Source organism: Paenibacillus sp. GCM10012306, from assembly GCF_042649265.1.
Lineage (GTDB): Bacteria > Bacillota > Bacilli > Paenibacillales > Paenibacillaceae > Paenibacillus_AQ.
Genome location: NZ_JBHRYW010000002.1, coordinates 575,877 through 633,547 on the forward strand (window position 1 = coordinate 575,877; position 57,671 = coordinate 633,547).

At 49.0% G+C, this 57,671-nt stretch carries 52 protein-coding genes (2 of these 52 cut by a window edge); 48 read left to right on the forward strand and 4 right to left on the reverse strand.

Features of this window, described 5'->3' with window-relative positions; all coding sequences use genetic code 11:
• From nusA to ACFORK_RS06590, 41 genes are all read left to right on the forward strand, one after another.
• Positions 1-7: the end of a transcription termination factor NusA gene (nusA, locus tag ACFORK_RS06390; RefSeq protein ID WP_379196789.1), read on the forward strand. Its footprint begins 1,091 nt before the window's first position; only the last 7 of its 1,098 coding nucleotides appear in the window; its start codon lies beyond the left edge, outside the window; it ends in the stop codon at positions 5-7.
• Between the two features lie 28 nt (positions 8-35).
• Positions 36-344, forward strand: coding sequence for an RNase P modulator RnpM (gene rnpM / locus ACFORK_RS06395; protein ID WP_066362066.1), 309 nt, complete (start codon positions 36-38; stop codon positions 342-344).
• Positions 337-660, forward strand: a complete 324-nt coding sequence (locus tag ACFORK_RS06400) for a L7Ae/L30e/S12e/Gadd45 family ribosomal protein (protein WP_379196791.1) — start codon at positions 337-339, stop codon at positions 658-660. Before rnpM ends, ACFORK_RS06400 begins: the two co-directional genes overlap by 8 nt.
• Complete coding sequence (infB, locus tag ACFORK_RS06405; RefSeq protein ID WP_379196793.1) at positions 653-3,301, forward strand: translation initiation factor IF-2; 2,649 nt, start codon at positions 653-655, stop codon at positions 3,299-3,301. The genes ACFORK_RS06400 and infB overlap by 8 nt, the downstream gene beginning before the upstream one ends.
• An 18-nt stretch (positions 3,302-3,319) precedes the next feature.
• Positions 3,320-3,673 carry a 30S ribosome-binding factor RbfA gene (gene rbfA, locus ACFORK_RS06410; RefSeq protein ID WP_175371910.1) on the forward strand — a complete coding sequence of 118 codons (354 nt, stop codon included), beginning with the start codon at positions 3,320-3,322 and terminating at the stop codon, positions 3,671-3,673.
• 22 nt (positions 3,674-3,695) lie between these two features.
• Positions 3,696-4,673 (forward strand): DHH family phosphoesterase, encoded by a 978-nt coding sequence (locus ACFORK_RS06415; RefSeq protein ID WP_379196796.1) that lies wholly within the window; start codon positions 3,696-3,698, stop codon positions 4,671-4,673.
• The gene (gene truB / locus ACFORK_RS06420) at positions 4,670-5,584 is read left to right on the forward strand and encodes a tRNA pseudouridine(55) synthase TruB (protein ID WP_379196798.1); all 915 of its coding nucleotides are present in this window, start codon (positions 4,670-4,672) and stop codon (positions 5,582-5,584) included. Before ACFORK_RS06415 ends, truB begins: the two co-directional genes overlap by 4 nt.
• A gap of 38 nt (positions 5,585-5,622) precedes the next feature.
• On the forward strand, positions 5,623-6,570 hold the full coding sequence (locus ACFORK_RS06425; protein ID WP_379196800.1) for a bifunctional riboflavin kinase/FAD synthetase: 948 nt from the start codon (positions 5,623-5,625) through the stop codon (positions 6,568-6,570).
• Positions 6,571-6,719: 149 nt separating this feature from the next.
• Entirely contained in the window at positions 6,720-6,989 is a 270-nt protein-coding gene (gene rpsO, locus ACFORK_RS06430; protein WP_066362055.1) for a 30S ribosomal protein S15, read from the forward strand.
• Positions 6,990-7,240: 251 nt separating this feature from the next.
• Positions 7,241-9,343 (forward strand): polyribonucleotide nucleotidyltransferase, encoded by a 2,103-nt coding sequence (gene pnp / locus ACFORK_RS06435; RefSeq protein ID WP_379196803.1) that lies wholly within the window; start codon positions 7,241-7,243, stop codon positions 9,341-9,343.
• Positions 9,344-9,620: 277 nt separating this feature from the next.
• Complete coding sequence (locus ACFORK_RS06440; RefSeq protein ID WP_379196805.1) at positions 9,621-10,604, forward strand: polysaccharide deacetylase family protein; 984 nt, start codon at positions 9,621-9,623, stop codon at positions 10,602-10,604.
• A 78-nt stretch (positions 10,605-10,682) separates the two neighbouring features.
• Complete coding sequence (locus ACFORK_RS06445; protein WP_379196807.1) at positions 10,683-11,951, forward strand: M16 family metallopeptidase; 1,269 nt, start codon at positions 10,683-10,685, stop codon at positions 11,949-11,951.
• Complete coding sequence (gene dut / locus ACFORK_RS06450; protein ID WP_217622374.1) at positions 11,920-12,372, forward strand: dUTP diphosphatase; 453 nt, start codon at positions 11,920-11,922, stop codon at positions 12,370-12,372. The genes ACFORK_RS06445 and dut overlap by 32 nt, the downstream gene beginning before the upstream one ends.
• Before the next feature lie 266 nt (positions 12,373-12,638).
• The gene (locus ACFORK_RS06455) at positions 12,639-12,791 is read left to right on the forward strand and encodes a hypothetical protein (protein WP_379196809.1); all 153 of its coding nucleotides are present in this window, start codon (positions 12,639-12,641) and stop codon (positions 12,789-12,791) included.
• Between the two features lie 342 nt (positions 12,792-13,133).
• Complete coding sequence (gene dpsA, locus ACFORK_RS06460) at positions 13,134-14,030, forward strand: dipicolinate synthase subunit DpsA (protein ID WP_379196811.1); 897 nt, start codon at positions 13,134-13,136, stop codon at positions 14,028-14,030.
• Positions 14,030-14,626, forward strand: coding sequence for a dipicolinate synthase subunit B (locus ACFORK_RS06465; protein ID WP_066362032.1), 597 nt, complete (start codon positions 14,030-14,032; stop codon positions 14,624-14,626). Before dpsA ends, ACFORK_RS06465 begins: the two co-directional genes overlap by 1 nt.
• Positions 14,627-14,906: 280 nt before the next feature.
• Positions 14,907-16,127, forward strand: a complete 1,221-nt coding sequence (dapG, locus tag ACFORK_RS06470) for an aspartate kinase (protein ID WP_379196814.1) — start codon at positions 14,907-14,909, stop codon at positions 16,125-16,127.
• Positions 16,128-16,141: 14 nt separating this feature from the next.
• Positions 16,142-17,017 carry a 4-hydroxy-tetrahydrodipicolinate synthase gene (dapA, locus tag ACFORK_RS06475; RefSeq protein ID WP_379196816.1) on the forward strand — a complete coding sequence of 292 codons (876 nt, stop codon included), beginning with the start codon at positions 16,142-16,144 and terminating at the stop codon, positions 17,015-17,017.
• Between the two features lie 558 nt (positions 17,018-17,575).
• A complete protein-coding gene (locus ACFORK_RS06480) occupies positions 17,576-19,255 on the forward strand; it encodes a ribonuclease J (protein WP_175371900.1) in 1,680 nt (559 codons plus the stop codon).
• Positions 19,256-19,520: 265 nt separating this feature from the next.
• A complete protein-coding gene (locus ACFORK_RS06485) occupies positions 19,521-20,309 on the forward strand; it encodes a ClpP family protease (RefSeq protein WP_379197148.1) in 789 nt (262 codons plus the stop codon).
• Between the two features lie 14 nt (positions 20,310-20,323).
• On the forward strand, positions 20,324-20,518 hold the full coding sequence (locus ACFORK_RS06490) for a YlzJ-like family protein (protein ID WP_379196818.1): 195 nt from the start codon (positions 20,324-20,326) through the stop codon (positions 20,516-20,518).
• Positions 20,519-20,596: 78 nt separating this feature from the next.
• Positions 20,597-23,269 carry an FtsK/SpoIIIE family DNA translocase gene (locus ACFORK_RS06495; RefSeq protein ID WP_379196820.1) on the forward strand — a complete coding sequence of 891 codons (2,673 nt, stop codon included), beginning with the start codon at positions 20,597-20,599 and terminating at the stop codon, positions 23,267-23,269.
• A 323-nt stretch (positions 23,270-23,592) separates the two neighbouring features.
• Positions 23,593-24,462, forward strand: coding sequence for a spore cortex-lytic enzyme (gene sleB / locus ACFORK_RS06500; RefSeq protein WP_379196822.1), 870 nt, complete (start codon positions 23,593-23,595; stop codon positions 24,460-24,462).
• Between the two features lie 203 nt (positions 24,463-24,665).
• Entirely contained in the window at positions 24,666-25,907 is a 1,242-nt protein-coding gene (yfmF, locus tag ACFORK_RS06505; RefSeq protein ID WP_379197150.1) for an EF-P 5-aminopentanol modification-associated protein YfmF, read from the forward strand.
• 2 nt (positions 25,908-25,909) lie between these two features.
• Positions 25,910-27,190 carry an EF-P 5-aminopentanol modification-associated protein YfmH gene (yfmH, locus tag ACFORK_RS06510; RefSeq protein WP_379196824.1) on the forward strand — a complete coding sequence of 427 codons (1,281 nt, stop codon included), beginning with the start codon at positions 25,910-25,912 and terminating at the stop codon, positions 27,188-27,190.
• The gene (ymfI, locus tag ACFORK_RS06515; RefSeq protein ID WP_379196826.1) at positions 27,190-27,957 is read left to right on the forward strand and encodes an elongation factor P 5-aminopentanone reductase; all 768 of its coding nucleotides are present in this window, start codon (positions 27,190-27,192) and stop codon (positions 27,955-27,957) included. Before yfmH ends, ymfI begins: the two co-directional genes overlap by 1 nt.
• A 144-nt stretch (positions 27,958-28,101) precedes the next feature.
• Positions 28,102-28,365, forward strand: a complete 264-nt coding sequence (locus ACFORK_RS06520) for a DUF3243 domain-containing protein (protein WP_379196828.1) — start codon at positions 28,102-28,104, stop codon at positions 28,363-28,365.
• A gap of 177 nt (positions 28,366-28,542) precedes the next feature.
• Positions 28,543-29,310, forward strand: a complete 768-nt coding sequence (locus tag ACFORK_RS06525) for a DUF3388 domain-containing protein (RefSeq protein WP_379196830.1) — start codon at positions 28,543-28,545, stop codon at positions 29,308-29,310.
• A 26-nt stretch (positions 29,311-29,336) separates the two neighbouring features.
• Entirely contained in the window at positions 29,337-30,299 is a 963-nt protein-coding gene (locus ACFORK_RS06530) for a RodZ domain-containing protein (RefSeq protein WP_379196832.1), read from the forward strand.
• A gap of 83 nt (positions 30,300-30,382) precedes the next feature.
• Positions 30,383-30,544 carry a hypothetical protein gene (locus ACFORK_RS06535; RefSeq protein ID WP_175406334.1) on the forward strand — a complete coding sequence of 54 codons (162 nt, stop codon included), beginning with the start codon at positions 30,383-30,385 and terminating at the stop codon, positions 30,542-30,544.
• A 193-nt stretch (positions 30,545-30,737) separates the two neighbouring features.
• Positions 30,738-31,229: a YajQ family cyclic di-GMP-binding protein gene (locus tag ACFORK_RS06540; protein WP_379196835.1), complete on the forward strand. Its 492-nt coding sequence runs from the start codon at positions 30,738-30,740 to the stop codon at positions 31,227-31,229.
• A 338-nt stretch (positions 31,230-31,567) separates the two neighbouring features.
• Positions 31,568-32,155 carry a CDP-diacylglycerol--glycerol-3-phosphate 3-phosphatidyltransferase gene (gene pgsA, locus ACFORK_RS06545; RefSeq protein ID WP_379196837.1) on the forward strand — a complete coding sequence of 196 codons (588 nt, stop codon included), beginning with the start codon at positions 31,568-31,570 and terminating at the stop codon, positions 32,153-32,155.
• A 43-nt stretch (positions 32,156-32,198) separates the two neighbouring features.
• Positions 32,199-33,488, forward strand: coding sequence for a competence/damage-inducible protein A (locus tag ACFORK_RS06550; RefSeq protein WP_379196839.1), 1,290 nt, complete (start codon positions 32,199-32,201; stop codon positions 33,486-33,488).
• A 268-nt stretch (positions 33,489-33,756) separates the two neighbouring features.
• Positions 33,757-34,821, forward strand: coding sequence for a recombinase RecA (gene recA / locus ACFORK_RS06555; RefSeq protein ID WP_379196841.1), 1,065 nt, complete (start codon positions 33,757-33,759; stop codon positions 34,819-34,821).
• Between the two features lie 114 nt (positions 34,822-34,935).
• Entirely contained in the window at positions 34,936-35,673 is a 738-nt protein-coding gene (locus ACFORK_RS06560; RefSeq protein ID WP_379196843.1) for a regulatory protein RecX, read from the forward strand.
• 303 nt (positions 35,674-35,976) lie between these two features.
• Positions 35,977-37,518, forward strand: coding sequence for a ribonuclease Y (rny, locus tag ACFORK_RS06565; RefSeq protein ID WP_379196845.1), 1,542 nt, complete (start codon positions 35,977-35,979; stop codon positions 37,516-37,518).
• An 88-nt stretch (positions 37,519-37,606) separates the two neighbouring features.
• A complete protein-coding gene (locus ACFORK_RS06570; protein WP_379197152.1) occupies positions 37,607-38,401 on the forward strand; it encodes a TIGR00282 family metallophosphoesterase in 795 nt (264 codons plus the stop codon).
• A 201-nt stretch (positions 38,402-38,602) separates the two neighbouring features.
• Positions 38,603-38,863: a stage V sporulation protein S gene (locus ACFORK_RS06575; protein WP_036656334.1), complete on the forward strand. Its 261-nt coding sequence runs from the start codon at positions 38,603-38,605 to the stop codon at positions 38,861-38,863.
• 167 nt (positions 38,864-39,030) lie between these two features.
• On the forward strand, positions 39,031-39,990 hold the full coding sequence (locus ACFORK_RS06580; RefSeq protein ID WP_379197154.1) for a dipeptidase: 960 nt from the start codon (positions 39,031-39,033) through the stop codon (positions 39,988-39,990).
• Positions 39,991-40,323: 333 nt separating this feature from the next.
• Complete coding sequence (gene pduL / locus ACFORK_RS06585; protein WP_066361969.1) at positions 40,324-40,896, forward strand: phosphate propanoyltransferase; 573 nt, start codon at positions 40,324-40,326, stop codon at positions 40,894-40,896.
• A 174-nt stretch (positions 40,897-41,070) separates the two neighbouring features.
• The gene (locus tag ACFORK_RS06590; RefSeq protein ID WP_379196848.1) at positions 41,071-41,538 is read left to right on the forward strand and encodes a DUF1801 domain-containing protein; all 468 of its coding nucleotides are present in this window, start codon (positions 41,071-41,073) and stop codon (positions 41,536-41,538) included.
• 63 nt (positions 41,539-41,601) lie between these two features.
• On the opposite strand, the gene dapA (ACFORK_RS06595) is transcribed toward ACFORK_RS06590, so the two are convergent.
• The gene (dapA, locus tag ACFORK_RS06595) at positions 41,602-42,495 is read right to left on the reverse strand and encodes a 4-hydroxy-tetrahydrodipicolinate synthase (protein WP_379196850.1); all 894 of its coding nucleotides are present in this window, start codon (positions 42,493-42,495) and stop codon (positions 41,602-41,604) included.
• 118 nt (positions 42,496-42,613) lie between these two features.
• On the opposite strand from dapA (ACFORK_RS06595), the gene ACFORK_RS06600 reads away from it, so the two are divergent.
• Both ACFORK_RS06600 and htpG read left to right on the forward strand, forming a co-directional pair.
• Positions 42,614-43,510 carry a LysR family transcriptional regulator gene (locus ACFORK_RS06600; RefSeq protein ID WP_379196852.1) on the forward strand — a complete coding sequence of 299 codons (897 nt, stop codon included), beginning with the start codon at positions 42,614-42,616 and terminating at the stop codon, positions 43,508-43,510.
• Positions 43,511-43,949: 439 nt separating this feature from the next.
• Positions 43,950-45,830 carry a molecular chaperone HtpG gene (gene htpG, locus ACFORK_RS06605; RefSeq protein ID WP_379196854.1) on the forward strand — a complete coding sequence of 627 codons (1,881 nt, stop codon included), beginning with the start codon at positions 43,950-43,952 and terminating at the stop codon, positions 45,828-45,830.
• Positions 45,831-45,927: 97 nt separating this feature from the next.
• On the opposite strand, the gene ACFORK_RS06610 is transcribed toward htpG, so the two are convergent.
• Positions 45,928-46,791 (reverse strand): LysR family transcriptional regulator, encoded by an 864-nt coding sequence (locus ACFORK_RS06610; RefSeq protein WP_379196856.1) that lies wholly within the window; start codon positions 46,789-46,791, stop codon positions 45,928-45,930.
• A 147-nt stretch (positions 46,792-46,938) separates the two neighbouring features.
• Between ACFORK_RS06610 and ACFORK_RS06615 the strand changes: the two genes are divergently transcribed.
• Together ACFORK_RS06615 and ACFORK_RS06620 are read left to right on the forward strand one after the other, a co-directional pair.
• A complete protein-coding gene (locus ACFORK_RS06615) occupies positions 46,939-48,672 on the forward strand; it encodes an ABC transporter ATP-binding protein (protein WP_379196859.1) in 1,734 nt (577 codons plus the stop codon).
• Complete coding sequence (locus ACFORK_RS06620; RefSeq protein WP_379196861.1) at positions 48,669-50,408, forward strand: ABC transporter ATP-binding protein; 1,740 nt, start codon at positions 48,669-48,671, stop codon at positions 50,406-50,408. Before ACFORK_RS06615 ends, ACFORK_RS06620 begins: the two co-directional genes overlap by 4 nt.
• An 85-nt stretch (positions 50,409-50,493) precedes the next feature.
• Here the strand turns inward: ACFORK_RS06620 and ACFORK_RS06625 are convergent, their stop codons facing one another.
• Complete coding sequence (locus ACFORK_RS06625; RefSeq protein WP_379196863.1) at positions 50,494-52,119, reverse strand: response regulator transcription factor; 1,626 nt, start codon at positions 52,117-52,119, stop codon at positions 50,494-50,496.
• A 24-nt stretch (positions 52,120-52,143) separates the two neighbouring features.
• Positions 52,144-53,871, reverse strand: a complete 1,728-nt coding sequence (locus ACFORK_RS06630; protein ID WP_379196865.1) for a sensor histidine kinase — start codon at positions 53,869-53,871, stop codon at positions 52,144-52,146.
• Between the two features lie 345 nt (positions 53,872-54,216).
• Between ACFORK_RS06630 and ACFORK_RS06635 the strand changes: the two genes are divergently transcribed.
• The 3 genes in view from ACFORK_RS06635 to ACFORK_RS06645 are tightly spaced (at most 38 nt apart) and all read left to right on the forward strand, a layout consistent with a single transcriptional unit that may run on beyond the window.
• Entirely contained in the window at positions 54,217-55,140 is a 924-nt protein-coding gene (locus ACFORK_RS06635) for an ABC transporter permease (RefSeq protein WP_379196867.1), read from the forward strand.
• 15 nt (positions 55,141-55,155) lie between these two features.
• The gene (locus ACFORK_RS06640) at positions 55,156-56,073 is read left to right on the forward strand and encodes a carbohydrate ABC transporter permease (protein WP_379196869.1); all 918 of its coding nucleotides are present in this window, start codon (positions 55,156-55,158) and stop codon (positions 56,071-56,073) included.
• 38 nt (positions 56,074-56,111) lie between these two features.
• A protein-coding gene (locus ACFORK_RS06645) for an extracellular solute-binding protein (RefSeq protein ID WP_379196871.1) crosses the window boundary here: on the forward strand, positions 56,112-57,671 show its 5' portion. It continues 42 nt past the right edge of the window; only the first 1,560 of its 1,602 coding nucleotides appear in the window; the start codon lies at positions 56,112-56,114; the stop codon falls past the right edge of the window.

A 57,671-nucleotide genomic window follows, 5' to 3' on the forward strand; every position in this document is an offset into this window, starting at 1 on the left:
TGATTAATTAACGTGTCAAGGCGGGGGGCGATACAATGAAACAAAAAAAAGTTCCACTGCGGAAATGCGTAGCCAGCCAGGAAATGATGCCCAAGAAAGAATTGATCAGGGTAGTCAGAACCCCGGAGGGCGAGGTGCTTATTGACCTGACTGGTAAAAAGTCGGGCCGAGGCGCGTATATATGCGGCAAGCTGGAATGCTTCAAACTGGCCCAAAAGAATAAAGCACTTGACCGGGCCTTGAAATGTCAGGTGAGCTCCGAAATCTATGCCCAGCTTGCCCGGGACTTTGCGTCCGTAGAGGAGCAGTTCTTGGCAGCAAAGGATAGTGAGGATAATGAGTAAGGCACTTTCTTATTTAGGACTTGCGATGAGAGCAGGCAAATTAGTCACCGGCGACGAGATCGTACTTAAAGCGGTACGGTCATCGGAAGCGAAGCTGGTCGTAGTTGCGGGTGACGCGTCTGAAAACACCAAGAAAAAGTTCCGTGATAAATGCGGAACCTACGATATTCCACTAGTAATCGCTTTTCACCGAGATATTCTCGGTGCAAGTATTGGTAAAGACCAGCGCGTAGTGCTGGCCATTACGGATAAAGGATTCGCGGAAATGATCTCCAAGCAACTCGGAGATACAGTCGGAGGTGTATTTATTGACTAAAGAAGACAATAAAGACAAATTGCGCGTGTATGAATATGCAAAATCACTGAATATGAGTAGTAAAGAAATTATTACAATTCTGAAGCGTTTGGATGTTCCTGTGAATAATCATATGAGTGTAATGGAGAACGGCGCCGTCAATAAAGTGGAGCAATTCTTCAAGGACATCAAGTCAAACGCTGCGGCCAAGCGGGATAACGGTACCAGCAGCCGTCCGGTGACAACCGGATCGGTAAAAGCCGAGTCCCCAAGTGCCCAGAATGCCAACAAAAATCAACCGGAAAAGCAGGTAGGTATGAACAGTAACCAAAACAACAACCAAACTACAACGTCCCCAAGGCCCCAAAGCGGACAAGATTCCCGCAGAACACAATCAGGATCTACACAAAATTCGCGTCCTCAGCAAGGTGGAGCGCCGCGTACTGGCAATAACAACGGAAGCCGTCCACAAGGACAAGGCAATTCTACCGGTGGTAATCGTCCACAAGGTAATTCCGGCAGCAATCGTCCGCAAGGCAGCAACACTAGCGGCGGCAACCGTCCGCAAAGCAGTACTGGCGGCAGTCGTCCACAAGGTGGCAACGGCACTGGTAATCGCCCACAAGGCGCTTCTAGCGGTGGCAACCGTCCGCAAAACAGTACAGCCGGCGGCAGCCGTTCACAAGGCGGAGCACCGCGTACAGATAATCGTTCGCAGCAAGGTCAAGGTGGAGATTTCTCCCGTGGCGGCGCTGGCGGACCTAAGAAGAATACGACTGGCGGTAGACCAGGTGGAAACCAACGTCGTTTTGATGATGGTAAAGGCGGTAACTTCCGTGGACGTGGTGGCAAGAACAACCGTAACGGACGGAATCAACAACCGACAGAACGTCGCGAGAAGATTGACAATACACCGAAGAAAATTATCGTGCGCGGTAATATGACTGTAGGTGAAACTGCCAAGCTGCTCCATAAGGATGCTTCGGAAGTTATCAAGAAGCTGATCTCCATGGGTGTTATGGCTACCATTAACCAAGAGCTTGACATCGACACCATTCTGCTGCTCTCCGGTGAATTCGGAGTAGAAGTAGAAGTGAAGATTCCAGTGGATGAGGACAGCTTCGAAACAGTCGAAGAGAACGATTCCGAAGAGGATTTGCAGTCCCGTCCTCCAGTAGTAACCATCATGGGTCACGTTGACCATGGTAAAACAACCTTGCTGGATGCTATCCGTTCCACGAATGTAACAGGCGGAGAAGCCGGCGGGATTACTCAACACATCGGTGCTTATCAAGTTGAGATCAACCACAAGAAAATCACGTTCCTGGATACACCAGGTCACGAAGCGTTTACGGCAATGCGTGCTCGTGGTGCCCAGGTTACAGATATGACGATTATCGTTGTAGCAGCCGATGACGGTGTTATGCCGCAGACGGTTGAAGCGATTAACCATGCCAAGGCTGCAGGTCTTCCGATTATTGTTGCTGTCAACAAAATCGATAAGCCAGGCGCTGATCCTGACAGAGTGAAACAAGAGCTTACCAACTATGAGTTGGTTCCTGAAGAGTGGGGCGGAGATACGATTTTCGTTAACCTGTCCGCTAAACAACGCATTAATCTGGAAGAATTGCTGGAAATGATCTTGCTCGTTGCCGAAGTTAATGAGTACAAAGCGAACCCTGACAAACGGGCACGCGGTACCGTTATAGAAGCAGAGCTTGACAAGAGCCGTGGACCAGTTGCACGTATTCTCGTACAGAATGGTACGCTGAAAGTCGGAGATGCCTTCGTAGCAGGTAACTGCTTTGGTCGCGTACGTGCCATGGTCAATGACAAAGGACGCAAGATCAAAGAAGCGGGCCCATCGACACCAGTTGAAATTACCGGTCTGGCAGAAGTACCACAAGCAGGGGATCCGTTTATGGCCTTCGAAGACGAGCGTAAAGCCCGTGCTATCGCAGACAGACGCTCCATTACCCAACGTCAGTCTGAGCTGAATACGAACACCCGTGTTACACTCGATGATCTGTTCCAGCATATTAAGGATGGCGAGATTAAAGATCTCAACGTAATTATCAAAGCTGACGTACAAGGTTCGGTAGAAGCGCTTAAGAGCTCTTTGGCCAAAATCGAAGTGGAAGGCGTACGCGTGAAGATTATTCACAGCGGTGCCGGTGCGATTACAGAATCCGATATTACCTTGGCAGCAGCGTCTAATGCTATCGTAATTGGCTTCAACGTTCGTCCAGATGCTCAGACTAAAGTTGCTGCTGAGCAAGAGAAAGTGGATGTTCGTCTGCACAACATTATCTACAACGTAATCGAAGAAATCGAAAGTGCTATGAAAGGGATGCTTGATCCTGTCTTCAAAGAGAACATTATCGGGCATGCTGAAGTACGTAACGTCTTCAAAATCAGCAAGGTGGGTAACATTGCAGGATGTATGGTTACTGACGGCAAAATCACCCGCAGTGCTGAAATGCGCTTGATCCGCAGTGGAATCGTTGTGTTCCAAGGCAAGATCGATACCCTGAAGCGCTTCAAGGATGATGCCAAAGAAGTGGCGCAAGGTTATGAATGCGGCATAACTTTGGAACGCTATAATGACATCCAAGAGGGTGACATTATCGAAGCGTTCATCATGGAACGTGTAGAGCGCTAAGCGAAGAGGTGAATAAAGATGTCTAAAATCAGAGCCGGGCGCGTTGGTGAGCAGATTAAGAAAGAACTGAGCCAACTGATCCAGAGCGAATTGAAAGACCCCCGAATTGGTTTTGTAACGGTGACTGGCGTAGATGTGACGAATGACTTGTCACAAGCCAAAGTATACCTTAGCGTGTTCGGGGATGAGGAACAAAAAGCCAAGTCGCTTAAAGCGATCGACAAAGCCAATGGCTTTCTCCGCACAGAGCTTGGCAAGGCAATCCGCCTTCGTCATACCCCAGAGCTGATCTTCAAGTTTGACGAGTCCGTTGCTTACGGTAGTCATATCGAGAAGTTGCTAGGTGATATTGGCAAGAACGAAGAGAGATAGTCAACTTAAAAGGAGACGGCGAATGCAGAGCTATGAACAAAGTCTCCAGCAGACCCGTGAGTTTCTGCTGGACCATGACGATTACCTTGTAGTGTCGCATGTTCAGCCGGACGGAGATGCAGTCAGCTCCACCCTAGCGGTGGGCTGGCTTCTCTCATGTCTGGGCAAAAAATACACTATGATCAATGAAGGTCCAATCCCGAAACGGATGGAGTACCTGTGGCATGCGAGTGAGATCGTCAACATGTCTGAGCAGGAGCTTCCAGGTCCTTACAGCCATATCATCTGTGTGGATTGTGCCGATTTTGAGCGTGTAGGAAGAACACAGCGTTATTTTGCTGAAGGGGCGAAGATCGTCAACATCGACCACCATCCCACCAACAATGGGTACGGAACGGTCAACCTGATCAAGCCGGATGCGGCGGCTACCGCAGAGATTCTGTTCGATCTGCTCAAGGTTGTCGGAGTAGAGTGGAATCTAGAGATTGCCACTGCTATCTATACCGGATTACTGACAGATACCGGTGGTTTCCGTTATTCCAATACTTCACCAAAGGTAATGGCAACAGTCTCTGAGCTGCTATCACTTGGTGTGAATGGTCCGGAATTGGCGGAGAACCTGCTGGAAGAAATGACATTGCCACAGGTTAAAGTATTAAACCGGGCGCTGAATACATTGCAGCTGTCACCGGAAGGGCACATTGCCTGGGTTCACGTGACTCCGCAGGACATGATTGATTGTGCTGCAGAGAATGAGGATCTCGAAGGGATTGTGAACTATCCGCGCAATATCCGCGGGGTAGAGGTTGGCATTCTGTTCAAGGTCATTCATGAGAATGCAGTCAAGGTTAGCTTACGATCCGCTGGTAAGGTGGATGTTGCGGCACTGGCGCAAACTTTTGGCGGTGGTGGACACACCCGTGCAGCCGGTGCCAAGGTTGAGGCACCACTCGGGCAGGTCATTCCACTAATCCTTGAGGAGGTCAGACGTCATCTATGAGTGAACTTTCAGGAGTTTTGGCCGTGTATAAGCCAGCTGGGTTCACTTCACATGATGTTGTGGCCAAAGCCCGGCGCATTCTGGGCATGAAGCGGATCGGTCATACGGGAACACTTGATCCCCAAGTGACAGGTGTACTGCCATTATGTCTGGGACGAGCTACTCGGGTGGTAGAATATATCCAGGAACTGCCCAAGGAGTATGTTGCTACGCTACGACTTGGCATGGCTAGTGATACAGAGGACTTGACCGGAACGATTACGGAAACAGTTGACGAGGTTAACGTTACGGATGAAGAGATCGCGGCGGTGCTGAACTCTTTTCAAGGCGTAATCTCCCAGGTTCCACCAATGTACTCCGCAGTCAAGGTAGACGGCAAACGTCTGTATGAACTGGCTAGAGAAGGCAAAACCGTAGAACGGAAAAGCCGGGAAGTGGAGATTTATGAAATCGAGCTACTGGATGTGACTCGAAACGGTAATTATCCCGATATTACCTTCCGTGCACGCTGCTCCAAAGGTACTTATATCCGTACGCTTTGCGTCGATATTGGCCGGGCGCTGGGTGTGCCGGGAGTAATGGTCAAGCTGGAACGAACGATGTCTGCTGGCATTACTGCCGAGCATTGTCTAACCCTTGAAGAAATTGCAGAGCACAAAGAAGCAGGAACGCTGGACAGTCATCTCATTGCTGCCGATGAAGCGATTGCTCATTTACCACAGCATAAAGTGATGGACGAGAAGAAGAAGGCAGCCCTGCAGGGCCAGCGCCTCTCCTTGCGTTTTGTGGCCCCGGAAGTTGAGACAGTTGGTGATTTCCGGCTTTACGATTTACAAGGGGAGTTTCTTGGTATTTACAAGCTAGATGAGGCAGGGGCGATTGCTCCGGTCAAAGTTTTTGCACAAGTCTAATATCAATTTTACAAAGTGAATTGTAGGTGAGAGACAGCGTGAGAACCGTAACGTTAACCTATCCAATGCCTCCGGAGACTGCCGCACAGTGGGCACAGCCGCAAGTTGTTGCTCTCGGACAGTTCGATGGTCTGCATCTTGGTCATGTCAGTGTCATTGCCTCGGCTGTGGCTCAGGCCCGCAAAGAAGGTGTGCCAGCGGCTGTAATGACCTTCCACCCTCATCCGAAGGATGTTATGGGTAAAGGAGATTACGAAGGGTATCTGACTCCACAGACTGATAAGCAGAAACTGCTTGCGGACATGGGTGTTGATATTTTGTATATAGTTGAATTCAATGAGCAGCTCTCCAGAGTCAGCCCACAGAACTTCGTCTCCATAATGTTGCTGCCTTTGCAAATCACTACGGCCGTAGTCGGCTTTGACTTCCGCTTCGGTTATCAAGGTGAAGGCGATGTTGACATGCTTCGGGAGTTGGGGGCAGGTCGCATGAATGTGGAGGTTGCACCTCCGTTCCTCTTGAATGGTGAGAAGGTTAGTAGCTCCGGTATCCGTAAGAGCCTCCAGAATGGGGAGTTGGAGCTGGCGAACGCCTGGTTCGGCCGCTTCTATCATCTGCGCGGAATGGTTGGTCATGGCGAGAAGCGTGGACGTACCATTGGGTTCCCAACGGCCAATCTGCAGCTTGATGACCGGTTCGTCACACCAGCCAAAGGCGTATACGCCGTTCGTGTGTTCTACAATGACCAGGTACTGCATGGCGTTATGAATGTGGGCGTGAAGCCGACCTTCCATGAAGGCGTGACGGTGCCGAGCTTTGAAGTGCATTTATTCGATTTTGCAGGCGATTTATATGATCAGCATCTTAAAGTCGAATTGGTCTCATACATCCGGCCGGAGCGTAAGTTTGACTCCATCCAGGCTCTGATCGCTCAGATCGGGCAGGATTCCGAAACGGCCAAACAGCTTTTACAGCAATATTTATAATAGGTAGTGGACATGCCGTTTACATTTGTCGGCGAAGATGCTATACTGATAAACGTTGCCGCACTTTGGCATCATAACCTTAGCTTGGTTGCTTGTTCTCACCGACGGCTACGAGGCTATTGGCGATTATTATGAAGGAGGTGAACAGGATGGCATTGACTCAAGAACGTAAACACCAATTGATCGACGAGCACAAAACTCATGAATCCGATACTGGATCCCCTGAGGTGCAAGTTGCTATCCTTACGGAGAACATCGTTAATTTGACTGACCACTTGCGTACGCACAAGAAAGATCACCACTCCCGTCGTGGATTGTTGAAAATGGTTGGCCAACGTCGTAAACTGCTGGCGTATTTGAAAAACAAAGACGTCCGTCGTTACAGCGCCCTGATCGAAAAACTGGGATTGCGTCGTTAATATTCCATAAGCTTACTCTTAAAGCAGCCTGGTTGTATACCGTATGTCCTTTTCGGAGCGACAGCGGGACAACTAGGTTGCTTTTTGAAAATTATGGGGAAACTGTTGAAGTGTGAAAGAAGATATGATTCGCAAAAACGGCTGCATCATCTCGCTGGGAGGACAAGCCGTTTTTGCTTGTAGTTGTATACAGAATTTGTTGCAATTTTGACGGATGAGAAATCCGTTTACTTCAATTAAGGAGGGACTTTATGGAACAACGTGTGGAAATGCAGTTGGGCGGAAGACGCCTTGTGCTGGAAACAGGCCGTTTGGCCAAACAAGCGAACGCAGCTGTAATGGTGCGTTATGGTGATACTTCTGTATTGTGTACGGTTACAGCCTCGAAAGAGCCGAAAGATCTGGATTTTTTCCCGCTTACGGTTAACTATGAGGAAAGATTATATTCGGTGGGTAAAATTCCTGGTGGATTTATTAAACGGGAGGGCAGACCGAGTGAAAAAGCGATTCTGTCTAGCCGTTTGACTGACCGTCCAATACGCCCGCTGTTCCCGGAAGGTTTCCGGAACGATGTACAAGTCTTGAACCTTGTCATGAGTGTGGAGCAGGATTGTGCGCCAGAAATTGCCGCTATGATTGGTACTTCCGCTGCACTGAGTATTTCTGATGTGCCGTTTGATGGACCTATCGGTGGCGTTGCTGTAGGCCGAATCAATGGTGAGTTTGTAATCAATCCGGATATTGCTCAGCAAGCTGACAGCGACATTTATGTCGTGGTTGCCGGAACCAAAGATGCTATCATGATGGTTGAGGCGGAAGCAAGTGAAGTATCGGAAGATGTGATGCTTGAAGCCATCATGTTCGGACATGAAGAAATCCGCAAGATTGTTGCTACCATTGAAGAACTGGTCAAAGTGGCTGGTAAAGAAAAAATGGCTGTGAAGCTACATGCGGTTAATGCTGATGTGAACACTGAGGTTCGTGCTTTTGCAGAGAGCCGTTTGGTGGAAGCTGTCAAAATTGCTGAGAAGCATGCACGTCAGCAGGCGATCGATGTTGTGAATGAAGAAGCTGTTGCGTATTTCGCGGAGAAATACATAGAAACTCCTGAGCTTCTAAATGATGTCAAGGAAGTGCTTCATGATATCGTGAAGGAAGAAGTCAGACGTTTAATTACACACGATAAGGTACGTCCGGATGGTCGTAAGCTTGATGAGATCCGTCCAATCGAATGCGACACAGGTCTGTTGCCGCGTACACACGGTTCCGGTCTGTTCACACGTGGACAAACACAAATTCTTAGCGTATGTACACTGGGCGCATTGGGTGATGTGCAGATTCTCGACGGTATTGATTTGACTGAAACGAAACGTTTCATGCATCATTATAACTTCCCTCCGTTCAGCGTAGGTGAAGCTCGCCCGCTTAGAGCACCAGGCCGTCGCGAAATTGGTCACGGCGCTCTTGGAGAACGTGCACTGTCTAAAGTAATTCCTAGTGAGACTGAATTCCCTTACACCATTCGTTTGGTATCGGAAGCTATTGAATCTAACGGTTCTACTTCCCAAGCCAGCATTTGCGCCAGCAGCATGGCGATGATGGATGCAGGTGTGCCGATTAAAGCGCCAGTAGCCGGTGTAGCCATGGGTCTGATCAAAGATGGAGAGCATGTCTCCATTCTGACTGATATTCAGGGTATGGAAGATCATCTTGGCGATATGGACTTTAAAGTAGCGGGTACGGCAGAAGGCGTAACGGCGATTCAGATGGATATTAAAATTGCCGGTATCGACCGGAAAATCCTTAAGGATGCTTTGCAGCAAGCCAAAGAAGGCCGTATGTTCATTTTGGACAAAATGAATGAAGTGATTTCCGAGGCAAGACCGAATCTGTCCAAATACGCGCCAAAAATCATTATCATCAACATCAACCCGGATAAAATCCGTGATGTTATCGGAGCTGGCGGCAAAATCATCAACAAAATTATCGAAGAAACCGGCGTGAAAATCGACATCGAACAAGATGGCCGTGTATTCATTGGTTCTTCTGATGAAGAGATGATTCAGAAAGCTCGCACTATTATCGAAGGCATTGTACGTGAAGTACAAGTCGGCGAAATCTACGTGGGTACCGTTAGACGCATCGAGAAATTCGGCGCATTTGTTGAACTGTTGCCAGGTAAAGACGGTCTGGTGCATATTTCCCAGCTGTCCACCGAGCGTGTAGCCAAGGTAGAGGATGTTGTGGCTATCGGCGATACAATTACCGTAAAAGTTACTGAGATCGACCAGCAAGGTCGTGTCAACCTTTCCCGCAAAGCGGTGTTGACTTCCGAAGGCGCAGCCAAGGCGTAATTTTTTACACAGGAGCTGTGAGGGTTAAAAGAGACAGAAGCGCAAGTATTCTGGCTCTTTTTCTCATTACACTTAAGGACACTGTTAAGAATTAACGATATAGAAAGAATTAGAGGCAGGGCACCGTAAGGTGCTTTTCTTGTTTTCATGAGTATTTAATCGATGGCGATGTTCCTCTGCATGCATAATTTCTGCGAAACTTTCATAGGCTGGGACAAAGCCTCCCTGCACAGCGTGTGCAGGAGAGACATTGGTTTGTCCGGAGGAGGAAAGGATCATGAAGACGGAAAAGGTCGCACTCGTGCTGGCCTGCATTGCTATAATTATTGGTATAGGGAGTACGAACGGTCCTGTGAGGGACATGCTGGTCCAGTTGAAGCCACAGGAAGGGTTAGCCGTGTGGAAGGACGTGTCAGCCATAGCGCAGGATGATTTGCGAAGTCAGATCGAGGCCAAGGCGGCTAAACTTTCCGCTCCACCGGTGGACGCGGTGCTAGACAGGGTATGGAAAGCTATTCCCGGTTACAACGGTCTGGAAGTGGATGTGGAATCCACCTACAGAAACGCGCTTTTGCAGCCCAAAGAGCCGCTAAAATACGTCTACCGTCAGATCCCGCCCAAAGTATCCTTGGATGATCTTGGGGCACAGCCAATCTTCAGGGGAAATCCAGGCAAGCCGATGGTCTCGCTGATGATCAATGTGGCTTGGGGCAATGAATACATTATTCCGATGCTGGATATTTTGGATCAAGAAAAAGTGAAGGTGACGTTCTTTCTGGACGGGAGCTGGCTGAGTAAAAATCCGGATTTGGCTTTGGAAATGCAGAAACGTGGTCATGAGATGGAGAACCATGCCTATACACATCCCAATATGAGCAGCCTGAGCCAAGCCCGGGCCACAGCCGAAATTGAGAAGACGCAGAAGCTGCTGAAGCAGACGCTGGGAGTTACGAACAAATGGTTTGCTCCGCCGTCGGGCGATTTCAATCAGCAGACCGTAGAGATTGCTGCAAGTCTGGGACTCAAAACTGTGCTGTGGACCCTGGACACGGTGGATTGGCGCAATCCTTCTCCGGAGTCTGTCATTGTCAAAATCACGTCCAAAGCAGAGCCGGGTACGTTGGTGCTCATGCACCCTACAGCGTCCTCCTCAAAGGCTCTGAGAGGCATGATACAAGGCATTCGGAAGAAGGGCTTAAGTCTGGGTACGGTCAGTCAAACGTTGTCGGCAGAACGTGTTCTGCCCCCAGAAGTTGAGTGAGTGTTCTATTTCTGGTACGATAAAAAGCACGTTGGAAATGTCATAGATAGAAACAGGGTTATGCCAGGAGGGCTTGAATTGGAAAAATTAGTGTTATCTAACGGTTTGCGGGTAGTCACGGAGAAAATTCCGACCGGACGCTCCGTTTCTTTCGGAATCTGGGTCAAGACGGGTTCACGGAATGAGAAGCCTGAGAACAACGGGATCTCCCATTTTGTTGAGCATATGCTTTTTAAAGGAACAGACCGCTACAGCGCCAAAGAAATTGCTGAGCAGTTCGATGCAATCGGTGGGAATGTCAACGCGTTCACCTCGAAGGAATACACATGCTATTATGCTAAAGTGCTGGATGAGCATTTGCCAATTGCTGTGGATATACTCTCCGATATGTTCTTCCGCTCCAAACTCGATGCCGAGGAATTGGAGAAGGAAAGAAACGTTATTCTAGAGGAAATCGCTATGTGCGAGGATACGCCGGACGATCTGGTACATGATCTGATGTGTGCAGCGGCTTATCAGGACCACCCACTGGCGTATTCTATTCTAGGACTGAAGGAACGCCTGCTGGAGATGACACCGGATCACCTTCGCGCCTATATGAAGGAACAATATACGATTGAGAATACCGTGATCAGCGTAGCTGGTAATATCAACGATGAACTTATTGGGCTGCTGGAGCAGCATTTCGGCACATTTGACAACCACGGAACGTCAGCATCGCTGTCTGTGCCGGAATTCCATGGAGAGCTGCTGTTTCATCGCAAAAAAACAGAGCAGAATCACATCTGTATCTCGCTTCCGGGCGTTCGTTCCGGCGACCCGCTGCAATATGCAATGGTGCTTATTAACAATGCTGTCGGTGGCGGCATGAGCTCGCGGATGTTCCAGGAGATCCGTGAGAAGCGCGGTCTGGCCTATTCTGTCTATTCCTATCACAGCTCCCAAGCGGATAGTGGCTTGTTCACGGTATACGCCGGGACTGCTCCCAAACAGACCAAGGAGGTCTTGGAGCTTACCAAAGAGATGCTGTATGAGCTTGCTGACAAGGGATTCAGTGAAGACGAACTGGTCAAAGGCAAGGAGCAAATGAAGGGGAGCCTGATTCTTAGCCTTGAGAGCACCAGCAGCAGAATGAACCGTATCGGCAAAAATGAGCTGATGCTCGGCAGACATAATACGCTCGATGATATGATTGCCAAAATCCAGCAGGTGACGATGAATGACATCAACGCTGTACTGGACAACATGTTCTCCCAGCCGTTGGCAATGGCCATGGTGGGCTCAACAGATAAAGCTATAGTTAATGTTAGGAGAGATGATCTTGTCTTACTTCGTTCAAATTCATAAACAACCAGGAAATGAGGATGTATCCCTGCCACGCAAAATGTCAGAGCAGGCCTCCGGTTACGACCTGTACGCTGCCGTGGACAGCGATGTCGTGCTTGAACCGGGTGCGCGTGCATTAATTCCAACGGGCATCTCGCTCGCCATGCCGGATGGCTTGGAAGCGCAGATTCGCCCACGCAGTGGTTTGGCCTTGAAGCATGGTATTACCTGCTTGAACACACCAGGTACCATTGATGCCGATTACCGGGGAGAAATCAAGGTGCTGCTGATCAATCTGGGCCAAGAGCCGTTTGCTATTGCCCGTAATGAGCGCATTGCCCAAATGGTCTTTCAGGCAGTGCCAGCAGTGACACTGGTTGAAGTGGAGGAGCTGTCTGCAACCGTTCGTGGTGAAGGCGGATTCGGACATACAGGGAAATAAACAAGGATACAACAATAGCTACATATATGAAAAAGCTTACGGGAGTTGTGCTGTTTAAAGCTCATTCCGTGAGCTTTTTTGCGTTGTTATCTAATGTAAACTTAAAAATCTAACTTTTTGGATGAGTGTAACCTTTGTGTACGAGAATGTAACTTGGTGGATTATGTGCATTTGTTTATTTTTATCCTGAGCCCACGTTCGAGCGTAAGACGGACCTTGATGGCAGGGGAATATCCTGTTAAATGTTCTTTTTCACCTTATTTGGCATGAATAAATGGAATTTCTCAGACTGTCGAGAAATTCCATTCTCTACGATTGTTGATGATGAAGCTGAGCCTTATAAATCAGGCTCAGCTTCATCATCAATCCTTGTCAAAACCACTGCTTCAGAAGATTGGAGACTTATGCATGGGGGCTAACGGACTCCAGCGCCGTTATTTACACATCAAGCAGCTTCTGGAACATGTAACGGACTCAGGTGCCGCCATTTTCTTCTAAACCGTGGATTTTACACCCGATTTCTGCTCATAGCGTCTCTGGAGTCCGTTATTTTTTGGAACGGTCAGTTGTTAGGAAATAACGTATCTGAGGTCCGTTAGCAGAGGGAACAAGAAGCAAGTTCGGATTTCGAGATTGGTTCAATGATCAAGGGTTTAATTATCGATTTTCTCAAAACAACTACTCCGCTTTTCACCCATCCCGAATGCCCAGCATAAGATGCCTTATAGCCTTGGAGTGTAATGGAAAGGAGCGTCATCCCTATGCTTACTGGCGTCAGGATCGTGTTCCTGGGCGGGGACGCAAGACAATTGGAAGTGATTCGGAAGTGCGTGGAAATGGATGCAACGGTAAGCGTTGCCGGGTTCGATAAATGGGAAGCCCCTTGCCCAGGGGCGAGCCTGGAACAACTGTCAGTGGCGCTGCTGGGAAATGCCGATGTGCTCGTATTGCCAACCGTAGGTTGTGATGATGAGGGGAATATCAGCGCGCTGTTCTCTTCTGAACCGCTTAAGCTGCTGGAGGAGCACGCCGCTGCATTGCCACCGCATTGTACTGTCTATACCGGAATGGCCAAAAACTATCTGCGCAGGCTGTGCACCAAACATGAATTGAAGCTGATCGAATTGCTAGGCCGTGATGATGTGGCGATTTATAACTCCATTCCGACGGCGGAAGGAGCACTGGTCATGGCGATTCAGAATACGGATTTTACCATTCATGGGTCAAGATCCATGGTGCTGGGAATTGGCAGAACAGGCTTTACGATGGCCCGCAGTCTCCAGGGTTTGGGGGCGAAGGTGAAAGTGGGTGTTCGGAGACAGGAGCATTATGCCAGAGCGGAGGAGATGGGCTGGGAACCATTTATGACAGACAATTTGCTGGCTCATGTTACGGATTCGGATCTGATCTTTAATACGATTCCAGACATGATCATTACAGCCCAGGTGCTGTCCCGGATTCCTAGACATTGCCTAATCGTTGATTTGGCTTCTGCTCCGGGCGGCTGTGATTTTCGCTATGCGGAGAAACGTGGAATCAAGGCATTACTGGCTCCCGGATTGCCGGGAATCGTTGCCCCGAGGAGTGCCGGAATCATCATGGCAAATGCATTGGTACAGTCGATATCGGACGGGACTTTGAACAGGGGGGATGTATAATGAACTGGCACGGAAAAACAGTAGGGTATGCCATTACCGGCTCGCACTGCACTTTTGCCGAGGTAATGCCGCAGATCCAGCGCTTTATCGACGATGGTGCGAACGTGGTGCCAATCGTTTCGGGATCGGTACTGGCAACGGACACGCGGTTTGGAACATCGGAAAGTTGGCTAAAACAGTTGAAAGATATAACAGGGAATGATATCATTTCTACAATTGTTGAAGCGGAACCGCTGGGTCCTTCCAAGCTGCTGGATGTGCTGACGATTGCGCCCTGCACAGGCAACACAACAAGCAAGCTGGCTAATGCCATGACAGATAGTCCTGTATTAATGGCGGCAAAATCGCAGATGCGCAACGGGCGTCCGCTTGTGCTGGCGATCTCCACCAATGATGGATTGGGACTGAATGCCGCTAATATAGCGAAGCTGCTCGTGACCAAGAATATTTATTTTGTACCGTTCGGCCAGGATAGTCCACACGGCAAGCCCAATTCATTAGTGGCCCGGATGGAGCTAATTCCGGAGGCCTGCTATGCCGCTCTGCAGGGAAATCAGTTGCAGCCGATGATCATCGAACGGTTTCATTCAGCATAATCAAGGGAACTATTAGAGATTGCCTCTAACTTTCGAAGGGGAGATGTGCAAGGGATGTGGCGGAGGTTCAATGCCGCAGATCATCGACGATTGTTGATTTTATGGCTTGACAACTATACAGCTCGGCTGCTGCCGTCCTCATTTCCGAGGGCGGTACAACCATTTTTTTAACAATATACCGTTGAATCACGACTTCGCAGTGAACATTGCGCTTCTAAAAGAGCTTGCTTTCTGCGTATTTATTAGTGTGCTTGCTTCGATAGTAATGGAGGAATAATACATGGGTATTTTGGTGCAAAAATTTGGCGGAACATCGCTCTCCACACCACAGGCGAGAGAACATGTCATCCGTCATGTCAAACGTGAACTGGCAAGCGGTTATAATCTGGTGATTGTGGTTTCAGCCATGGGCCGCCGGGGGGAGCCTTACGCCACAGATACACTGTTGGATTGGGCAGTACAGAACGGCAACGCCATTGGTGACCGGGAGAAGGATCTGCTGATGTGCTGTGGGGAGATTATCTCTGCAACGACGCTCTGCGGGTTACTGGAGAATGAGGGCATTCCTTCTACGGTGCTGACTGGAGCCCAGGCCGGATTCCTGACGGACAACAACTTCGGCAATGCCAGAATTTTGGATGTGCGCCCAGAGCGTATTCTTCGTGAACTAAGGGAGCAGAAGGTAGTCATCGTAACCGGGTTTCAAGGACAGACGGAAGCCGGAGATTTCACAACGCTTGGGCGGGGCGGAAGCGATACATCGGCAACCGCGCTCGGGGCGGCGCTACGTGCGGATATGGTCGATATCTACACCGATGTGAACGGAATTTTGACAGCGGACCCCCGTATAGTCGAGGATGCCAAGCCATTGACCATTGTCAGCTACACAGAGATTTGCAATATGGCCCATCAGGGAGCCAAGGTTATTCATCCACGCGCTGTGGAAATCGCCATGCAGGCGCAAATTCCAGTGCGTGTTCGTTCTACTTTTTCCGACACGGAGGGTACACTGGTTACGCATCCTGAAGGCTTTAATGATGTGCAGGCGGGCATCGTAGACCGTTTCGTTACCGGGATTGCTTATGTCAGCAATGTGACGCAGATTTCGGTGGAATGTCCGGAGGGAAACGGAACGGGAATGCAGCTGCAGATTTTCAAAAGTATGGCGGACAACGGAATCAGCGTTGATTTTATTAATGTTACACCTACGGAAGCTCTTTACACCGTCTTCGATGATCATTCTGAGAAAGCCATCGCAGCGCTGCAGGAGCTGGGTCTTCGTCCGAAGAGCTTGTCCGGTTGTGCCAAGGTTTCTGTTATTGGCGGCGGCATTAACGGTGTTCCCGGCATTATGGCGCAGATCGTGGAGGCGCTCAGCTCGCAGAACATTCAGATTTTGCAGTCCGCAGATTCCAATACAACCATTTGGGTGCTCGTGAAGAAGGAAGACATGGTACAGTCGCTGCGAGCGCTGCATGCCAAGTTTGAATTACACCGTTAAAGGAGGAATTCAAAATGGATTTCGGGAGATTGATTACAGCAATGGTCACCCCCTTCGACGAAGCGGGAGAAATCAATTGGGAGGAAACTTCGCGTCTCGTTGATTATTTGATTGAAGAACAGAAATCCGAGGGTCTGATCGTTTGCGGAACAACTGGCGAATCTCCGACCTTAAGTGATGAGGAGAAGCTGAAGCTGTTTGAATTCGTATTGGAAAAGGCTCGTGGACGCTGCAAAATTATTGCTGGTACAGGCAGTAATAATACGAAGCACTCTGTTCATCTCACGAAGGAAGCGGAACGGATCGGCGTTGATGGTGTACTGGTGGTAGTGCCGTATTACAACAAGCCCAACCAGGAAGGGTTGTATCAGCATTTTGCCACTATTGCCAGAGAGACCGAGCTTCCGGTGATTCTATACAATGTGCCTAGCCGAACGGGAGTCAGTATGAGCGCGGCTACAACGCTGCGACTTGCAGAAATTCCTAATATCGTGGCTACCAAGGAATGTGCTTCCGTAGATCAGATTACTTTGATTGCCGCAGCTTGTCCGGAGGATTTCCATGTGTACACCGGCGACGATTCGGCAGGACTGGCGGCGCTGGCTGTGGGCGGCCATGGCATTATCAGTGTGGCTAGTCATATTGTCGGCTCTGAAATGCTGGAGATGATTGAGACGTATAATTCCGGAAACGTACGGCGTGCCGGTGAGCTTCACCGGAAGCTATTCCCGGTATTCAAGGGCTTGTTCGAGTGCCCGCAGCCGTTACCGAATCCCGCAGCTGTGAAATACGCACTTGGTCTTAAAGGAGTGAATGTCGGTTCAGTAAGACTTCCGCTCATTGGCCCGACAGAAGAAGAGGCTGCATTTATTGAATCGCTCCTGATCTAATGCTCGCTTAATTGTAATTATCTATATGTAACAAAAGGTGACTGTCTACGACCGGTTCTCCATGTGGAGAGCCGGTTTTTTACGATATGAAGGACGTTTTATAATAAAATAATGGCGATGTTTTGAGGAAAGAATAGAGTTACGGAGTGGACGACTTGTCTTTTGCCAAAAAAATCATGTATAATGATGTTAAGTGACTGGGTGCGGTTAAAATTAAATATGCGGTAATCTTCCGTCAATGTTATGCATTGTGAGACAGGATAGGTCCTTGGATAAGTCTGTTCAGAGCATGGCAGGGGCTTCGCGCAAGGGGCGCGGCGGTGAATTTTGACGGTTTGACCGCTTCAATGGAGCACTTCATTGCCCGGGTTCGGGAGCTTTCGCATTGCACGTTTATATAAGGTCTTACGGAATTTCCCTGTCAATTTTGGAAGCTATCGGCTGTTTGAAGAATGTATTCATTTACAGAATGTATTCAACGCCGCTGAAATAATGAAGTTTCAGTATTTAAAAAAATAAAATGTATGACGTCCAACATCATAGGAGGGTTAGATTCATTTGTCCAAGAAAAATAACAATGATAAATTAACGATTTTCGCTTTGGGCGGAGTCGGAGAAATCGGTAAGAATATGTATGTCGTTCAATATGGTTCCGACATCGTCGTAGTTGACGCGGGTCTGAAATTCCCGGAAGAGGATATGCTCGGCATTGATATCGTTATTCCAGATATCTCGTATTTGACAGAGAACCGTGACAAAGTAAGAGGTATCGTGCTGACACACGGACATGAAGATCACATCGGCGGTCTTCCTTATGTCCTGAAGAATTTGAACGTACCAGTATACGGAACCAGACTGACTTTGGGTCTTGTAGAGAACAAATTGAAGGAAGCTAATCTGCTAGGTGAAACCAAACGGATTCTGATCAACGAAGATTCAGAGATCCAACTGGGGAACTCGCTGAAGGCAACCTTCTTCAGAACCAACCATAGTATTCCCGACTCGGTCGGCGTATGCATCGAAACACCAGAAGGCAATGTCGTGCACACAGGTGACTTCAAATTCGACCACACCCCAGTCAATGGTCAATTTGCGAACCTGCATCGTATGGCTGAAATTGGTCGCAAGGGCGTACTTGCTCTTATGTCCGATAGTACCAATGCTGAGAAACCGGGCTTTACACCTTCGGAGAAAAATGTCGGCATCGTGCTTGAAGATATTTTCCGTAAGGCGGAGCAGCGTGTCGTGGTTGCAACTTTTGCCTCCAACGTACACCGTATCCAGCAAGTTGTGAACGCTGCTGAATCTACTGGACGCAAAATTACAGTTATCGGACGCAGCATGGTTAACGTTGTCTCCATCGCTTCTGAGCTTGGCTATCTGCATGTACCAGATGGTATGCTGATTGAGCCGGAAGAAATGAACCGGATGGCTGCTAACCGCGTAGTGGTATTGTGCACAGGTAGCCAGGGTGAGCCGATGTCCGCATTGACTCGTATGGCACGCTCCAGCCACCGCAAGGTGGATATCTTGCCAGGAGATACCGTTATTATTGCGGCAACTCCGGTACCAGGTAATGAGAAGTATGTAGGCCGTACCATTGATGAACTGTTCCGTCTGGGTGCCAACGTTATTTACAGCGGCTCCAACTCCGGCGTTCACGTATCCGGTCACGGTAGCCAGGAAGAGCTGAAGCTGATGCTTAACCTGATGCAGCCGAAGTATTTCTTGCCGATCCATGGTGAATTCCGTATGCAACGCAGACATGCGCTTCTGGCTGAGTCTGTGGGTGTAGATCCAGCCAACATTTTCATCACAGAAATTGGTGAAGTTGTTGAGATCCAAGGCGGAGCAGCACGCAAAGCAGGCAAAGTAACTGCCGGTAACGTACTGATCGATGGTCTGGGTGTAGGTGATGTGGGTAACATCGTATTGCGTGACCGCAAACTGCTGTCTCAAGATGGTATTCTTGTAGTTGTAGTTACCCTAAGCAAGCAGAATGGGGCTATTGTCTCCGGGCCTGACATTATCTCGCGCGGATTCGTATATGTGCGTGAATCGGAAGGACTTCTGGATGAAGCTAACCGGATCGTCTCCAGCACGCTTCAGCGCCTGATGAGTGAGAAGGTCAACGAGTGGGCATCCCTCAAGACCAGTGTCAAAGATTCTCTCGGCCGTTTCCTCTATGAGCAAACACGCCGCAGACCAATGATCCTGCCAATTATCATGGAAGTGTAATATACATTTTCTTTCAGTATAGCTTAAATAAATCAAGCCTCTTTCTCCCGGAAATATTGGACGGTTTCCAGGGAGGAGGAGGCTTTTTTGCGTTCATTTCGGCAAAATCTATCATGTTGTTGTCTTTTTCCCGCACCTTGTAATTCAGTTGTATGAATTCTGTATTTAAAGCTGCTGAATAACAGAGTGCCCTGAAATGTCATACTAGGATAGCTAATAAGCTAATATGACTGAAGCAATCAAGGGAAAGGGCGTGTCAGGAATCATGAATCATATCACGGGTAACAATGCGGAGAGCAACGAGGAAACCATGCCAGGGCAGGAAACACCGGAGACAGGGCAAGCGATGCCTCCAGGTCCGGTAGGGACATTGAAGGAATTGGGACAGACGACGGTTCCTGTAGCGGAGCCTGATATTTTTTGCATCACGATCATCGGGCAAATTGAAGGTCATATCGTCATGCCGCCGCATAATAAAACAACCAAGTATGAGCATATCATCCCGCAGCTTGTAGCTGCTGAGCAGAACAAGAACATCCATGGGTTGCTGATTATTCTCAATACGGTAGGCGGTGATGTCGAGGCGGGACTGGCGATTGCAGAAATGATTGCTTCGCTGACCAAGCCAACGGTGACGGTTGTCATTGGTGGCGGACATAGCATTGGCGTTCCGATTGCGGTAGCCTCCAGCTATTCAATCATCGCGGAGAGCGCTACGATGACCATTCATCCGATTCGCATGAACGGGCTTGTCATCGGTGTGCCCCAGACTTTTGAGTATATGGAGAAAATGCAGGAACGTGTGGTCAAATTCGTCACTTCGCATTCCCGCATTACAGAAGAGCAGTTTAAGGATTTGATGTTCAAGACAGGAGAACTCAATCGGGATATAGGAACAGCCGTCGGCGGGTTGGATGCAGTGCGCTACGGGCTGATGAATGAGGTTGGAGGAATTGGAGCGGCGCTAAGTCGTCTTAACACCATGATTGCGGAACGATCAGATCCCGGGGTGGCCGGTACAAACATGCCACTGCATGGAGGGATACCACAATGACCTTGTTCACAGTGATGCCCTTAGAACAGGTGTGGGAGGGCGCGTTAACTATCGGTTCAGAACAGCTTGAAGTCCACTATCAGGGCATGCTCATGCAAGTAGAGCCCATGGATGAAGGACGTGCGCGTATTGTGAGGCTACTGAACTGTCCGCTAGCCGCTTATCTTGATTCTTCGCTTGCCCCCGGAGCGATTATTTCATTAACATAATTACTCAATATATGACAAAACAGAACATAGGTACGCCACGCCATTATATGGTATAATGTTGTTCCGGGGGTGTATGGTGTGGCTAAACGAAAACAGAAGAAGAAAAAAGCACTGCTAGGCAGTGTTCTAAAATATGAAATATATGGGATTATGCTTATCACCCTATCTGTCATTGCATTATCCGGAGAGGCTGCAGTGGGACGTTCTCTTTCCAGCCTGGCCGGCTATTTGCTGGGCAGATTTTATTTTGTACTGCCGCTGGTGGGGATCTTTCTAGGTCTCATGGTTATGATCTACAGGAGATGGCCATCTACCTGGAGCAGTCGCCATACTGGTGTGCTGCTGCTTGTAATGTCCATGACGCTGATGAGCACCATATCCGCGATGGAGCAGAAGCTGGGACCGCTTAACATGCTGCATCCAGGAAATGTGTTCACCCAAATACATAATGATCTTAAAGGCGCACTTACGCCTGCAGCGGATAGCAGCAGTGTATATATGCTGGGGAAAGATATCAGTGGAGGCTACCTGGGCAGTCTGGAATACGCGACCCTATTGTGGTTGTTCGGAAGTCTGGGAGCCAAGCTGATCATGATTGTGATGCTCGCGATCAGCTTCATGCTCATCACCAATCTGTCTTACGTAGAACTGTTTATGCTATTGCGTGTTCGTGCAGTTAAGCTGGCCGAGGAGCTGCGCAAGCGGGCGGCTAACCGTCCGAAAGCTGTGCCCGTATCGGCCAAGCCTAAGCCTTCAAGGGCCAAAGCTTCTGCTCCGCGTCAAGTCCCTCAAGACATCGAGGATGACGAGGAGGAGGAGGAGCAGCTTCCGAGACGGAAGCCACCGCTGCTGTTCCAGAAGATCTCGCAGTGGACCTCCGGTTCTTCACGTGTGCAAGAAACGGGAATTCCAGTTAAAGGCGAAGATATTGAATATAATCCTGCCGACGGCCCAATTATCTCCGGGATATCCGCAGGGGTGCCTGTTACTCCTTTCATCGAAGAGGATGAGGATTTTGACGATGAGGACTTTGACGCACCGATCATCCGTGATTTCTTCCAGCACATCCGTTCGGAAGGCTTGAACGATGAGGACCGTGAGGAGTGGAGTGAATTCTCTCCGGCAGCACGAAACGGGATCAAGATCAGTTCACAGGAGCCGGAAATTATCGCTGGTCCGGGGGCAGACGTCAGCGAGACCTTCGGGGCTAATACCGCCGATGGGGCGCTGGGTTTTGCCGGAGTGGGAGGACTTGTGACCTCGCCAGTTTCGGATCTATCCGAAGAGGAGGGTGCTCCGCCGGCTTCTCCACCACCGCCACCTCCGAAGCCGTACAAGCTGCCTTCGTTCAGGCTCTTGTCGAAGCCGAATAATGGCGGTAAAGCTGGAGATCAGAATGATTACATGCAGACAGCCCGTAAGCTGGAGGCCACGCTAGAGAGCTTCGGCGTCCGGGCCAAGGTGCTAGAGGTGGTACGTGGTCCTGCGGTCACGCGTTACGAGATCCAGCCGGATATCGGGGTGAAGGTGAGTCGTATTGTGAATCTCACGGATGATATCGCACTGGCTCTGGCCGCTAAGGATATCCGTATGGAAGCGCCGATTCCGGGTAAATCAGCGATCGGGATTGAGGTACCGAATCCGGAAGTGTCCGTCGTTACCATGCGTGAGGTTATGGAGACCCAGACCTTTACCGAAGCTGAGTCCAAGCTATCCATTGCCTTTGGACGTGATATTTCGGGACAAACGATTATTGGCAATCTGGCGAAGATGCCCCACTTGCTTGTGGCCGGAGCTACAGGCTCTGGTAAATCGGTTTGTATTAATGGTATTATTACCAGTATTTTATATAAAGCGAAGCCTAATGAAGTTAAGTTCCTGATGGTCGATCCCAAGATGGTGGAACTGAATATATACAACGGCATACCGCATCTCATGGCCCCGGTCGTTACTGATCCGAAGCGGGCCAGTCTGGCCTTGAAAAAAATTGTGGTGGAGATGGAGAAGCGGTATGAACTGTTCTCCAAATCCGGAACCCGTAATATGGAAGGCTATAACAATCTGATGAAGGACAATCCGGCCGCTGTGCTGCCGTATATCGTTGTTATTGTGGACGAGCTTGCCGATCTTATGATGGTAGCTGCGAACGATGTGGAGGATGCTATCTGCCGACTAGCGCAAATGGCCCGGGCGGCAGGTATCCACTTGATCATCGCGACCCAGCGTCCTTCAGTGGATGTCATTACCGGTGTGATCAAGGCCAATATTCCATCACGGATTGCCTTTGGTGTATCCTCACAGGTGGATTCACGGACCATTCTTGATATGGCTGGCGCAGAGAAGCTGCTAGGTCGGGGAGACATGCTGTTCATGCCGATGGGCTCCTCTAAACCTATACGCGTTCAGGGCGCCTTTATGAGCGATCAGGAGGTGGAGACGATTGTGCATTACGTCAGCAGTCAGGGTGAAGCCACCTATGATGAATCCATCGTGCCTGAAATCGATGATACAGGAGCCCAAGAGGATGAGCCGCAAGATGAATTGTACGAACAAGCCGTACAAATTGTGCTTGAGGCCAAGCAAGCATCCGTATCCCTGCTTCAGCGCCGCATGAGAGTCGGCTACACCCGCGCTGCGCGCCTAATTGACTCTATGGAGGCCCGTGGGGTAATCGGTCCTTACGAGGGCAGCAAGCCGCGTGAGGTGCTGGTTTCGCTGGAACAGTATCAGCATAACCGGATCAGTTCATAGCATAACTGTCAACGTATTTAACAACAACATGAGAAGGCCCGCCCCAGGACAGGATAACCTGTTTTGGAGCGGGCCTTTTTTAACATTCTAGGAAGCAACGTTTTTACTCTTGTTAAGCAAGTTTATTTTACTGTAGCTAGAAGACTGTTCACGATATAGTCAAGCTGGGCATTAAGCGAGTAAATATCATTGATGATAATCATTCTCATTAGCAACGAATTCCTGACCCTTCTCCACTGCCATGCATAGGAAGAGCTGACAGTCGTCATAATAACTTTAGCCATCCATGCAGAACTTACAAGAGAAAGGTAGAGCGATGCCCTATGAAGAATAAGAAGCTATGGTTACTTGCCGTACTGACCCTTGCCATAACGACCGCCCCTTTTGCAAGCAGCATCATGTTCAGTCAAAAGAGCGCTGCAGCCCGTAACGTGGAGAACACCACTGTGTCGCCTTCTAAAGAGGTGGGCAGCTATGAGCAGGAAGCTTTACCTGCCTTTAGCACGACAACTGTTAAATACGGAGCCTCCGGGAAAGATGTATACGAGCTGCAGGGCCGCTTGAAATTCTTGGGTTATTACGATGGGGCGATAGACAGCCAGTTTGGATCTACGACCCTGGAATCTGTGAAGTGGTTTCAGTGGAAATTCGGTATGCCAGCTGATGGTGTTGTAGGTGCCAAAACCAAACTGAAGCTGTATAACGCGACAAAGGACTGGAGGCCAACCGAACCGCCAACCGGTACTGCCTCCAAAACGCCGAGCAACGCTGGTGGTGGGGATAACACCAAGGAAACGAACAACACCGCTGAACTGTCGTCGGGTAACACTATGGGTTTATCGGAAAATGATCTTAAGATTATGGCCAACGCCGTATACGGGGAATCCCGCGGTGAGCCGTTTGAAGGTCAGGTTGCTGTTGCAGCAGTCATTCTGAACCGCGTGAAGTCCCCAAGCTTTCCCAATACACCGTCCGGTGTAATCTTTCAGCCGGGTGCGTTCACAGCCGTAGCGGATGGCCAGATTTATCTGGAGCCGAACGAACAGGCGCGCAAAGCCGTGCAGCAGGCCCTTAATGGCTGGGACCCCTCTGGGGGATGCCTGTATTATTTCAACCCGAAAACGGCGACCTCCAAATGGATCTGGACTCGTCCACAGGTGAAGACGATCGGGCAGCATATCTTCTGTATGTAAAAGCCTACTGACCGCCGCTTAGGCAGCGTTCAAGCTAAATAATCCGTAAGAGCAACCGGGGGCCTAACCTTCGGTTGCTTCCTTACTTTGGAATGGTTTAGAATGGAAAGTACTTCATAAACATGATGTATAGCATTTATCTACGCCGTAAAGGAGTTTTGGACTTGACTAATAATGGTTTTCAACATGGCAGCGTCGCAGGCATGCGTATTCACGTATTGCCGACGAAGGCGTTCAAGACCTTCGCCATCTCACTTTATGCCGGCGTTCCGCTCAAAGAAGATACCGTAACTCCAACAGCGCTAGTTCCTTTCGTGCTGCGCAGAGGTACGGCCTCCTATCCGGAGACGACTCAGTTCCGTGAACAATTGGAAGAATTGTATGGTGCGGGTTTCGGTTTTGATGTATACAAAAGAGGCGATTACCAGATCGTTCAGTTCCGTATGGATACGATCAATGATTCCTTTGTCCAAAGCAAGGAAAGCCTGCTGGGCGAATCTTTTGCCTTCCTGGGCGAAGTACTGACGAAGCCAGCGCTGGAGAACGGAACGTTCCGTTCGTCCTATGTAGCTACCGAGCGGGAAACGGTCCGCAAGAAGCTGGAAGCTATCGTGAACGATAAAATCCGCTATGCGGCCGAACGTTGTATCGAAGAAATGTGCCGCAATGAGCCTTACCGCCTGCACCCGTTGGGACAGCGCGCCGATCTTGACGGCATTACGCCAGAGAGTCTCTATAAGTCATACAACTCCTGGCTGGATGGAGCGATTCTGGACCTTTATGTGGTGGGAGATACGACCCCGGAAGAGGTAGAGAAGCTGGTTAAGCGTCATTTCGGCCGCAGCGATGCTGCTGTTCCAGCCTATTCTTCCAATTTTACTCCGGTATCCGTGAGTGAAGTCCGTACGGTGGAGGAGAAGCTGGATGTCAATCAGGGCAAGCTGAATATGGGTCTGCGTACTTCAATTACTTACAAAGACGATACCTATGCATCAGCCTTGATGTATAACGGGATTTTGGGCGGTTACCCGCATTCCAAGCTCTTCGTTAATGTGCGTGAGAAGGAGAGTCTGGCTTATTATGCTTCTTCTCGCTATGACGGACATAAAGGGATTGGCACGATTCAGTCCGGGATTGAGATTCAGAATTACAGCAAAGCGGTGGATATTATCCGCCAGCAGCTCGACGAACTGAAACGCGGTAACATCAGTGATCTGGAACTGAGTCAGACCAAAGCGATGATTCGTAATTTGCTCTCAGAGATTCCGGATTCCGCCTTTGAGCTGATTTCATTTGATTTTAACCGCCAGTTATCCGGAAAAGACCGGTCTGCGCAGGAGCTGCTGACGCAAGTGGAACAAATCGGAGCTAACGATGTTAAGGCCGCTGCGGAATCGTTCCAACTCGACACGATTTATTTCCTGACAGGGCAGAAGGAGGAATAGCGGTGGAACAGTTACGTTACGACAAGCTTCAGGAAACGCTGTATCATGAGGTAATGGACAATGGCCTGCAGGTGTATGTGCTGCCTAAGCCAGGTTTCCGTAAAACCTATGCGACATTTGCCACAAAATACGGATCAGTAGATAATCATTTCCGGGTAGCTGGCGGGGAAGAAACAACGGTTCCCGACGGGATTGCCCACTTTTTAGAGCATAAAATGTTCGAGGAACCGGAAGGCGATATTTTTGCCACCTTTGCCTCCAACGGCGCTTCAGCGAATGCATTCACTAGCTTTGACCAGACGGTTTATTTGTTCTCGGCAACAGAGAATATTGAGACCAACCTCAGCACATTAGTTGACTTTGTGCAGCGTCCTTATTTCACAGATGAGAATGTGGAGAAGGAAAAGGGGATTATCGGTCAGGAAATCAATATGTACGCCGACAATCCGGACTGGCGCGTCTATTTTGGCCTCATTGAAGCCATGTATGCGAAGCATCCTGTTCATATTGATATCGCCGGAACTATCGAGTCTATCGCGACCATTACGAAAGAGACATTGTATACGTGCTACAACTCTTTTTACCACCCGAGCAATATGCTGTTGTTCGTCGTAGGTGGTGTGGAGCCGGAGAAAGTTTTCGAGCTCATTCGCAGCAATCAGGCTGGGAAATCCTATGATAAACAGGGCGAAATTGAACGCATTTTTGAACAAGAACCAGAGCAGGTAGCCACTAAGCGCAAGGAGAGCAAGCTGGCTGTCTCGATGCCGAAGCTCCTGTTCGGTTTCAAAGAGAAGGACCTCGGCCTTGCCGGAGAAGCCGCTGTACGCCGCGATCTGACGACCAAGCTGATGCTGGATTTGCTGCTGGGCAGCAGTACAGCATTGTACCAGAAGCTATATGACGAGGAACTGATCTCCGACAGCTTCGGCCATGAGTTCAACAGCTCGCCGCAGTACGCTTTCTCCGCCATTGGTGGCGATACGAAGGACCCTGATTTCCTGCTCAAGCGGATCAAGGAAGAGATTGAACCGATTCTGCAATCCGGATTTGCCGAGAAGGATTTTGAACGGGCACGCAAAAAGAAAATCGGCGGTTATCTCCGCATGCTGAATTCTCCGGAAAATATTGCCCATGAGTTCACTCGCTATCAGTTCCGCGGGGGAGATCTTTTTGAAGTGCTCCCGTTATATGAATCCATCACTCTTGACGAGGTCAATGCACGTCTGCGTAGCCATGTGGATTGGGATCAGTTGGCGATTTCGCTGGTGGTGAGCCCTTAATGTCGTTTCCGGGAGAGAGCAGCAAGCCGATTGGAGAAATGACTGTGCTTATTACCGGTGGCAGCGGGGGAATCGGCGGCGCTATTGCCGAACGCTTTGCATCGGTGGGCATGAATATAGTAATCCATTATATGAACTCTCATGAAGCGGCGAATGACGTTGCCCGCCGCTGCATGGCCCTAGGGGCAAGAGTAATGACAGTGACTGCGGACGTCAAAAACCGCAGTCAGCTTTTGCGTATGGCTGAAAGGTTAGAGAGCAGTGGACTTCAGCCGGACATCCTCGTTAACAATGCCGGTAAAGCCCATTACGGGATGCTGGCAGATCTTTCCGAAGACGAATGGGATGAGATTATGGCGGTTAATTTGAAGGGGACCTTCCTTTGTAGTCAAATTTTCATGCCGTATATGGTCTCACAGCGTTTTGGACGAATTATTAATGTGTCCTCTGTGTGGGGGATCTCCGGCGCTTCTTGCGAGGTGGCCTATTCCGCTAGCAAAGGCGGTGTCAATGCGTTCACCAAGGCACTGGCCAAAGAACTGGCGCCTTCCGGTGTCACGGTGAATGCTGTGGCGCCGGGTGCGGTGAATACGGCTATGCTGGCGAATCTGGAGGAGGAAGATCTGCGCATGTTGGAGGAAGAGATTCCTGCCGGGCGGCTTGGCGCGCCTGATGAAATCGCTTCGCTTGTGTATTTTCTCGCGCTGCCTGAATCCGGGTATATTACAGGACAAGTTATCAGTCCGAACGGGGGCTGGATTACCTAGAGGTCCCGGGCTTGGAGAAAAGCTCCAGCATAAGAACTCCGTGCCCGAGACATATTATTACTGTTGATTTTAAATCTCACGCAAGACGGCGGTTCTTTCGCTTTTGACGAAGGAGTTGACCGTAACCAAGAAGGAGGATTTAAGATGTCAACAGAGAATACGGTAATCAAAAACTACGATGCCTGGAAAAAATTTCTGGGTGAACGGGTCGTTCAGGCTGAGAAGATCGGGATGAGTGAAGACACCATCTCCAAGCTGGCTTTTGAAATCGGGGAATTCCTCGACAACAAGGTTGATCCAGCAAACTCTTCGAACCGGGCGATCAAGGAACTATGGGATGTTGGCAGCGATGAAGAGAAGCAAACAATTGCCAAACTCATGGTCAAGCTAGCGAAACAACACGCATAAGCTTGCGGAAAAAGCTCCCTTCGGGGAGCTTTTCTGTAATTATTACAGGACTGAACTTGCCTTTCATTTTTATTTTATATATCATTAACATGACCCGTGCAATGCAGCGCTTTGTCGAGACAGAGCTTTTTTTGACGTTTGGCAGGTGCAGGGAAAAGGAATCTATGAGGTGTACAAGTGGAACATAAACAGTGGTATATGGAATATAAGATACATAAGAACAGACCTGGTCTGCTCGGTGATATCGCTTCTATGCTCGGGATGTTGGAAGTCAACATTATTACGATTAACGGTGTAGAAGGCAAGACTCGAGGCATGCTGCTCGAGACCAATGACGAAGAGAAGATTATGTTAATGGGCGAAATGCTCAAAAAAGTTGATAATATTACCGTTACGGCTTTGCGTCCTCCACGGCTGGTGGACAAGCTGGCTGTCCGGCATGGACGATATATAGACCGAGATTCAGACGACCGCAAGACATTCAGATTCACGAGAGATGAGCTGGGGCTTCTGGTGGATTTTCTTGGCGAGTTGTTTAAACGTGAAGGTAATCAGGTAATAGGACTGCGTGGGATGCCTCGTGTAGGCAAGACGGAGTCCATTATAGCCGGCAGTGTCTGCGCGATGAAGAGATGGACCTTCGTGTCCTCGACACTTCTACGGCAGACGGTGCGCAGCCAGCTTGCAGAGGATGAGATGAACCCTCATAATGTGTTTATTATTGACGGTATCGTCAGTACGATCCGCTCCAATGAGAAGCATTATAATCTGCTGCAGAATGTGATGAGCATGCCGAGCACGAAGGTTATTGAGCATCCGGATATTTTTGTGCGTGAATCGGAGTACAGCTTTGATGATTTTGACATCATTATTGAACTGCGAAATTCTCCTAGCGAAGAGATCTTGTACGAGACATTCACCGGAAGCTACAATGAGGACCTATAAACATGAGAGAACAAGGAGGTGATGGTATGTCGGAACTGGGCCGGCAATTGAAAGAGGCACGCCTACAAAAAGGCATGAGTCTTGACGATGTCCAGGAAGTTACGAAGATCAGAAAAAAATATTTGGAAGCCATCGAGGCGGGGGATTATAAGGTGCTCCCGGGAAGTTTTTATGTCCGGGCTTTCATCAAAACCTATGCGGAAGCCGTAGGAATTAACCCTGACGAGCTGCTGGAGGAGCATGGCAATGTACCAGCACCGCCGGTGGAAACGACCCCAATGGAAACAGTCATTCAAAAGCGCAGCCGCAGACCCGAGACGGAACGTAACGCGAAGTGGTTGCCAACGCTATTAATGTGGACTTTTCCCGTCCTGATTATTGCCGTCATCTATATGTATGCATCTAACCTGAATAAAGGCGAAAGCAATCAGGTTGATTCGACCAAGGTAACGGATGCTCAGCAGGACCCGGCCACAGCTCAGACTCCACCGCCAGCAGCAGGCAATACAGCGAAGCCTACGGCCACCGAGGGCACTGCCAGCGTGGAACCTACGCCGGAGCCTACATTACAGCCTACCCCTTCACCGACGCCTCCTCCGCCTCCACAGGCCGTTACGGTCACTGAGGATCGCAAATCAGGCAAGAGCACAATCTTTAAGGTATCTGCTCCTCCGGGAAGTGCGGTGCAAGTGAAGATTGCGGCAAACGGAGTCAGCTGGCTTGAAGTGTATAAAGGCTCTAACTCCAAGGGAGAAAAGCTTTCCTTTGGTAACACTGCTGCAGGAGATAATATGACATTCACGCTCGACAGTGCAGGGATGTATATCAAATCCGGTTATTCGCCAGCAACAATCATTACAGTCAATGGTCAACAGGTTACAGACGGTAAATCCTCGTCTCGTATTTTGCTGGAATTGAATGAAGCATCTGGCGGCAATGGCACTGGGAACAGCGGTGCAACGAACTCAGAATCTACATCAACCCAGTAAACGGTAGGGATGCATAGACTTTGGCTTTATGGGGAACATAAGAAGGATTCACAGTTCTTACGCCAAAGCGAGGTGTATCTATCATGACTGTCAGCTGGATTGTAGCAGGATTGGGTGTAATCGTTACGCTCTTGGGATATTACCTGACACCAAGTGCCTGGGGTTACGGGATCCTTGGGTTCGGACTTGCGCATATTGTGCTGGGGATTTTGGATATGTTTCGGTCGCCTTCCCGCAGCAGATAGTTCCTGCGCTCAGGGATTCAAGCGTCTCCCAAGCTTTTGTCGCCTCTGGGAGACGTGTTTTTGCAAGAATGGCAAGCTCCACATTGTGGGGCTGTTTTGCATGTCGGGTCAATGTTTTCTTCCATAATTAGACTTGGACAAATCTTTCTCATATAATAGTAACAGAATAAATGTAAGAAAAGGACGTGAAGTAATGGCTTCGGAAAGTTCGTTTGACATCGTTTCAAAAATGGATATGCAGGAATTAACCAATGCTGTTCATCAGACAGAGAAGGAAATCGACAATCGATTTGACTTCAAAAATAGCAAAAGCAGCTTGAAGCTGGAGAAAGATGCGCTCATCATTTCCTCTGAGGATGAATTCAGGCTGAATGCTGTCATCGATATTTTGCAGTCCAAGATGGTGAAGCGCGGCATTACCCTCAAGAACCTGGATTTCGGCAAGGTGGAGCCTGCAGCGCTGGGGTCTGTACGCCAACGTCTGGGCTTGAAGCAGGGAATTGATCAGGAGAATGCGAAGAAAATCAATATTCTGATTCGGGACTCCAAGCTTAAGGTGAAGAGCCAGATCCAGGGTGACCAAATCCGGGTAACTGGAAAAAGTCGGGATGATCTGCAACAAATCATCCAAATTCTGCGCAAAGCTGATTTGCCGCTCGATTTGCAGTTTAACAATTTAAAGTAAGGTACCTGTGCCCCGCTGTGCTGTACCAGCACGCAAGCTTGCGGGGTGCTTTCTATTTTGCTGGAAGAGAGAGGGTATAAACATCTCGGATTCGCCTCATCATAGCAAGAAGGATGATTGCTTGCTCATGTGGCTCAAATTACATATGGATATTGCAACAGTTTTTTGAATAGATAGAGAGAGTATAGAATCCAGCCAACTGTCCATGGCGCCCACAACATTCAGGGATAAATGAGATGGGGCAGCCGCTATTGCCCGCGGCCGTTTTATGGCTATAATATACTTGCGTAAGAAATGTTGGATCACGATTTGGATGATTGATCAGGGGAGGAACTTCAGTGAATTTGCCCAACCGCATCACGCTTGCTCGTATTTGTCTTATCCCTATTATGATGTTTTTTTTGCTGGTGGATTATAGCTTCTATCCAGAGCCGATACACTGGGGCTCATTCCAGCTTTCTGTTAACCATTTGGTGGCGGCGGTGATTTTCTTGCTGGCAGCCAGTACGGATGGAATAGATGGCTATATCGCCCGGAAATATAATATGGTCACCAATCTTGGCAAGCTGCTTGATCCGCTCGCGGATAAGCTGCTGGTTACCGCTGTGCTTATCTCGTTAGTGGAGCTGGGCAGATGCGATTCCTGGATTGCCATTGTCATTATCAGCCGCGAATTTGCAGTAACCGGGCTTCGTCAGGTTGCGCTGCTTGAAGGCAAGGTAGTGGCCGCCAGCAAATGGGGCAAGATCAAGACGATTGTTCAGATTGTCGCCATCTCCCTGCTGCTGCTCAACAATTTCCCGTTCCAGTTCATCAGCATTCCGGTCGACGATATCGCGATCTGGGCCGCAACGTTGATCACGATTTATTCGGGAATCGATTATTTTGTCAAGAACAAGGATCTGTTGCAGCTCCATAAAGCATAATAATGAACGGTCCATTCTATAATTCAGGAGGCGTCAGCCCGCTATGAAAGCAGAAATCATCGCAGTCGGCACTGAGCTTTTGCTCGGCCAGATCGTCAACAGCAATGCCCAGTTCCTATCGACAGAGCTTGCTGCACTAGGAATCGATGTTTATTTTCAAACGGTGGTCGGCGATAATAGCAGCCGCCTGCAGCAAGCGATCGAAATTGCCCAGAGCCGTGCGGACCTGATCCTCTTCACCGGCGGCATTGGTCCAACCGAAGACGATCTTACCAAAGACGCTCTGGCCGCGGCACTGGGCCGTGGTCTGCATATCGATACACTGGCCATGGACCATGTACAGCGCTTTTTTGACGCACGGAAGATTGTAATGACAGAGAACAATCGCAAGCAGGCTTTGATTATTGAAGGCACTACTCCGCTACCTAATGAGATTGGCTTGGCGGTGGGCATAGCCCTGGCGCATGAGAATAAATATTATATCGTCCTTCCTGGCCCCCCGCGTGAAATGAAGCCAATGTTCACGGACAAGGCCAAGCCATGGCTGCTGCAGCATGCGTTGACGGACGAAATGCCGCTCTACTCAAAAATGCTCAAGTTTGCCGGTATCGGTGAATCGCTCCTGGAGGACAAGCTGATTGATTTGATCCGCAATCAGACCGATCCAACGATTGCTCCATATGCCAAGGAGGGCGAAGTGACGGTCCGCATTTCGACCAAGGCTCCTTCCGAGCATGATGCCTTGAAGAAGCTGGATGTTCTGGAAAAGCAGATCAAGGATATTCTTCCGGAACACATGTATGCGAACATTGACGTGCCGCTGGAACAGCTGATTGTGGACTGGATGGCGGATGCAGGGCTGACTTTGAGTGCGGCGGAGAGCTGCACTGGCGGCCTCCTGATGGAGAGTATTACGAACATTCCCGGCAGTGCTTCGATGTTCGCCGGGGGGATTGTTTGCTACTCCAACGACATCAAGAAGAAGCTGCTGAACGTGCCAAGCGATTTTCTGGAGGGCAGCAATGCTCCTGGCGCCGTCAGCCGCGAGGTTGCCGAGGTGCTGGCTGAGCAGGTGAGAATGATTGCAGACAGTGATTTCGGGCTATCAGTTACTGGTGTGGCTGGACCAGGATATTCTGAGCGCAAGCCGGTGGGACTCGTCTTTATCGGGATTGCTGAGCGGAACCGGAAGACGGAAGTGTACGAGCTGAATTTACAGGGTACTCGAGAGAATATCCGTTTGCGTTCCGTAAAAGCACTGCTGTACCGCCTTTGGCGCAGACTGGAAGAGCGCAAGGTGGAGACTCCGCTGGAAGGCTCCGACTTGTCATAACTTTGGAAGACGTTGTATAATTGAAACATACGGAAGAACCGTGGCGCAGAGCATTCTATGCCGCGGTTTTTTGTTTGATAATCATGGGGAGATGCATTCTCCCGGCCGCGATGCTCTTATTTTGTGCAACCGGAAGGGGGCTTACAATAAAAGGGAGAGGTAGGCCGGAAGTTAAAAAAAACGAATGTATGTTCGAAAAAAAGCTTGGCAAGGTCTTCAAAACACGTTATTATGTATATTATAAACAACAGTGAAGGAAGTGGTCTGGTTGTCAGATCGTCGTGCGGCGCTTGAGATGGCGCTTCGTCAAATAGAAAAGCAATTCGGTAAAGGTTCTGTAATGAAACTGGGCGAATCCACCCACATGCAAGTGGAAGTGGTACCCAGCGGAGCTTTGGCGTTAGATATCGCATTGGGGATTGGCGGATTTCCGAAGGGGCGTATCATCGAAGTATACGGTCCGGAGTCTTCCGGTAAGACCACGGTTGCGCTTCATGCGATTGCAGAAGTGCAAAAGGCTGGGGGACAAGCTGCATTTATTGATGCGGAACATGCACTTGACCCAAGATATGCCAGTAAGCTGGGCGTGAACATAGATGAACTGCTGCTTTCACAGCCGGACACAGGGGAGCAGGCGCTTGAAATCGCTGAAGCACTTGTTCGCAGTGGAGCGGTAGACATTATTGTCGTTGACTCCGTGGCAGCTTTGGTGCCAAAGGCAGAGATTGAAGGCGACATGGGTGATTCTCACGTGGGTCTGCAGGCTCGTCTAATGTCCCAAGCTTTGCGTAAACTGTCTGGTGCGATCAACAAATCGAACACAATTGCAATCTTTATTAACCAGCTTCGTGAGAAGATCGGTGTTATGTTCGGTAACCCTGAGACGACTCCTGGCGGTCGAGCTCTGAAATTCTATTCTTCCATTCGCCTTGATGTACGTCGCGTAGAGAGCATCAAGATGGGGAACGATGTTGTGGGTAACCGGACGAAAATTAAGGTTGTGAAGAACAAGGTAGCACCTCCGTTCAAGCAGGCAGATGTAGATATTATGTACGGTGAGGGAATTTCCAAGGAAGGCAGTCTTGTGGATATCGGTACGGAGATGGATATCGTAAACAAGAGTGGTGCCTGGTATTCCTATGAAGGCGAACGTCTTGGCCAAGGTCGGGAGAATGCTAAGCAGTTCCTGAAGGAGCATGAGGACATCGCCCTCGTGATTGAGAACAAGATTCGTGAAGCCAGCAATCTATCGACGCTTGTGGCTTCCCCAAGTGAATCTGAAATTGCGGCAGAGAAGGAAGAAGAAGAGAATCTGCTGATGGAAATCGAATAGTCTGAATTGAATATTCGCTAAGGATAGGCGCCCTGTGAACGACATAACAGGGTGTCTTTTCATAATCTGAGGTTGGTATATGTATACGATATTGGTAATGAGGTGACAAGCAGCATGGTTATACAACTTGATTCGGAGCCGGAAGAGCAGGATGAACAGGCGTTGTCTGATTTTCCGGAGGATGGGTTACTTGAGATCACACGGGTGGAGCGACAGAAGAAGTCGGATCACCGCTATATCATTCATTTCGGCCCTTATACGATGACCGTTCATGAAGATGTCATGATTAAATACCGGATGATCACGGGTAATTCATTTATCAAGGCCGATCTGGAGGAGATTGTATTAGCGGATGAGCGCCAGCGCGCTTATGTAGAAGGTCTTCGTTATTTGGAACGCAAGCCGCGAACTGCGCAGGAGATGGCCCGCCGTTTACGGCAGAAGGAAATAGGAGAGACTATTATTGCGGAAGTGGTGCAGCGGCTGCAGGAGGAACGTTTTATTGATGATCCATTATACGCCAGACAGTGGGCGGAGCAGCGCCTCACGAACCAACGCAAGGGCAAACTATGGATTCGCCAGGAATTGCGAGAGAAGGGAATCGACAAGTCACTGATCGCGGAAGCGCTGGAGAATATCAGTCCAGAGGACGAATTGGCGAGTGCGCTCCAGACAGGACGCAAGAAGTGGAATATGATTCGCGGGGAAGTCGTCGACAAAAGGCGCAAGACAGGTGCTTTCCTTATGAGACGTGGTTTTCCGGGAGAAATGGTGCGGCAGGTGATCAATACTTTGCTCCAGGAAGAGAATGCAGAAGGGCAAGAAGAGGATTCCTACTTCATGGATTACTAGACTTGACTTTAGTGAAGGTATCGGCTCTCTTGACAATGTCTTTTTATAAATAATAAAATATAACATGAATCGGCAAAAGCAAGAAACCTTTTTCCTTCCCAAAAAGGGTGAATCTTTTTGCGATTCGCATACAACTCATATGATATGTAATCGCCGTATATGGCGGGCAGTGTGCATGTGCAGCATGTGCAGTATGGCAATCGGTGAGGTTACCGGTTTTTTGTATGGTGATGAAACGGATAGTTGAACAACTGCACAAATTCCCAAGGCATACCTTGGAGGAACCAACGAGGAGGTGAACAGATGCCAACATGGGCCTGGATCATTGTCGTTCTCGTTGTAGCTGCATTATTCTTTGGGTTCGGTTATTTTATTCGTAAATCCCTTGCAGAAGCTAAAATTTCAAGCGCTGAGAAAGAAGCCGTAGTCATCGTGGAAAACGCGAGAAAAGAGGCAGAAGCGCTGAAGAAGGAAACGGTATTGGAAGCTAAGGACGAAGTCCACAGAATCCGTACCGAGGCTGAGAAAGAAACTCGTGAACGTCGGAACGAAATCCAACGACAAGAGAGACGTTTGCTGCAAAAGGAAGAATCGCTGGATAAAAAAATGGAATCGCTCGAGCGAAAAGAAGAACAAGTAGCTAACAAAGAGAAACGAATCGATGAAACCCAACAACAAATTGATGTCATTTACAAGACCCAAGTTACTGAGTTGGAGCGGATTTCCAATCTCAGCATCGAAGATGCAAGAAGTATTATTCTCAGCAATGTAGAGCAGGAAGTTCGCCACGAAACCGCACAAATGATCAAGGAAATCGAACAGCAGGCGAAGGAAGAAGCGGACAAGAAATCCCGCGAGATCATTACGCTGGCCATTCAACGCTGTGCAGCTGATCACGTTGCGGAGACAACCGTCTCGGTTGTTACGCTGCCGAATGAAGAGATGAAGGGACGGATTATCGGTCGTGAAGGCCGCAACATCCGGGCATTGGAGACTCTCACCGGTATTGACCTCATTATTGATGATACGCCGGAAGCAGTTATTCTGTCAGGATTTGATCCAATCCGCCGCGAAGTGGCCCGTACGGCACTTGAGAAGCTGGTTGCGGATGGACGTATCCATCCAGCTCGCATTGAAGAGATGGTGGAGAAATCCCGCAAAGAAGTGGACGAGCGGATTCGTGAATACGGTGAGCAGGCTACCTTCGAGGTAGGTGTTCACGGCTTGCATCCAGACCTGATTAAGATTCTGGGTCGCTTGAAATTCCGTACAAGCTATGGACAGAATGTGTTGAAGCACTCCATGGAGGTTGCTTATCTGACAGGACTTATGGCCGGTGAGCTTGGGGAAGACATCGTGCTTGCAAAACGTGCCGGATTGCTCCATGATATCGGCAAAGCGCTGGATCATGAAGTAGAAGGCTCACACGTAGAAATCGGCGTCGAACTGGCGAAGAAGTACAAGGAACATCCGGTAGTTATCAACAGTATTGCCTCTCACCATGGTGACTGTGAAGCCACTTCGGTAATTGCAATGTTGGTTGGTGCAGCTGACGCTCTGTCGGCAGCAAGACCTGGTGCTCGTCGCGAAACACTGGAAACGTACATCAAGCGTCTGGAGAAACTTGAAGAAATTTCCGAATCTTTCGAGGGTGTTGAGAAATCATACGCCATTCAGGCGGGCCGTGAGGTTCGCGTAATGGTACAGCCTGAGAAGATTGACGATGCGGAAGCCTTCCGTCTGGCTCGTGACATTACGAAGATGATTGAGAATGAACTGGATTATCCAGGACATATCAAAGTCACTGTAATCCGTGAGACACGGGCGGTAGAATACGCTAAATAGGCAAATGAAGAAAAGTGGCCCCTAGCGGGGCCATTTTTTCTGTAAATACGATGTTTCAAACCAAGTGCAAGTCTAGGAGGAGAGTCTTATTAAAGTACTATTTATTGGTGATATCGTTGGCAACACTGGAAGAAAAGCATTGCGTGAAATGCTGCCTTCCCTGAAAAGCAAATACCAGCCCCATATTATTATTGTCAACGGTGAGAACGCTGCTGCTGGCCGCGGGATAACGTCAGCCATTGCGAACGAATTCTTCAACTGGGGCGTCCACGGGATCACGATGGGTAATCATACGTGGGATAACCGTGATATCTTTGAGTTTATTGACGATGAGCCGCGGCTGATTCGTCCGGCGAACTTCCCACCGGGTACACCGGGACGCGGATACACGGTAATAAAAGCAAACGGTAAGCAACTAGCGATTGTTAACTTACAGGGCCGTACCTTTTTGCCAGCTATCGATTGTCCGTTCCGCACTGGCGACGAGATTGTGGATGAGCTGCGCAGACAGCATAAATGCATCCTCGTAGATTTCCATGCAGAAGCGACCTCCGAGAAAATTGCCATGGGCTATCATATGGACGGACGTGCGTCGATCGTTGTCGGTACCCATACACATGTGCAGAGTAATGACGATGTGATTCTGCCTGGGGGAACTGCTTACTTGACCGATGCGGGCATGGTTGGTTCAAGAGAAGGAATACTGGGTATGGAAAAAGAAGCGGTCCTATACAAGTTCAAAACACAGCTTCCATCACGCTTCGTCGTGGACGAAGGCAAGTGGCAGTTGCACGGTTTGTTTGCAGAGCTGGACGAGGCAACAGGGGCGGCGACCAAGCTGGAAAAGATCCGCATGCGCGAAGGCGATTGGATCATGGACTAAGAGGAACGGTCAAAAAGCAAGAGGAATCGGGCGGAAGCAACGTTTTAGGATGCAGTGTGATCTTTTTTATATCGAAAAAGAGTATCTTTTGTACCAATTTAAGTAGAAGTAGTCGGTAAAAAGAAGGAATTATTTCTTCTCCCGCGAATAACATCTACAGAGTGGAAGAACACCATCATTTTTCCCAGGGGAGGTACTTACATGGATGTATTAAAAGTATCAGCTAAATCCAATCCTAATTCCGTCGCCGGTGCATTAGCAGGTGTTCTCCGTGAACGTGGAACGGCCGAATTGCAGGCAATAGGAGCAGGAGCACTGAATCAGGCAGTGAAAGCAGTTGCTATCGCCCGGGGATTTGTGGCACCAAGCGGTGTTGATTTGATTTGCATTCCTGCCTTTACGGACATTGTTATTGATGGAGAAGATCGGACGGCGATTAAACTTATTGTTGAACCGAGATAATAGAGATACATCAGTTTGAAGCCTGTTTACCTTGGTAAACAGGCTTTTTTGCTGCATATTTACAGATAACCCCTGGGGTCGCGGCATAGAATCTGAAGAAGGCTCTCTCGTGTGGATAGTGACGGGTGGCAGCAGAAAGTGAGGGGAATGCTGTGAGGAAAGTAGATATGAAGGTGGCAGATTTCCATTGTGATGTGTTGAGTAAAATGCAGAATTTCGGCGATATTGATTTTCGGAATGATTCGCGCCTCGATGTAACGGCAGAGCGGCTGGCAGCAGGGAGAGTAGATCTGCAATGTTTTGCTATCTATCTGTCGGAGGGCAGGGGAAAACTGGGGTTTGAGCGGATATTGGGTCAAATCGATCTTTTTCGTGAAAAAGTAGTGAGGTCACAAGGCTTGCAGTGGCTTCGCTGGAAGGAAGAAGTGGAAAGCCAGATCATTGGAGCGTCCAGCGCAGGAATGCTCTCTGTGGAGGGCGTAGACGGTCTGGAGGGCAATCTGTTCTATGCCCAGCTCTGTTTTGAACTAGGAGTACGGTTTCTGGGGGTTACCTGGAACTATGCCAACTGGGCTGCAGATGGGGTACTTGAGCGACGGAATGGAGGATTTACAGAGAAAGGGAAGAAGCTGGTGGAGTGGTGCAACCAGAGTGGAATGCTACTGGACGTGTCGCATCTCTCCCCAGCGGGCTTCTGGGAGCTTGCAGAGCTTAGCGATCGGCCGTTTATTGCCTCTCATTCCAACGCTGCGGCGATATGTGGGCATCCACGCAATCTGGTTGACGAACAGATTAAAGCGCTAATTGCTATGGATGGAAGAATGGGGCTAACATTTTTTCCGTGGTTTGTAGAAGATGGAGGAAAGGCAGGACGAGAAGACCTGCTGAAGCATATTGAACATGTATGCAGCCTTGGTGGAGAACGGATTCTGATGTTCGGCTCGGATTTTGACGGCATTGACACCTGGGTAGAGGGGCTGGAGCATCCGGGAAAATATCCGGAGTTTGCGGAGCTGCTGCTCCGGCATTATCCTGAAGATCTTGTAAGCGGATGGCTGTACGGGAACGCCATGACTTTTTTGCGAGAGAATCTGCCTTCTAAAGCGAGCAAGCATAGTCCGGCTTAGAAGATTGCGGATCTGGGGCAACGGAATCAACACACGCGCCAAACGGGCCAAACTGTTGACCAGTGTTTAATAGACTAAACACGCCAAACTGTTAACCAGTGCTTAACACACCAAACACACCAAACACACCGAACAACACCAAACGCACAGGTTGTTCTTATCAGAAATTACTCCATGATTGCAATGTTTGATTGGAATATTTTGTATTACTATGTGTCCAATACAAGAATTTATCATAAAAAGTGACAAGGTTCCTTTAGGTTTTGAGTATTTAGTTGTATAATGTTTTGTGGCTTGTACAGATACTAGAGAAAATTCAAGGAGTGACTTACAATGAGCAAGACTGTACCCGTAGGTGTGTCGGCTAGACATATTCACCTTACGCAAGAGCACGTGGAGGCTTTGTTTGGCCCTGGATATCAATTGACAGAGTTCAAACCCCTCTCCCAACCTGGTCAATTCGCTGCGAATGAAACTGTAGCGGTAATTGGCACCAAAGGCAAATTTGACAAAGTAAGAATTCTTGGACCTGCTCGTCCTGCTTCCCAATTGGAAGTGTCCCGTACAGACGCATTCGCGCTTGGCGTGAAAGCCCCTGTTCGTGAATCCGGTAATATCGAAGGTACACCGGGCATTACTTTGAAAGGCCCAGCTGGTGAAGTGGAACTGGAAACCGGCGTTATTGTGGCAGCTCGCCATATTCATTTTCATACTTCCGATGCTGAAGCTTGGGGCATCGCTGACAAGCAACTGCTGAAGGTTCGCCTCGGTGGCGAACGCGGTCTTGTGCTGGAGAACGTAATTGCGCGTGTATCCGACAGCTTTGCACTGGATATGCATATTGATACAGACGAAGCCAATGCAGCAGGTGCTAACAATGGCGATACTGCTGAAATTGTAGACTAGTCTTAATAGGTATATAGCATGAAGAAGCGGGGGAGCAATCTCCCGTTTTTTTGTTGCGTTTTTTTTCGTAAACGTGGCCTTGCACAATCCGTCGTTATTTTTAGTTTGATCCTGAATTTGGTATGATAGAACTGATGGTCAATAATTTGAAGTAACGTAAATGGAGGGTACCTAATGAAGTATGAAGCAGGCAGTCCGGAAGAATATATTCATCAACTGCCAGAGGAGCGAAAGCAAGCCATGGTGGCGCTGAGAAAGACAGTAGTGGATAATCTGCCGGAAGGCTTTCAAGAGACTATGGCCTATGGCATGATCGGTTATGTTGTTCCACACAGTATTTATCCGTCCGGTTATCATGCGAAGCCTGAGGAGCCCCTTCCATTTATCAGCATAGCTTCCCAGAAGAACTATATCGCTTTTTATCATATGGGCATATATATCTTTCCCGAGGTGTTGACCTGGTTTCAGGAGGAGTATGCGCAGGTTGTCCTAGGCAAGCTTGATATGGGGAAGAGCTGTATACGCTTTAAAAATATAAATGCCATTCCGTACGACCTGCTCGCGGAGCTGTGCCGTAAGATTACGCTGACGGATTATCTACAAAGATATGAGGACGGATTGCGTACGGTTAAGAAAAAATAAAGGCTGCCTTCAGCCGTGAGAAACGGAGTGGGCAGCCTTTCAATATGGATAATTGCGTTACCGTTACAACCCGGATACAAGCGCTCCAGCCTGGTATGCACGAAGTTCTTCCTGCAGCGCGGTGCTGATGGACATCAGTGGCAGGCGAAGGGTATCGGAACCGATGACTCCAGTGTGGCTAAGCAGCCATTTGATCGGAGCGGGATTGGATTCTTTGAAAAGCAGTGAGATTAGTGGAAGCTGGCGCTCGAAGGCCTCTTTGGCCTGCTCCAGCTGCCCGGAGGCAAAATATTGGTAGATTTCGATGAATTCTGCCGGACGTACATTCGCCGAAGCCAACATGCCGCCAGCTGCACCGCGTCCCAACATATCCAGGAAATGCTGATCATCGCCGCACAGAATCGGCTTGGAGCCATATTTGGTCAGCTCGGTGACCAATAGTGGCGAACCTGAACAGTCTTTCAGACCAATAACATTGTCCATCTCCAGAATCGTCCGCGCTGTATCGACAGTCATACCAACACCGCTTCGTCCGGGAATATCATAGGCCATGATCGGAACGCCAACCTCTGCAGCCTTGCGGAAGTGCTCAATAATGCCTTGCTGCGAGGGGCGACTGTAATAAGGGACCACAACGAGTGCGGCATCTGCGCCCAAAGATCCAGCGAGCTCTGTGCGTTTTACAGTGGATGCGGTATCGTTCGTTCCAGTGCCGACCATAAGCGGAATTGAGGATTGCTTTAAAAGTTCACGAGATGCATTGACCAGAACCTGAAATTCTTCCACGGTAACCGTCGGCGATTCACCAGTGGTTCCGTTTACAACCAGACCCTGAATATTATGTTTAATGATGTTGTTCACATAGTGCTCATACGAATCCAGATCAACTTCACCGGCTGTATTGAACGGAGTGACCACGGGGACATATACTCCAAAAACCTGTTGTTCTGTAAGCATGATTATCGGCCTCCAACAATTTAGTTGCTGTAAGATTACTTTACCATGGAATATTGCATCGGTGTTATCTATAATAAATGATATGGATCATCATTATTATTGATGTTAGGGTGAGATTATGGATTTGACTTACTTGAGAACTTTCCGAGAAGTGGCTAAGCGCCAGAGCTTTACCCGTGCCGCCGAGGAACTGGGTTATGCCCAGTCCAGTGTTACGATGCAAATCCAGAAGATCGAGAAGGAGTATGGTGTCCCGCTTATGGAGAGACATGGACGCCAGCTGCGCTTGACCCCTCCGGGGGAGGAGTTGCTCAAGCTGTTTGTGGAGATGCTGGATTTGTATGATCGTTCCAAAGAAACGATTGCTCAGCAAATTGGCGGGACGCTGACGATCGGAACGATAGATTCCCTGGCAGCATTTTATTTGCCTCCTTTTCTTCAGCAGCTGCGAACACGGTTTCCGGGGCTGAACATTCATTTGCAAACACAGCAGGAAGCTAATCTGGTCAATAAAATAAAGGACGGGGAAGTGGATATCGGGCTGATGCTGGACCGCAGCACGGCAGATTCCTACCTGAACCGCACGATTATCCGGGAAGAGCCACTGGTGCTAATCGCTCCCGTTGGTCATCCACTGGCCGCTCTGGACACTGTTAAGCTGCAGCATCTGAACAATTGCGAATTCATTGTCTCGGAGGAAAGCTGCATTTACCGAAGTCTGTTCGAGAATTTGCTCAAGGAGCACGGCATTGTGTTCCGCATAGGCTTTGAGCTATCCAACCTGGAGGCGATCAAGCGCTGTGTCATGAACGGGCTGGGCATTGCGCTGCTGCCGCGGATCGTAGCCCAGGAGGAGATCGAGCGAGGGTATCTCGCCGAGCTGAATTTTAACCACCCTGAGATCCACTTCGATCTGCAATTGCTAATCCATCCCAAGAAATGGAAGTCCCATCCGCTGCAATTTCTGATCCAGATGCTGATGCAGGATGCAGGAACGCAGGCAGCAGGATTGTGAAAGTGATGCCAACAGAGGCCGAAAATTCAGGGTTCACCAGAGCGACACCGATGCTTATGTCTAGTAACTTAAGTTCAATAAATATAGCAAATATGCAGTAATATATTGACATCTAAATTTATTATATGGTATATAAAAAGAAGTGTTAGCACTCACTTGAGTGGAGTGCTAATTGTTTTGTTGTGTTGACTATATGAGACGAATAAAAGAAAGTAACGAAAAGCGCGAAGGAATGAAGGGGAGGGTTTGGAACTGTAGGAGCGAAAGCGACCGCCTTTGTCACCGGATTTCAACCGCTAGAAGCGGTTTATAAAGAAGAAATCTGGGGACAACAGCGGCCGAAAGTCCAAACATTCACCGTAGTGACGATCGAGTCTTACGTTCGGATCTTAAGTTCGTCTTATACAGATGTTTATTTTGAAAGGAGATCAATGTATTCATGGCCAAAAAAAAGTTTAAAGCCGAATCCAAGCGCCTGCTGGAGATGATGATTAACTCCATCTATACGCAGCGGGAGATTTTTCTGAGAGAGCTGATCTCGAATGCCAGCGATGCTATTGATAAAATCTATTACAAAGCATTAGCCGACGATTCGCTGGTCTTCAATAAAGAAGATTACTATATTAAAGTGACCGCTGATAAAGCAAACAGAACGCTGACCATTACCGATACAGGAATCGGGATGACTGCGGAGGAGCTGGAGAACAACCTTGGCGTTATCGCGAAGAGCGGCTCCCTGGCCTTCAAGGAAGAGAATGAGGCGAAGGACGGCCATAACATTATCGGTCAGTTCGGTGTAGGCTTCTATTCGGCCTTTATGGTTGCCGACGATGTAACGGTCATCAGTAAGGCGCTGGGCAGTAGTGAAGCGTTCAAATGGGAATCCACAGGCGCTGATGGCTATACCATCGAGCCGGCTGAGAAAGATACTGTGGGTACCGAGATCACCCTGAAGATCAAGGCGAACACCGAAGAAGATCAATATGATGAATATCTGGAAGAGTACCGCCTGAAGTCTATCATTAAGAAATATTCTGATTTCATCCGTTTCCCGATCAAGATGGATATCACCACCAGCCAGCCTAAGGCTGACAGCGAGAACGAGTTCGAGGAAGTCTCCGAAGAACAAACCGTGAACAGCATGGTGCCGATCTGGCGGAAGAATAAGAACGAGCTGACCGACGAGGATTATAACAATTTCTATGCCGAGAAGCGCTACGGTTTCGACCAGCCGCTCAAGCATATCCACATCAGTGCCGACGGTGCGGTGGTCTATAACGCGATTCTGTTTATCCCGGAGAATACGCCGTTTGACTACTATACGAAGGAATATGAGAAGGGCCTGGAGCTGTACTCCAACGGCGTTCTGATCATGGACAAATGTAGCGATTTGCTGCCGGACTACTTCAGCTTCGTCAAGGGGATGGTAGATTCCGAGGATCTGTCGCTGAACATTTCCCGCGAGCTGTTGCAGCATGACCGCCAGCTGACTTTGATTGCCAAGAACATTAAGAACAAGATCAAGAGCCAGCTGCAAAGCCTGCTCAAGGACGGAAGAGAGAAATACAATCAGTTCTACAGTGCCTTCGGCAGACAGCTCAAATTCGGCGTATACAATGATTATGGCATGCATAAGGACACGCTGCAGGACCTGCTGATGTTCTACTCTTCCACAGAGAAGAAGCTGGTTACGCTGGACGAATATGTGTCAAGAATGCCGGAAGATCAGAAGTATATCTATTATGCTGCAGGTGAATCCGTAGAGCGCATCGAGAAGCTGCCGCAGACCGAGCTGGTAGCTGATAAAGGCTATGAAATCCTCTACTTCACCGATGATATCGATGAATTCGCGATCAAGATGATCACTTCTTATATGGAAAAAGAATTCAGATCTGTCTCCAGCGGCGATCTCGGCATCGAGACCGATGCAGCGGACAAGCCTACGGATGCTGAAGAGAACGAGAACAAAGAGCTATTCGAAGCGATGAAAGGCATTCTGTCCGGCAAGGTCAAGGATGTTAAAGCTTCCAAACGTCTTAAGACCCATCCGGTCTGTCTCTCCTCTGAAGGCGAGCTGACGATCGAGATGGAGAAAATCCTGAAATCCATGCCGAACGGCCAGGAAGTACAGGCCGACAAGGTGCTGGAGATCAACATCAACCATGAAGTGTTCCAGTCCCTGAAGGCTGCTTCGGACAATGATAAAGAGAAGCTGAGTCTGTACACGAACCTGCTGTACAACCAGGCGCTGCTGATCGAAGGCTTGCAAGTAGGCGACCCTGTACAGTTCACGAACGATATTTGCAAAATCATGGTGTAATGTTGGCCTAGCCAATTAACACCTCTATAAAAAGTAGAATAACCCGTCACTGGTGCAAGCCAGGGCGGGTTATTTGCATTCTCTATAAGGCTTCTTCTTAACCGAAGCAATCAATAAACTTGGCAGCCAGCGAAGACAAGTATTTGTCCTTCATCCAGATGGCAGCGACACGGGTGCGCAGCGTCTCGCTACGAATCTCCTTGTACAACAAATTGCTGTTGTTCACGAGTCCGAAGGCGGATTTGGGGATAATACCAATGCCCAGTCCAGCGTTAGCCCAGAGCAGTGTGGTACGGGCATCATCATTCATGCAAAAGAAGGAGGGTTCAAAGCCCTGATCGATACAGGCTTCCGAGATCAGCTGCTCGAATCGCCGATAAATGATCAGTGGCTTGTTCTGCAGCTCACTGACCGTCATGGAAGCTTCTCCCTTGCTCCAGTCATATTCCGGGGTCATTACAGCGATCATCGGCTCAGCGCTGCTATACTTGCATTCCAGATTTGTAGTATTAAAAGGAGTGCGGACTATGCCGACTTCTACGATTCCTTTATTGAGAAGGTCTATTACCATGAACGTATTACCTTCATGAATTTCAAATTTGATACCGGCATACATTTTGTGGAATTCGCGCAGTCTATCTTGAAGCAGGGTTGCGCCGGATGAAGAGACGGTTCCAACAGTTATGGTGCCTTTCATGCCTTTAGCAAAGTCATTAATCTCTCGGGTAGTGGAGTCTGTCAGCTCCAGAATCTGCTGGGCCCGGTTTCGCAGAATAATGCCTGCATCCGTGAGCTGTACGCTACGGGGACCACGCTCGAAAAGTTTGACACCGAGTTCATCTTCAAGAAGCTTCAGCTGCTGGCTTAGGGGAGGCTGAGCCATCTGCAGCTTGCGTGCAGCTGAAGTGATCTGGCCTTCCTCCGCGATGGTCAAAAAGTATTTGAGCTGCCTGATATCCATGGGGAACCTCCGGTTTGAGATATGTAAATCGTATCGCACTGATACGAAAACAATATTATTAATATGAAAAAAGATATGACATAATCATAACTGGTCTTATAGAAAAATCAAATACTTAAATACTTCTTAGGTTAGGTGTGGATTCCAGTGTTCAAAATTGCCGTTTATTTAAAACCGTATCGAAAAGAAGCCATCATCGGCCCCATCTTCAAACTGCTGGAGGCGATCCTGGAGTTGTTGTTACCAACTTTAGTTGCCCTGATTATCAATAATGGAATCGGGCATCAGGATAGCGGATATGTGTACCGGCTGGGTGGGTTGATGCTCCTGATGTCACTCCTCGGCTTCGGCTGCTCGATGATCTGCCAGTATTATGCTGCCCGTGCCTCACAAGGTTTTGGCACCACGCTTCGTAACAAGATGTTTCGTCATATTTCGTCGTTGTCTTATGCCGAACTGGATACCTTTGGAACGCCTTCGTTGATCAATCGGATCACGAATGATGTAAATCAGCTACAGCTGGCGGTTGCTATGCTGATCCGCCTGGTGATCCGGGCACCGTTCATCTGCATCGGAGCAATAATCATGTCCATGATTCTCGACTTCCGGCTGTCTCTGATTCTGCTGGCAGCTACGCCCGTAGTTGCGGTTATTCTGTACTTGATTATCAGTCGGACATCTCCGCTTTATCGCCTGTACCAGAAGAAGCTGGATGCTTTGGCACTGGTGCTGAGCGAGAATCTGTCTGGTCTGCGTGTAATTCGCGCATTTGCCAAGAGTCGTCAGGAGCGGGCTCGTTTTGCAGAATCCTCTGATGATTTGACAGCTACGGCGATTCGGGTTGGACGTATCTCTGCCTGGCTGGGACCGCTCACCACGCTAGTGGTGAACGCAGCAATCATAGCTATATTGTGGGCGGGTGGTTTTCACATCGATAACGGTCGTCTCTCGCAAGGGGAGATCATTGCTTTTATAAATTATGTCACTCAGATCCTGCTGGCCCTGATTGTGGTCTCCAATCTAGTGATCATCTTCACCAAGGCGTCGTCTTCGGCGAGCCGGATCAATGAAGTGCTGGCAGTGACTTCTTCGGTTAAGGACACTGGTCTTCAGGAGCCTACCGGTGGCCAGGAGGTATCCAAGATCGCATTTGACCAGGTGTCCTTCGGATACAGCAGTACCGGCGAGCTGGCGCTGGATAACATCTCTGCGGTCATTAACCGGGGAGAGACGGTGGGATTGATCGGCAGTACCGGTTCCGGGAAGTCCACCTTTGTGAATCTGATTCCTCGTTTCTATGATGCGGTGGAGGGCAGTATCACAGTAGATGGCATGGATGTCAGAGAGTATCCGCTATCCCGGCTGCGGGAGAAAATTGCGATTGTTCCGCAGAAAGCACTGCTGTTCACGGGCACGATTGCAGATAATATCCGCTGGGGCAACCAAGAGGCAACGGAAGAGGAGATCTTGCGGGCAGCCGAAGTGGCTCAGGCGGCCGAATTCATTCACAAGTTGCCGGAAGGACTGGATACTAAGGTATCCAGAGGAGGAATGAACCTGTCCGGCGGACAGAAACAGCGTTTGACCATCGCGCGTGCTGTCATCCGTAAGCCACAGATTCTGATTCTCGACGACTCGTCAAGCGCACTTGATTTTGCCACCGATGCAGCATTGCGCAAGGAGCTAAAAGAATATAGCCGGGAAATGACCGTACTTGTGGTGTCCCAACGGGTAAGCACAGTACGGCAATCTGATAAAATTATCGTATTTGAGGAAGGGCGGATTGCCGGCATCGGAAGTCATGAAGAACTGATGGAGGGCTGTGCAGAGTATAAAGAAATCTGCCTGTCCCAGTTATCGAGTGAGGAGTCTGGACAATGAAAAGAAATAATACGTGGAAGAGACTCATCGCTTATACATCCCAGTATCGGAGCCTGATGATCCTTGCGGTCATCTGTGCCATTCTCAGCGTAGTGGCCAGTTTGATTGGGCCGCTGCTGATCGGCAAGGCGATTGATTTTATGATCGGTCCAGGAAAAGTCGACTTTCCAGCTGTCCTACGCCTGCTGCTCATTCTCGGCGCTATCTACCTCGTCGGCAGTCTCTTCGGATGGCTGCTTACGGCGCTTATGAACCGGATCGCTTATCGAACCATCAATGATATGCGGCGTGAACTATTCGACAAGCTGAACGTATTGCCGCTGAAATTTCATGATAATCATCCGCAAGGGGATAGCATCAGCCGTTTTGTCAACGACATGGATGCTGTCTCGGACGGGTTGCAGCAAGGTTTTTCTACACTGCTAACCGGTGTAGTTACGATTGCTGGAGCGATTGGGTTGATGCTTTACATCAGTCCGCTTATGACCCTTGTGGTACTTCTGTCCGCCCCGGCTTCGTATTTTGCAGCGCGTTTTATTACGACCCGCTCCCAGCAGATGTTCCGGGATCAGGCTAAAATCCTCGGTGGACTGAACGGTTATGTGGAAGAACTGGTGGGCGGGCAGAAGGTTGTTCAAGCTTATCAGTATGAAGAGCGTGCCTTTGCAGCGTTTGCTGAACAGAATGAAGCGCTGTACCAGACGGGTGTGAAATCCCAGTTCTACGGCTCGCTCTCGAACCCAACGACCCGACTCGTAAATAATCTGACATTCTCGGTCATTGCGATGATCGGCAGTGTCATGGTCATTATGAACCACCTGACGGTAGGGGATCTCTCTAGCTTCTTGATCTATTCGAACCTGTTCGCTAAGCCGTTCAACGAAATCACCGGAGTGATCACACAGCTGCAATCAGCGACGGCTTCAGCACAGCGTATCTTCGCGATTATGGATTTGGCACCAGAGAAACCGGATGCCGAGGGAGCTGTGGAGCTTACAACCAGCCAGGGAACGATTACGTTCGATCAGGTGCGCTTTGCTTATGATCCGGAGCGGCCACTCATTACCGGGTTCAGTCTGGAAGTGAAGCCGGGAACGCGGGTGGCGATTGTAGGGCAGACGGGAGCGGGGAAGACGACGCTGGTTAACCTGCTTATGCGCTTCTATGATGTAGACAGCGGAACTATCGCGATAGACGGAGTGGATATTAACACCATCACTCGGGACAGTCTGCGCCGCAATTTCGGGATGGTGCTTCAGGAGACCTGGCTGTTCGGTGGAACGATCTTTGAGAACATCGCCTATGGCAAGCCCGAGGCCAGCCAAGAAGAGGTGATTGCTGCAGCCAAGGCTGCTAATGCGCATGGCTTTATCAAACGTCTGCCGGACGGTTATCAGACCCGGATCAGCGGCTCTGGTGACAATCTGTCCCAGGGACAGAAGCAGCTATTGACGATAGCCCGGGTCATGCTGGTGGATCCGCCAATGCTGATTTTGGATGAGGCAACCAGCAGTATTGACACACTGACAGAGGTGCGTATCCAGAAAGCATTCCTGAAGATGATTGCCGGACGAACCAGCTTTGTGATCGCTCACCGGTTGTCGACGATTCGTGAGTCGGATCTCATTCTCTACATGAAGGACGGCGATATTGTGGAGAGCGGCACTCATGATGAACTGCTAGCGAGCGGAGGCTACTACGCCCGCTTATATAACAGCCAATTTGCAGCTGTGTAATGTCTTGAATGTCCAATCTTAAAAAGCGTTCACTCCCTATTGAAAGACTGGGAGTGGACGCTTTTTTGGGATGCTCTCCGAAATCTCAGTTCCATTCGGGAACAGATTTCAGTTCTTTCAGTTCTCTCAGATTCTTACGGTATTCGTTGGGACTGCAGCCGTTGTCCAGCTTAAATAGCTTGGAGAAATGTGAGTAGTTCGAATATCCGACCTTACTAGCGATGGTATAGACCGACTGCCGGGTGGTTTCCAGTAGATGCTTGGCGGCGGCCAGCCGGGTCTGGATGATATAATTGCCGAGTGAAATCCCCGTCTCCTTCTTGAAGAGCCGGGCCAGATAATCCGGATTGAGATAGACAATCTCTGCGAGGCTGTTGCGTGTCAGATCGTTGCCGCAGTGTGTTTTGATATAATGGGTGATCTCTTCCACGACTGACTTGGGCTGCTCGGCAAAATTGCGGTATTCCGCTGCAGTATTAACCAGATAGCCGATGTATTGCTGCATATCCTCAATTGAATTAAGGGACTGAATAAACAGCTGATCTCCGGACCTGCCCATATAGAGTTTATGTGCTTCGATCTCTTTACTCTTGAGATGGGCGTATACAAGCTGGACAATGTCCAGCCGCAGCAAGCTGAGCACCGAGGTGTTGACGATATGGCCCTGAATCAGTTCATGCAGATAGTCTGAGGTCAGCTCCAGGAATGCAGTGTAGCTGTTCTCATTCAGCAGCTGCTCCAGCAGGATCAGATCGGGCGGGTTGTAGATCGCCTCACATTTGCGGTAATGTTCAAGCAGAAAAGTCTGGTTGCGGTGTTTGATCATTTCCTCATTCATTACCAGTAGCTCCTGAATCTCCTTGCGGATCGCCCCAAGCGTCAGAGATTTACCAATGTTACAGCAGGCGTCGCATTTCAGAAATCTGTTGGCCTGGGCTATGAAGGAGGAACAATGGTCTTCAAGCATTCCGGGATCAGGATTAGAGTTCCATTTTAGAATAATCATCCAGTTATAATCCTTGATCTCTGTGATCGCTTCCACTTGAAAGAGGGGGTGCTGGAATAATTCATGCATCACATTTAGCAGAGCATAGTCGAACAGATTCTTGTCTTCCTTGCCCAGACTTCTGTCATATGGAAACAGATTAACCAGCACGGGCAGGAAGAGATCGCAGGGCTGATAGGGAAGATTCTGTTCGGCCAAATAAGGAGCTATATGAGCAGGGTCCGCCGGAAAAGCTCTTCCGGTGATTAGTCTGCGCCAGCTGTGTTCAATCATCTTGCTTCTATTTTTCTGCCACAGCACGCCTTCGCGAATCGCTTTCTCATTATTTTGCTGCTCCTTGGCCTTGGCGACAGCCTTATGAATAATCAGGGTCAGCTTATCGAACTCAATCGGCTTCAGGAAATAGTCAAAGCTTTGCAGCTCTATCGCTTTCTGCGCATAATTGAAATCGGCATAATTGGTCAGGAAAATGGTCTGAATGCTGTACTGCTCAGAACGTATCCAGGCAAGCAGCTCGAGCCCACTTCCTTGAGGCATTTCGATATCACAGATGAGAATGTGCACCGGATGCTGAAGCAGAATTTCACGTGCTTGCGCCACATTGTAGGCGGTATAAATATGATCAATAGACAAAGCGGCCCAATCAATCCTTTTTTCCAGTGCGGTAATTACAAAATAATCATCATCCACAAGCAAAGCATTCATCGGCAAACTCCCTCCTTGTCAGCTTCATGTCTGTGGTACTTTGGGAAGCAGGATGGTTACGCAGGCCCCGCCGCTCAGCATATTAGAGAAATGAACCTCCGCCTGTCGTCCGTACAGCAGCTCCAGCCTTTGCTGAGTATTCGTGATCCCGATCCGGTGTCCATCGGTTTGATCTAGTAGGTCTCCCCGCGATAGCTTCTCCAGGATTTCTGGCGGAAAACCCGGCCCGGTATCAGTGATTCGGATACAAGCCTTGTCACCTGCTTCCGCATTATAAGGGGTAAACACCGACAGCCTGATTTGCAGCTCCTGATTTCTTGAGACTGCGTACTTCACGGAATTCTCAATAAAAGTCTGAAGCACCAGGGGCGGAATCTGCAATCCTTCCATGCTCAAAGGACGCTCGATATGATAAGAGAACGCATTCCGGTAACGTGATTTCTGAATATCCAGATAGATCCGCACATGCTCGATTTCATCCTCCAGCTGTACGAAATTCTCTCCGCTCTGAAAAATGTACCTAAAATACTTAGATGTAGCCATCGACATTTCTTCAATTTCTTCATACATTTGAATTTGGGCCATGCTGTAAATGCTGGTCAGGCAATTGAGAAAAAAGTGGGGTTTGATTTGCATTTTCATGTAATCGAGCCGAATCTTCTGCTTCTCCAGCTCCTGTTCGTACATTTCGATTTTGAATTTTTTGAGCTGATCCACAAGCTGCTTGAACTGTCCATTTGCTTGCTCCAGCTCGATGATTGTGCTGCTCTCGAAATCTGCCGGTTCACCCTCTGCATTAATGCGCCCCAAGTTCTCCGAGAAGCTCTGGATGGGACTTAGCACCTTCCGCATGAATAGCATCATCACAGCGCTCAGGGTGAAGATCAGCAGGAAAAACAGGACGAGAATCAGCAGCTGAGCAATCATGATTTTCTCAAAGGTGCCGAATTTAATGACCATCTTGACGCTTAATGAAGCGTTGGCAAAATCGCTGATCACCGTCGTCCGGGACTGGATCAGATCGAGAAAGGAGGGTTTAGTCTCTTCATGGATACTTTGTTCAGGTCCTTTTTCATAATCTGGTCCGGAAACGATCGTGCCGTGCTTATAGACCAGGGAGGCATAACCGTCGGCGCCCAGGTTCATTTGCTGTAGAGGAGCAATCAGGTCATTCGCGGAGATAAGCCCCACCAGGTAACGGTCATGATAAGGCACAAAGCTAATAATGAAATACTTGCCATTGGCGAGAATAGGGGTCCACTTGGCATAGAACTTGTCGTAGACCCCTTTGTTCTCGGTCAAAGAGATAATCTGTCTTTTGACCTCCAGATAGTCACTGTAGGACAGGGTCATCGGCGCGCAGTTCAGAAAGAAGTTATGTTTCTCCAGATAGAAGAAGAAGTTATATCCTTGACCGTAGTTTCTTTGCAGCTCCGCAAAACGCATACGCAGCTTCTCGTTTCCCTCCCGGAAGTCGATGCTTTCCACGGGGGAGTTACTCATCGTCTTGATGTTATCATCATTGGCTAAAGCCCAGCCCATAAAGTGACTGATGTAATTAAAGTCATAGTTAATACGTTTGATATAGAGCTCGGCGGTGTCTTGCAGATACCGGGTGGACTGCTGCTTGACGATGGAGATGGAAGCAATGCTGATCGCGAGGTCCACAACTAATGCGATGAAGGAAATGACGAGCATAATTCGTACGTAATATTTGATGGAATACGGCTTGCTCGGTTTGTGTTTTCCCATAGGCCAGGGGCGCTATCCTTTCTGGACACATAGTTATGAATGCGTTTTATTTGGTAATAAAAACATTATAAGACTTTCATTTTAAAAAAACATGGCTAAAAATACGCTTTTGACCGCAAAGTCCGGAAAGAACATGGAAAAGTCTGGATTTCAATATGCTTTTGTCACGCGTCAGGGGAGGGATCAAATTTGGCGGGAATATGGTGCTGGAAATGTCCGAATAGCGGTCCTATGAGGTCCGATATTGTTACGCGGGGACCGTTATACTGAAGATGTTCAATCGATTGAGCAGCGAGGGTGGAGGAAAGCTTCAGCCACATCTTTAGGGGAAGGGAATGGATTCATATGCCATCCGGTCAATTCAGTACAAGACGGACATGGGCACTGATCAGGCGTAACTGGGGGCTTTATGTACTGCTTTTTCCCGCTGTAATACTGACCCTGCTATTCGCCTACAAGCCGATGTACGGGGTGCTCATTGCGTTTAAGGATTACAGTCCGGCTTCTGGAATAGGAGGCAGCCCTTGGGCGGGGCTCAGATACTTCGAGAAGTTCTTTAACTCCTATCAATTTTCCGCAACCCTGAAGAACACGCTGGTAATCAGTCTCTACAGCATGGTGACCTTCCCGATTCCGATCATGCTGGCACTGATGGTTAACCAGATGCGGCCGAACCGGTTCAGACGTTTTTTTCAAACAGTATCCTACATGCCGCACTTTATCTCGACGGTCGTTATGGTGGGCTTGATGCTGATCTTGTTCTCTCCCAGTACGGGGCTGGTCGGTAATCTCTACAATCTGTTTGGTGGAGATCCTCCCGATCTGATGGGCTCGTCCGCATTGTTCAGCAGCGTGTATGTCTGGTCCGATGTGTGGCAGCATGTCGGCTGGGACAGCATTATCTTCATCGCTGCACTTTCTGCGGTGGACCCGAGCTTATATGAAGCTGCAACCGTGGATGGGGCCAGCCGCTGGCACAAAATCCGGTACATCGATATTCCCATGCTGATGCCAACGGCGGTAACGCTGCTGATCTTGCGGGTCGGCGGACTGCTGGGTGTCGGATTCGAGAAGGTGTACCTGATGCAGAACGATCTGAACTTACCCTCCAGCGAAATTCTGTCTACCTATGTTTACAAAATAGGGCTGCTAAGCAGCCAATACAGCTTCTCGTCGGCAATCAATCTGTTCAATACCATCATTAACTTTATTCTGCTGATTCTTGTGAATCAGATCTCCAAGAAAGTTAGTGAAAACAGTCTATGGTAGGAAGGGGGTGCACAAATGAGCGAATTGGAACCTGTAATCCAGCAGCATCGGAGCATCAGAAACCGGTCCTCCGACTGGGTAATGGAGTTTGGTGTTTACATTGTTGCGGTGTTGTTCCTTGTGATACTAATCTACCCGCTGTATTTTATTGTAATCGCTTCATTTAGTGATCCGTCCGCCGTAGCGAACGGGAGGGTGTGGTTCTTTCCCAGCGGCTTCACTCTGGATGGCTATAAGGAGCTGCTGAAGCACGACAATATCTGGATCGGCTATAGAAATACCATCATGTACACCGTGGTCGGCACAGCGATTGGGCTAGTTGTCAATGTCTCAGCGGCGTATGCGCTATCTCGAAGAGATCTTGTTGGACGCAAGTTTCTGTCTCTGTTCTTCATCTTTACGATGTTCTTCAATGGCGGCCTGATACCGACCTTTCTAACGATTAGGGATTTCCATTTATATGACACGTTTCTTGTGATGGTCCTGCCTTTTTCCGTAATGGTGTTCAATATCATCGTGGCCAGGACCTTCTTCCAAACCAGCATTCCCGGAGATTTATGGGAGGCGGCCCAAATCGACGGCTGTGGCAACCTGAGGTACTTTATTCTGGTTGTACTGCCGCTATCCAAAGCAATCATAGCCGTACTGGCACTCTGGATTGCCGTAGGGTATTGGAATTCCTTTTTTAACGCGCTGATCTATCTGAAGAACCCGAATCTGTATCCACTGCAGCTAATATTGCGCAATATTCTGATCACCAACCAAATGCAGTCGGGGATAGGAACCGGTGAAGCCGCCCAAATTGCCCTGCGACTCGCCAGCATGATGCGTTATTCCGTCATTATTGTAGCAACTGTGCCGATCATGTGCATTTATCCGTTTGTGCAAAAGTACTTTAACCAGGGGGTGATGATCGGCGCCGTGAAGGAGTAGACAAGAACTTCTCATAACAATGAAACGGGGGAAATATGATGAGCAAATCTACCAAAGCTTCAGTTAAAAAAATGGCGACGATGATGCTTGCGACTACATTACTGTTTGGACTCACAGCGTGCGGGGGAGGAAATGACAATACTGCGGCCAAGACACCGGGCAGCTTCAACAAGGAAGGCCTGCCGATTGTGACAGAGCCGGTGACCCTGAAAGTTCTGACGATGCGTTGGGGCAATATGGGAGATACCTTCACTAATAATCAGTGGCTTAAGGATCTGGAGAAGAACACGAATGTGAAAATCGAATGGCAAGTGGTCTCCTCCAACGACTGGGCTGAACAGAAATCCATCATGTTGGCCAGCGGTACGCTGCCGGACATCATTATAGGTAACCAAACGTTCACTGATTCGGATATCGTGAATAACCTCAGTTATTTCCGCCCGCTGGATGATTATATCGCCCAGTATATGCCTAACCTTAAAGCGGCTATGGATGAGACACCAGAGCTTAGAAAGATCAGCACTTATCCCGACGGAAAAATATACTCTTTGCCAACTAGGCTGCCGGCCCGGCCGCAGAGCAAGAACCAGCCTGTCATCAATAAGGCATGGCTTGATAAATTGGGACTGAAGGTCCCGGACACCATAGACGATCTTCACAATATTCTGAAAGCTTTCAAGGAGAAGGACCCGAACGGGAACGGCAAGAATGACGAGATTCCTTTTACGGAAAATGGATTGGGGGATTTTCTTACTCCGTTTGGCATCACCGACATCAATTTAAACAGCATGATGGTCAGAGACGGCAAGCCGCTCTTCATCCCGACATCCGACGAATATAAAGAAGGCCTCAAATGGGCACATCAACTATACAGTGAAGGCTTGATCGACAAAGAGCTGTACACACAGGATAACAGCATGACATCGGCCAAACAGCAGAATGCAGATGCCGCTATCGTCGGCTTCACCTATCAATGGACACCGGATGCCGTATTCGGCAAGTGGAAGGATCAATATATTGCGATTCCACCGCTTACCGGTCCAGACGGGAAGAAATATCAGCCTGGAGATCCGAGTGGTCTGAGCTATAACCGGAACGAGATGTTGATTACGACTTCTTGCAAAAATCCGGAGATCGCCGCTCGTTGGGCGGACCAGTTCTATACGAATGAAGCCAGCATCCAGAATTTCTGGGGCGCAATCGGTACTGTGATCAAGAAGAATGACGATGGTACCTATACCCTGATGGACCCTCCGGCTGGTACCAGCGCGGATGCCTGGTATTGGGAGCAATCGCTGCGTGATTTTGGTCCGAAATATGTAAGTCCTTCGTTCGAGAAGAACATCGTACTGAATCCGGAAACCGGGGATGGACTGAAGCAGGAGCTCGACAAGCTGGGCAACAAATTCGTCACGACGCCGTTCCCGAACGTAATGTATACAGCAGAGGAGTTCAAGGAATTGCCAACGCTCACCACTGATATTGACGGCTACGTGTCCACCATGCGCGCCCAGTGGGTTACGAAAGGCGGAATCGACGATACTTGGGATATTTACATCAAGAAGCTTAACGATATGGGATTAGAACAATTGATTAAA

Bases quoted from the DNA above. Each gene is read 5' to 3' on its own strand.
- rnpM (WP_066362066.1), top strand. From the start codon at position 36: ATGAAACAAAAAAAAGTTCCACTGCGGAAATGCGTAGCCAGCCAGGAA.
- ACFORK_RS06400 (WP_379196791.1), top strand. From the start codon at position 337: ATGAGTAAGGCACTTTCTTATTTAGGACTTGCGATGAGAGCAGGCAAA.
- rbfA (WP_175371910.1), top strand. From the start codon at position 3,320: ATGTCTAAAATCAGAGCCGGGCGCGTTGGTGAGCAGATTAAGAAAGAA.
- ACFORK_RS06415 (WP_379196796.1), top strand. From the start codon at position 3,696: ATGCAGAGCTATGAACAAAGTCTCCAGCAGACCCGTGAGTTTCTGCTG.
- truB (WP_379196798.1), top strand. From the start codon at position 4,670: ATGAGTGAACTTTCAGGAGTTTTGGCCGTGTATAAGCCAGCTGGGTTC.
- rpsO (WP_066362055.1), top strand. From the start codon at position 6,720: ATGGCATTGACTCAAGAACGTAAACACCAATTGATCGACGAGCACAAA.
- pnp (WP_379196803.1), top strand. From the start codon at position 7,241: ATGGAACAACGTGTGGAAATGCAGTTGGGCGGAAGACGCCTTGTGCTG.
- ACFORK_RS06440 (WP_379196805.1), top strand. From the start codon at position 9,621: ATGAAGACGGAAAAGGTCGCACTCGTGCTGGCCTGCATTGCTATAATT.
- dut (WP_217622374.1), top strand. From the start codon at position 11,920: ATGATCTTGTCTTACTTCGTTCAAATTCATAAACAACCAGGAAATGAG.
- ACFORK_RS06455 (WP_379196809.1), top strand. From the start codon at position 12,639: ATGAATAAATGGAATTTCTCAGACTGTCGAGAAATTCCATTCTCTACG.
- dpsA (WP_379196811.1), top strand. From the start codon at position 13,134: ATGCTTACTGGCGTCAGGATCGTGTTCCTGGGCGGGGACGCAAGACAA.
- ACFORK_RS06465 (WP_066362032.1), top strand. From the start codon at position 14,030: ATGAACTGGCACGGAAAAACAGTAGGGTATGCCATTACCGGCTCGCAC.
- dapG (WP_379196814.1), top strand. From the start codon at position 14,907: ATGGGTATTTTGGTGCAAAAATTTGGCGGAACATCGCTCTCCACACCA.
- dapA (WP_379196816.1), top strand. From the start codon at position 16,142: ATGGATTTCGGGAGATTGATTACAGCAATGGTCACCCCCTTCGACGAA.
- ACFORK_RS06485 (WP_379197148.1), top strand. From the start codon at position 19,521: ATGAATCATATCACGGGTAACAATGCGGAGAGCAACGAGGAAACCATG.
- ACFORK_RS06490 (WP_379196818.1), top strand. From the start codon at position 20,324: ATGCCCTTAGAACAGGTGTGGGAGGGCGCGTTAACTATCGGTTCAGAA.
- sleB (WP_379196822.1), top strand. From the start codon at position 23,593: ATGAAGAATAAGAAGCTATGGTTACTTGCCGTACTGACCCTTGCCATA.
- yfmF (WP_379197150.1), top strand. From the start codon at position 24,666: ATGCGTATTCACGTATTGCCGACGAAGGCGTTCAAGACCTTCGCCATC.
- ymfI (WP_379196826.1), top strand. From the start codon at position 27,190: ATGTCGTTTCCGGGAGAGAGCAGCAAGCCGATTGGAGAAATGACTGTG.
- ACFORK_RS06520 (WP_379196828.1), top strand. From the start codon at position 28,102: ATGTCAACAGAGAATACGGTAATCAAAAACTACGATGCCTGGAAAAAA.
- ACFORK_RS06530 (WP_379196832.1), top strand. From the start codon at position 29,337: ATGTCGGAACTGGGCCGGCAATTGAAAGAGGCACGCCTACAAAAAGGC.
- ACFORK_RS06535 (WP_175406334.1), top strand. From the start codon at position 30,383: ATGACTGTCAGCTGGATTGTAGCAGGATTGGGTGTAATCGTTACGCTC.
- ACFORK_RS06540 (WP_379196835.1), top strand. From the start codon at position 30,738: ATGGCTTCGGAAAGTTCGTTTGACATCGTTTCAAAAATGGATATGCAG.
- ACFORK_RS06550 (WP_379196839.1), top strand. From the start codon at position 32,199: ATGAAAGCAGAAATCATCGCAGTCGGCACTGAGCTTTTGCTCGGCCAG.
- ACFORK_RS06560 (WP_379196843.1), top strand. From the start codon at position 34,936: ATGGTTATACAACTTGATTCGGAGCCGGAAGAGCAGGATGAACAGGCG.
- rny (WP_379196845.1), top strand. From the start codon at position 35,977: ATGCCAACATGGGCCTGGATCATTGTCGTTCTCGTTGTAGCTGCATTA.
- ACFORK_RS06575 (WP_036656334.1), top strand. From the start codon at position 38,603: ATGGATGTATTAAAAGTATCAGCTAAATCCAATCCTAATTCCGTCGCC.
- ACFORK_RS06580 (WP_379197154.1), top strand. From the start codon at position 39,031: ATGAAGGTGGCAGATTTCCATTGTGATGTGTTGAGTAAAATGCAGAAT.
- pduL (WP_066361969.1), top strand. From the start codon at position 40,324: ATGAGCAAGACTGTACCCGTAGGTGTGTCGGCTAGACATATTCACCTT.
- ACFORK_RS06590 (WP_379196848.1), top strand. From the start codon at position 41,071: ATGAAGTATGAAGCAGGCAGTCCGGAAGAATATATTCATCAACTGCCA.
- dapA (WP_379196850.1), bottom strand. From the start codon at position 42,495: ATGCTTACAGAACAACAGGTTTTTGGAGTATATGTCCCCGTGGTCACT.
- ACFORK_RS06600 (WP_379196852.1), top strand. From the start codon at position 42,614: ATGGATTTGACTTACTTGAGAACTTTCCGAGAAGTGGCTAAGCGCCAG.
- htpG (WP_379196854.1), top strand. From the start codon at position 43,950: ATGGCCAAAAAAAAGTTTAAAGCCGAATCCAAGCGCCTGCTGGAGATG.
- ACFORK_RS06610 (WP_379196856.1), bottom strand. From the start codon at position 46,791: ATGGATATCAGGCAGCTCAAATACTTTTTGACCATCGCGGAGGAAGGC.
- ACFORK_RS06620 (WP_379196861.1), top strand. From the start codon at position 48,669: ATGAAAAGAAATAATACGTGGAAGAGACTCATCGCTTATACATCCCAG.
- ACFORK_RS06625 (WP_379196863.1), bottom strand. From the start codon at position 52,119: ATGAATGCTTTGCTTGTGGATGATGATTATTTTGTAATTACCGCACTG.
- ACFORK_RS06630 (WP_379196865.1), bottom strand. From the start codon at position 53,871: ATGGGAAAACACAAACCGAGCAAGCCGTATTCCATCAAATATTACGTA.
- ACFORK_RS06635 (WP_379196867.1), top strand. From the start codon at position 54,217: ATGCCATCCGGTCAATTCAGTACAAGACGGACATGGGCACTGATCAGG.
- ACFORK_RS06640 (WP_379196869.1), top strand. From the start codon at position 55,156: ATGAGCGAATTGGAACCTGTAATCCAGCAGCATCGGAGCATCAGAAAC.